This window comes from Clostridium sulfidigenes (genome assembly GCF_000732635.1).
GTDB lineage: Bacteria > Bacillota > Clostridia > Clostridiales > Clostridiaceae > Clostridium_J > Clostridium_J sulfidigenes.
Genome location: NZ_JPMD01000032.1, coordinates 1 through 57,671, shown reverse-complemented (window position 1 = coordinate 57,671; position 57,671 = coordinate 1). Strand labels below are relative to the sequence as shown.

The following is a 57,671-nucleotide window of genomic DNA, read 5'->3' as shown; positions in this document are numbered from 1 at the left end:
GATTTATGTCTTGCAGGTGAACATTTGAGATTCCTTTATAGTAAAAGTGAAGATATTATTTGCCCAGATAATGTAGTTCTTAAGAAAATAGAAAAAGAAAATATGAGTGAGTTTTACATAAAATATCCTGGATTTGAAAATGCATTAAATTATGAGAAGGATGAAATTGCAATTGCAGCTTTTATTGAGGGAACTATGGTAGCCGTAGCTGGTGCAGACAATTACCATGATCCACTATGGCAAATAGGTATAGATACAATTAAGGAATATAGGGGACAAGGATTAGCAAAATTGGTTATTCAACAATTAACAAAGGAGATATTGAAGCTAGATAAAATACCATATTATACAACGTGGAGTGCGAACCTTGCTTCAATGAGAACTGCTTTAGCTACAGGATTTTATCCAGCCTGGGTAGAATATTTTGCAGAAAATATTAACTTTTAATAGCAAAATATTATCTTGTCAAATTCCAATTTAAGATTGATTAATTGATTAAAATGATATTTTGGAGGTATTGAAAGATGAAGATTGAATTAATAGAAGCCAGTAAGGCTGATAAAATGATATTAAAAAATATGATTGAATTATATAATTATGATTTATCAGAATATGAAAATCGTGATTTAAATGAACATGGGTTATACGATTACAGTTATTTGGATAATTACTGGACAGAAAAAGATAGATACCCCTTTATAATTAGAATAGATGATAAATTAGCAGGATTTGTTCTTGTTAATAAACATAGCGTTGTTACCTCATCCCCAACTGATTATGCAATTGCAGAATTTTTCGTTCTAAAAAAATATAGGAAAAGAGGAATAGGTAAAATTGTGGCTTTTGAAGTTTTTAATAAGTTTCAAGGAAATTGGGAAGTAAAACAGTTGCGTTTACATAAGGTTTCTCATATTTTTTGGAATAATGTAATAAACCAATATACTTTAGGTAACTTCATAGAACTTCAAAATGGTAACGAAGTTTGGGATGGTCCTATTCATAGATTTTGTAATAAATAAATAAGTACAAATAGAGCAGTAGGGCAATTATTGCATTACATATTTCATTATGAGATAATTATTAAAGATTACATAAAGGAAAGGGGATATATTATGCATATTCAGCATGTAACCTTAATGGTCAACGACTTAGAAGAATCTATTAAATTTTATGAGACAATTACAGAACTAACTGTTTCCCGACGCTTTAAAGCAGGAGATGGAGAGCTTGCATTTCTGACAAATGGCAAGGGAGAAACTGAGATTGAACTTGTTTGTATGCCACAGGGTCAGAAGTTTGAAGGAAAGGGTATGTTCATTTGCTTTAAAACAGATAAACTAGATGAAATGCATAATCTTGTGCAGGACAGAGGTCTTAATCCTTCTGCCATCCAAAACCCTGGTGATGGAACTCGCTATTTTTATGTATATGATCCAAATGGGGTATCAGTACAGTTACGAGTTTTTCCAGAGTAATTTTCAAAAGCATTTGACTTATTGTAGTATATAGTTGAGTTAATTCACTTTTTTTATTATTAGAAAAGATAGAAAAAATTAATGGAGATTTGTTTGATATAGAGTCCATAGAGGAGTTAAAGAAGTATATTTAATTAGGGATATATTCCCTATAAAACTAAGTAATTAGGAACACCTATTAACAGTAGAATTTCAGAATTCTACTGTTTTTTTATGTAGTTATGCCTTAAACAAAGGTATATTTATTGTACATAGAACTAGTTAAATCCTAATGTACCAGCAATTTTATTTAAAATCACAGCACCAGAAAAGAGAGCTAAATAAAGTAACTAAATTTTGGACAGATGTATCAGAAAGCTTTTAATCAAGGGTATGTGGGAATAGGAGATATAAAAGTATATGGGGTCAAATTTAGGATAATTAAGAGTGAACTGTACCATAAATAATGGAGGTTTTTTTTATGGTAAAAAACAAATACTATGTAGACGTAATGATATATATTGTTTGTGCAGAATTGTGATATATGGTAAGAATTATCCAATAATATGGGCAAAATAAAACTATGGAGGAGATAAAATGAGTTTTAAGATTATTGCAGACTATCATACTCATACTAATATTGCAAAGGGGCATATTCCCTTATTTAATATTATTTTTGGAGAACATGCAAAAGGAAGTATTGAATCAAATGTTAAAACTGGAATAAAAAAAGGATTAAAAGAAATAGCAATAACAGACCATGGTTATAGGCATAGTATCTACGGGATGAAACTAAATCAATATAAAGAAGTACGTAAAGTAATTGATGATTTTAATAAGAGTTCATTATTGAAGGAGAATGACTTTAAGATTCTTCTTGGTATAGAATGTAATATTGTTACTAAAAAAGGTGATATAGATATTAAAGATGAAATAATTGATTACCTAGACATAATTTGTGTGGGTTATCATCCTGGAGCTGTACAAAATCCACTTTTATTGAGAAATTATACAGAAGCTGCAATTAATGCTATTAAAAAATATGAAATTACAATATTAAATCATCCATTAGAGCATGTTAATCCAGATATTATTGAAATTGGAAAGGCCGCTATTGAAAGAAATACTGCTCTAGAAATTAACAGATCTCATAAGAATATGGATATTGAAACAATAAAAAAGTTAAAGAACATGGGCGTTAAATTTTCATTGGGAAGTGATGCACACAAATCAGAGGATGTAGGGAATTTTGGTAAAGCATATAATATTGCAGTTGAGGCAGGTCTTACAGATGATGATATTGTTAATGCTGATGGAGATGCACATAAATTAATGAAATTATTAAGAGATTAAGTTTGGTAGTGGTAACGGATTGTAACATATTTATTTTATGTATAAAGAATTGTAGAATATTGGGGAACTTGGATAAAATGTGTTCAAAGAATGTTTAATATAAATGTTTATTGCATATACTACAATTATTAAAATAAAGTAAAAAAAGAAGAAATTAGGTGATTTAAATGATATACATATATAATTGTTATGGAGGAACCCACTCGTCTATTCAAGCAATTGCTTATCACTTAAAAATGCTGGATGAAACTCGAGAACCAACTAAGGATGAAATATTGAAATTACCTAACTTTAATAAGTTAGTATATGGAAATCGTGGAGAACTTTTTTATTATGGAAGTGATGAAGATGGAAATAAAGTCTATGTTGTAGGTAGAGGACGTTCAAAGGTTTTAATTCCAGGATTATACAATTTAACTTCTATGCTTCATAAAGAAAAGCTATTAAATGAGAAAATTATATTTTCTAATACGTCGCCAACGGTTCCATTACCAATGACCTTTGGCGGATTACTTTCTAGGGGGCTAAAAATTGATTTTCTAGGAGTACCCTTGCTTGTAAAAGGAGCAAAACAATCATATAAGAACGTTATAAAGCTTGTAAATCACACAAAGAAGGCATCAAAGGAAGATAAGTCAGAGGTTATTATTTTAGATAATAAGGAATTCAAGAAAAAATAATTTTTAACTTCTATAGAGGTTATATAACATTTCAGGTTAGTGATTTGGAGTGGACTGCTGCTTTAGTTATAGAAATGCAGGATAAAGTAAAAGTTATATGTCCACCACAATTAAAAGAAAAAGTAAAATTACGAATAAAAAAGATCAGTAATATTTATAAAGATGACATATAGGTGTCATCTTTTTTAACGTACAATAACATAAGAAAGTATGTGCTGAATAATGAAAAAGTTTTATCTAGTTACTAGAATGAATTATAGCATTAGTATACTTTTTTGTTATATATAGCATGTAAAGTGAAAAAATGGTATAATTACGTAGGAAAATAAGGCTATAAGAGGAGTTTGTAAAATGAGTAAATTTATTAGGAAAATCCTTTCTGTTGTAGGTATGAGTGTATTTTTATTGGTTGGATGTAGTAATGGAAATACTGACAAGGAAGTACAAGAAAATAAGGATAAAGAAATAGCTACTGAAAAAGGTAATGAAATTATTAATGAAGATAATACTTCTAAAGAGAATGAAATTACAATAAAAGATGAAACAAAAGAAAAGGATGAAGATAAAACTATTACATTAAATAAACAAGAATATCTAGATAAAATGAATACTTTAGATGAAAAATTAAAGGTGAAATTAAAGGATAAATTAGCAGGATCAACAATTGAGATGCGAGAAGCTGAATCAGAAATATATATAGCATGGGATAAAATGTTAAATGAGGTTTACTCAGAAATAATTAGTACACTTTCAGAAGAAGAAAAAGATAAACTTATATTAGAAGAAAAAAATTGGATAGAAGAAAGAGATAAAAAAGCTGATGATGCTGCAAAGGAAGTAGAGGGTGGGACTATGGAGCCACTAGTAAGAACATCTTCCTTAGAAGTTAGTACTAAGGAAAGATGTTATGAATTAGTTAATAATTATATGGAATAGTAGTCAATGCTTTTTATTGGAAGAAGAGATTTAATTAACTAAAATTCAATTTAGAAATAGCATTAAAGGTGAGTGAAATAAGTGGAAGTAATTGTTGAACTTTTAATTAGATTTTGGTATTTATGGGTGTTGGTAATTGCAGTAGGAATATTAGATCTTTTTATGCCAAGAATAAAGGGATTCTTTGGAGAAAAGTCAGTATCCTTTTTCTTATCAAGACTTGATGAGACTAAGTATATGGTTATAAATGATATAATGCTACAGGTGGGAAGTAAGACAACCCAGATTGATCATGTTGTTGTATCTAATTATGGTGTTTTTGTTATTGAAACAAAAAACTATAAGGGATGGATTATAGGGAATGAATTTGATGAATATTGGAAACAAAAAATTTATAAATCTAAGAAAAGTATGTATAATCCAATTAGGCAGAATTACGGACATATACAAGCTCTAAAAAAGATACTAGGTGACTTTCCAGAAGTGAATTACATTCCTATTGTAGTTTTCACTACTAATGCGGATTTAAAAGTTAAATGTAAAACAGATGTTGTATATACAATAAAATTATTGAAGACAATTAAAAAATACAATAAACAGACATTAAGAGATTCTGTAAAAAAACAAGTATACTCAAAACTGATTTCTTTGAGTATTGATGGTAAAGAAAATAGAAATGCCCATATAGCACAAATTCAAAATCGAATAATTGATAATAAGAATAAAATAAGTAATGATATATGTCCTAGGTGTGGTGGAAAATTAGTTCTGAGAAAAGGTAAATATGGTGAGTTTAAAGGGTGCAGCAATTATCCTAAATGTAGATTTATTTTGAAATAGTCAGCCCAATACGATATAGGGGGGCTAGCAATTTTATTAATGATATAATAATATAATTAAGCAAGAAGGTAGGTGTCATTATGTTTTGTAAAATTAGATTAATTAATTTAGCTCCAAGCAAAAACTGCAATAATATCAAAGCATAGTTTGTAAGGAGCAATAAAGTAGATGTTTTGTGCAGTTTTTGATTAAATATTTGCTCTAATAATAGTAGGAGAAATGTTTATGAAGTATAAAAAAGCACAAGATATATTACCTAAAGATGTTTTAGATTTAGTTCAGAAATACATCGATGGTAATTATATATACATTCCAAAGAAAGATAACAACAAAAAATCTTGGGGTGAGGTTAGTGGGATAAAAACTGAACTGAAATCAAGAAATTTTGAAATATATATTAAGTACTTACAAGGAATATCAATTAAACAATTGTCTACAGATTATTTTCTATCTGAAAGTAGTATTAGGAGAATATTATATATCTATAAAAATAAATATATTTAATTGATTATAGTTAGTACAGAAATATTCTTAATAAGCTTTTCAAATCATATTTAATATATAATATTAAGTAACATATTTACTTGGGAGGATTTATTAAATGATGAAAATTGAAAATTTAAATAATATTAATAATAAGGATATGGAAGAAATACTAGAAACATGGGAATCATCAGTAAGAGCAACACATGACTTTTTAAGTGAAGAAGATATAATCTCAATAAAACCTCAAGTTATAGAAGGTGCTAAATATGTTAGTAAACTTTTATGTGTAAGAGACAAAAATGGTATTATAAAAGCTTTTATGGGAATTCATGATTTTAAAATTGAAATGTTATTTGTAAGTAATGAAAGTAGAGGAAATGGAGTTGGAAAAAGACTTATAGAATATGCAATAAAAGTGTTAAATGTAAATTATGTGGATGTAAATGAGCAAAATCCACAAGCAGTAGGCTTTTACAAACATCTTGGGTTTAAAGTCTTTAAAAAATCTGAGTTAGACGAACAGGGAAATCCATTCCCTATACTGCATATGAAATTAAAATAATAATATAAATTATAGTATAACTAAATAAATATAATTTGTTCAAATTTTATGGTTTATATAGGTGATAAACTTACAGTAGATAATTTTGAAATTAAAAATTATAATGATGTATTCCCTATAAAACTAAGTAATTAGTAACAGTAGAATTTCAGAATTCTGCTGTTTTTTTATGTAGTTATACATTAAACAAAGGAAATATATTTTTTAAATGGTATGAATTTATTGAGCAGCAGACAGGGAGGTGGTACAATATATGTGTAACGTGTAATATATTGGTGGATGGGTTAATGCATCTTTAAGATATAAGAAATAAAGAGGCGATATTTAAGTAATTTAAGCAGAATCTTCAACCTTCAATTAGTGGGGGCATATATTTATAGTTAATATTCATATGAGGATTTAACCATTAGTAAAAGATAAGAGGAAGATTCTATTGGGTAATGATGCAAACTGGAAGAAGGTGAAAATAGCATGATTAAAAAAATTATGCAGAAAATAAGAGAGTTCAATAATACTAAATCCTTAGAAGCAAATAATTTGATAACTTTCAAGACAAGCAATAGTATACACACCAATAGGACCAATGAACTACTAAGTGACAATATAGAACTATCAGCCATACCAGATGTATTTCAGCTATTACTTGGTAATAACGAAAAAGTGAAATTACAATCTGCAGAAAATCTTAATTACGTTATGAGTACATTGAATTCTTCCCAATTAATTAAAGTCGATAAAATCTTCAGGGAAAGAGTATCTTATGAATGGAGTTATGATTGGAGAACTAAAGACCCTAAAGAGTTGCTACATCCGTTAATGTCAGAAGAGGAGAAAGTTACTATATTAGGATTAAGTAGTTTTCATCCAAATGGATATTTTAGAGAGAAGGCGATAAAGGCTCTTTCAAATATGGAGACAGGCCATGAAATACCATACTTATTAATTAGAATTAATGATTGGGTGAGGACTATAAGAAGCAGTTCAAAAGAACATTTGCTGCGATATTTAACCCCAAAGCATTCTATGAATTTTATAAACAATTTACCACTAGTATTAAGGTTAGGAGAGTGCTCAAGGGAGGAACATATTGATGTTATAAATGCAGTTGTTTCACTTTTATCTAGCTCAGAATCCTCGCAAAACCTAATAAGTGGACTGCAATCACCTGATTCAAAGGTAAGGTTAGCTTGTTATAAAATAATTATTAAAACAAGAATATTAGATAATAAAAGTATAATTAATTATTTAATTAAAGACACCAATCCTTACAATAGGCTATTTGTACTTAGAAATATTAAGCAAGACATAACACCAGATGAGTTTACTGATATTTCTCAGTTATTGCTTCATGATAAATTTGCTCAAATTAGAATTCTAGCCCTCGAGACACTTTATGCATTTCAGCCTGAAGGGGCTATAGATACATTAGAAAAAGGTTTATTTGATAGAAATCAATCAGTACGTAGTCTATCACGCTATTTACTTTCAAAGCATAAAAAGTATGATTTTGCTGAAATATATCGCGATGCAATACGGAAAAATGAACAATTATATTCTAGCATCTGTGGCCTCGGGGAGACTGGTAACTCTAGCGATTCAAAAATTATTAGTACATTTATGATTAATGATACTATTAAAATAGTTAAAGCATCTATAAATGCATTAGCACGATTAGATTTTCAAGAGTATGAAGAAGAACTTATTTTCATTATCAAAGATGAAAGAGTTGGCATATCCAAGGCAGCTAGAAATGTTTTGTATAAAAGGATTGATGTTAGTGATGCAGATACTATATATGAAATTTTCAAACAAGCTATATATGATCATGTAAAAATTAACACCTGTATTCTTTTATGTTCATTAAGTAAATGGGAGGCTATAAGGTATATTATAGAATTTTGTGCAGATGAAAATGATAGTATTTCAGCACTGGGACAAAATGCCATAGAAAATTGGAAAGCAAAATATAATTGTTCCTTTACAACTCCTACTAAAAAACAAATTGTGGGAATAAGAAAGTCAATAATGGATTATGGCAAGTCAATTAAAGATAGTGATAGAGATTTTATAGAGTTTAGTATTAAGTATTTTTGTAATTAAAATATTAGTGTAAACAAAGCTAAAGGTATTTTATTTATATAAAGGATATTAAACAGTTAATTAAAGAAAATATTGGTAAAATCAGCAGAGGAAGCTGTATAAAAAAGTATCATATATATCAAGGATAAGTCGAGATTATTAAATAAATGGTTTAATAGTCTGTAAATATAACACTCTATTAGGCGAAAATATGGGGTAATGGAGGAGGATATATGATAGGAGAAACAAATAATACTCTAATAATAGAGCCAAAAATTAGTGATGAAAAGTCGTCTAGTTTAGAAAAAAATAGTATATATAACATATCAAATGCTACTGAAGTAATTAGTTTATTAGCAGCGTTTATAGCGGTATTATCTATAGTAATTTCTTTTATAATCAAGTATATAAGTTTTGGAAGATGTTTATTTTTTGATTTTGATTTAGATTATTATGACTTTTCACTATCAAATACATCAAAGTTTATATTTTTCTTGTCAACTATAATAGGTGTTATTTCATCCATTATAAGCTTTTGCATTAATGCACTATGGATAAAATTTTCTGCGATTGTAGAAAGAAAAAAATACAAGAAAGTATATAAAGTATTTGGATGTTTAATAATTGTTAGTATATATTTAATACTTATAATATACTTATCAATATTTTTAATTCCTGAAAAAAATATGGCTATTATGTTTTGTGCTATGCTATTTTATATTTCAATCATTATATATGTGCTAATATATTGTTTGCAAATAAACATTGGAAAAAGCAAAATGCTATTGTATTTGTCAGTTATATTTTTTTTAATGTTAATTATTTTTGCACCAACATGTATGAGAATTGAGTATAATGATGCAAAAAATCAGAAAAAGTTCCCTATTATTACAGAAAAAATTGATGAAGAGTCATATTACTATGTTGTTATTAGTCAAGGTAAGGAGAAGTATTCAGCATATCTTTGTAAAATAGTAGAAGAAGATGGAATAGGTATTTTAAATATAATAACGGATTCTCATAAATATTTTGATATAAATGATACTAATACTTCAATTATAGAATTTCAGGTTGTAAAAAGATTAGAAACTGTTCCTTTGACAGTTAAAGAATTTATTAATTAAAACATAAAAGCAGTAATTATCTTGGAAAATAAACTCTGCATTTACATTTACTTATCATGTTGGTTCTATTCTGCTTCTAAAAATCTTTGTGACTATTCGTCAGAATGTGAAATATAACTATAACAAAGTATTAGAAACAAGAAATAGATACAAAAGTATCTCGCTTAACTATCCATAATTTATGGAGAATTCAAGAACTATAAATATGAAGGTCAATCTACGGTAAAAGGTATATATTATCAATGAAATTAGTAAATATAAAAGCAGTAGAATTTAAGGATTCTGCTGTTTTTTATGTAATTATACTTTGTCCAAAGGAAATATTTGTTGAAAATGGAATGAGTTTATTGAGCAGTGGACAGTGAGGTGGTAAAATAGAAATTAGAAAATCATAAATTATATTTGGTGTAATAAGGTGGAGTTATGAGTATTTTTTTTTACAGAAAAAGATGACGGTATTTTTAATGAAAATAAACGAGATCCATTAGGTTTTCAACCTATATGGTCTTATTTTGGTTCAAAAGTAATCAATAACCTAACAACAGTAAGTGATGATTTTAGAGGATTTAGAGAAGCCTTGCTATGTTTAGATTTAGTAAATGATTATTGCCATATAAGAAAAAATGGGGATAGACGAAACTTAAAAAAGCTATGTTTTAGCCTTTGAACAATTATTTATGTACTCAATAATTGAGCATGATAAAGATAATAAATATGAAAAAGTACTAGGCTCGGATAACTGGAAAAAGAAAAAGCCTAAGGTGTTATCAGTAAGAAATACAATCTTATCTAATCAAATCAACTTAGGGTATTATGGAAGATATAAAACCCCATTATATAATATGAAAATTCTCAATGATGAAAGTGATATAGCGCAGGAGATAAAAAAAGAGATTCCTGACTTATATGGAGACTCTTATGAAAAAATAAAAGAGGGAATCTTTGATTTTTTTGAAAAACTAGAGATTAAGTTATTTGAACTACCTTATAATAAATTTCAACCTGTAGTAGAAATGCAAAATGCTATATGTGGAAATTTGCGTGAAGGAGAATATGAATTTTGGAAAACTAAACTTAATGTAACAGATGAGTATCCCATAGTGAAAGCTTTTTATGAAAGTGAAGATGAGGATCCGCAAACCATAATTGAATCCATATATAATAAGACAAGTGATACGGAGCTATCTGAAATAATAAGTATGGAATATTATATGCTATGCATAGAAAGAGTGTTTTATTTAATGCTTAATTGTGAAAGTATAGATAAAGTATGGGAGAAATTAGGTGATATAAAAAATCATAGGAAAAGATATGATAATATAAAAGATATTAAGATGAATGATGTTTCTAATTCTTTGAGGTGTAGATTTGAAGAGTTGAAAAAGTGTAATCCTTATGAAAAAGATTATATCTATAATATCTATGAGTATCACAAAGTAGTAAGTGATCAAAAAAGAAAAGATAAATGGCTTGATGTAAATGACGGTAGTATACAAGGTTTTGGGAATATAGGTGAAGTAGATATTAATAGATGGAATAGAGGATATTATATTTATTCATTAAAAAGTATAAAGAGAAAACTAGAGGAATTAAGGTGTCAAAATGGAAAAGCTAAGAGATAAAATAAAAAAAGTATATGATGGATTTGATAAGGGGTTAGTTAAAAATATAATCTTTACAACCTATGGATTTTCACCAAAATTCTTTCAAGATTCTATAATTACCTATTTAATGGGTAAAGATAAAATTGGGACAATAAAAGACCTTAAAGATGCAGATAAATGGATTAAGGATAATGGAGTTAATGTATTTTATGATAAAAATGGAGCTTACGATTTAGATGCTGCTATAACATTAGATTCTAATGCAGTAAATATTAAAACAGGGGTTTTTCATCCTAAATTAATTGTTATATATGGTATGAAGAATGGAGAAGAATGTGTATGGTTATTTGTTTCTTCTGCTAATCTAACAGTATCAGGTTATGGAGTAAATATAGAAGGTGTTTATGAAGGGGAGGTTACTGAAAAACAAGTAGCAAAAGAACTTCGTGAATTTTTAAAGTATTTATATGAAGAGTGGGATATTAAATCACCTAATGGGGAAATAAGGAAAGAAGTAGAGCCTCTTTTAAAATATCTAAACAAAAGAAAATTTGATGATACTCAGGGTATTGAATTATTCTGCAATAATGGGGGAGCAGGAAGTAAAAGTTTAATTAAAAAGTTTTCAGGTATGAAAGGTGAGGTTAGGATAATATCACCTTATTTTAGTGAAGATATAGAAAGTTTGATTTATGAACTTGCAGAAGAAAAAAGAAATATAACAATAATACCTGCTTTAAACGGAGATAAGTTTCAAATTACTAAAGAAACTTATAAAAGATTAAAAGATAACGGGGTTTGTTTTAAAATGATTGACTCTACTAGGTTTCCCCATGTGAAAATGTACAAAGTAGGTAGTTCAATTGTGGTGGGATCACATAATTTTACAGGAAATGCTTTAAAGGATTTAAATTGTGAAGCCTCAATAATAATAAAAAATAAAAGATTTCCTGAAATAAGTCTTATAGATATCAATAATGATGAAATGTTCTGTGATGAATTTAATGAAGTAAGTAATAAAGATGAAATAAGAATAACAAAGAACAATATTTATATTACCGTGGAAGTTGATTGGAAAGAAAAAGAAATTAAGATTAATTCAGAGAAACTCAGTAAAAATAGAAAGGTTTATATAAAAATTGGAGAATGTAAAATATCAAAAGAAAAATTTAATGAAAGCTTACCTATGGAATTCATAAAAAATTATGATAATACTAAGGTGTTAGCAGAGACAATTTTGATAAATAAGTATTTTGAAGTTTTTGAAGATGATATAAGAATTTATAGAGGTATAATTTATGAAAGAAATTGGGAGGAGTATAGGCCTGAAATAAGATGTAATGGACTAGATGAAGCTCTTGAAGAATGGTTTTATTCTAACAATATAGATGACATTAGTAATAATCCAAGTTGGAATTTAAGGCCTATAGGTAATGATATAGAGGATGAGTACATAAATAACATTCAAGTTAATGGAAGAGAAAAAAGTGATGTTTTTGATAATTATTTTTATATATTTAGATCTCTTCACTCTATAAACAAAGCCATAGAAAATAATAAGGATAATCATGAAAGAGAGCTTTATGAAATTTTTAGAACCTTACCAAATAGTATTTATAATATAAGAGAACTTGCTAAAAAAATTAAGTATGAAACTAATGGAAGCAAGGAAGATGAAAGAATAAAAAAATGGATTATTTTCAATGAATTATTAATGAGTACTTCTTTAATAAAGGAAAAGTTAAATATATCTAATGTTAGATTTTTAGTTGAAATAAAAAAAATGGAAGAAGAGTTAACTAAAAATATATCTATTAATGAAAAGGCTTTAAACACTATGAGAGGTGTTAAATTTGTTAGATGGCTTAAAGAAGAGTTTGGGTACAAGTAGAGGTGAGAATATGAACTTTATTGAAGAGGTCACATTAGATAAGGTTAAAAGTGTAATTACTTTTAGGGGAAAAAATGATTTATTGAAGAGCAATGACATATCAGATATTCAGGAAAAAGGTACCTGTGCATTAATTAATATATTACAAAAAAATCCTGTAGCTTATTTGGCAGATGAGGTAGGAATGGGTAAAACCTACCAAGCATTAGCAGTAGCTACAATGGTATTGAAGCATAATCCAAAGGCTAAAATACTAATTATTGTTTCAAAGGAGAATATACAAGACAATTGGGAAAGAGATTTTGATAAATTTAGAAGTAACAATATAATAGAGCCTTTTGATTCAAAGGATGTAGTTATGAAAAAATACAATAGACCTATTGATTTTATTGAAGACTATTTAAATGGAGAAAAGAGGTCATTATCACTAATGAGATTAACCTCTTTTAGTACCGTTCCTAGAAGCATTTGTAAGTCTAATGATAATGGTAAATACTATTCCGAAAATCTTATAAAAGAATTAAAGGAGAAAAATTTAATTAAAGATGTTGACCATAAGAACCTTAATTATAGAGAATTGACACCAAAACAAGTAGCTGATTATTATGGGTATGTAATTAATCAAAGCGTAGAAAATTTTGATTTAGTTATTATAGATGAAGCACAAAATATAAGAAATGAAAATATTGCTACAACCTTTTTAAATTCTATGCTAGGGTTATCTCAAAACTTTTCAGATGAAAAAATATTAAAAACTTGCTTTAAGAACAGAAGATGTGTTGCTAATAAGACTTTACTATTAAGTGCTACACCGGCTCATAGGTCCTTAAATGATATACATAATCAGTTTAAATATTTTAATCTAGATGAAGAGAAGATAGATAGAAAATTTTTAGAAAAATATATGGTTCGTAGATTAAGAACTTATGGAGAGCTTACAAAATATGATTGTAGAGAGTCAAAGGCTGAGGATTTAAATGATATTATGAATGTTGATCAAAAGTTATTAGTGGCTCTAATTCAAAAAAAGCTAGTTTTAGAATTAGATAAAAACAAAAAGAAGGACAATAAGGCTAGTTATAAAATTGGATTTTTAGAGACTTTTGAAAGCTTTGATCCAAGTAACACCTCTTCTTTAAGTAATAATAATGATGAAGATGATGAATATGAGGACGATATACAAAAAGATTTTGAAAATGGAGATGAAAATAAGTCATCTTTAGGAACAATAGCACCAGATAAAGTAGTAATGGAGGAGTTATCAAAATCTTATAGGAAAAGATTCAAAGATGAAAGTAACTACCCACCTCATCCAAAATTAGATTATATGGAAAAAGAGTTACATAAGTTAATTAGAGTAGACAATGATGAATCCGAAAAAGCTTTAGTTTTTGTAAGAAGAATTGCATCTGTAAATGAATTGGAAAAAAGACTTAATACAAAGTATGAAGAAGCTATTATAGAATATTGGAATAGGATATTGAAAAAGAGAAGTGTGAATGGAATTAAAAAATATTTTGAAACAGGATATAAAAATAAGATAAGTGGTAAGAATGATGTAGATGATGATATTGAAGAAGATGAAGAAGTTGCAGTTTCAGAAGATAGTAACAAAGATGAGGGTAAAGGTGACTTATCAAAGTGGTTAGCTATTAAAAAAGAAAATGTAAAGAATGAATCTTCTGTATCCAAATTTAGAAAGAGCCTAACCCTTAATAATACAAGAACATGGATATTTGAAGAAAACTATATTAAAACTATATGTAAAACTAAGAATATAAATTATAGTAATGAATTGAAGAAAATTGTAGATAAGGATTTTATCAGTGAATATAAAAGATACTTGGAAAGTAACTATGATTTTTTTTTATAAAAATACAAAGAACAATGCTTTAAAACCTTCAGTAACCTTCTTTTTATTAAATAATTTGGCATTGAAGAGAATATGTAAAAAGTATCCAAGCTATAAAGATTTGTGTGATTTTCATACTAAGTTTTATAGTATAGATAAACTTTCATTTAAAGAAGATAGTGATAAAAAAGTAAATGTAACAAAAAAAGATATTATAAAAAGATTAAACCATGGGTCTATCTGGAATGAAATTATAAATTCAGATAGATATAAGTTCTTAAAAGAATTTAAGAATCAGGATGATTTTAAGAAAAGAGAAGTCTTAAAAATATGGATTTCAAAGTTTATAAGAAATAGTGAAATGATATTAGATCTTCTATACTATTATGTCACAAATGATTCTGAATCCTATTGTAAGAAGTTTGGCAAGTTTTTAATAGATAAACATAGTAGGAATACTTTTAGGTTTGATAAACTTATTGAAAATTATGAACAGATACGAAGAAATCTAATAAAGAATGATGAATATGAGACCTTTGAAACAATTAACTATAAGGATTTTAAAGCGACATTATTTGATAAGCAAACAAGAGTAGTAGGAGCTGTCGGAGGTAAAAATAACAACCTTACTATTCAGAGATTTAACACTCCTTTTTATCCAGATGTAGTAATCTGTACTGATGTATTTAAAGAAGGAATTAATTTGCACATGTTTTGTTCAAAGGTTTATCAATATGGATTTGCCTGGACACCTGGAGACTTAGAACAAAGAATAGGAAGGGTAGATAGGTATTTTAGTAAGACCCATAGAGAAATAAATAAGGGAGATAAGGATGCTAAGGTAATAATTCATTATCCTTACATGGGAAATACAATAGATGAGCAGCAATTAAAAACTGTGTTAAAGTTTAAAATTCAAATAGATCCATTATTGGATTTTAAAGAGAGAGCACAAGGTGATTGTAAAGATATTAATTTAGAAGTTATTGATCACAATACTGTTGAGGAATTAGTAAACAATAAACCGGGAGATTCTGAAAGAGACAAAATGCCTTATTCAGGAATAGAGTACATTAAATAAGTTCATCTTGAAAAATTAAAAAGGTAATTTATAAAAAACAGTAGAATTTCAGAATTCTGCTGTTTTTTTATGTAGTTATACATTAAACAAAGGAAATATTTGTTGAATATGGTATGAATTTATTGAGCAGTGGACAGTGAGGTGGTACAATATATGTGTAACGTGTAATATATTGGTGTATGGGTTAATGCATCTTTAAGATATAAGAAATAAAAAGGCCATAGGGAAGAGGTGGAGCATGAGTAACAAGGATATTATAAATGAAAATAATTCATTAATAGAAGACTTTCAGGACAATCAAATTCATGTTAAGGATATTACATCCTCAATTATTACTAATCCGTATGGTGCTATTACCTTGCCATATGATGGTAGTGTAGATTTAAATAGTTTTTCACGGATATTAGAGGATAAATTAAGCAGTAGCTATAAAATATTTTGGTTCTTTGGAATCTATGAAGAGATAATTAAGAGAAATAAGTACATATCCTTTAGAAAACTTGTATGTAGAATGATAGTGGGAGCATGGTATCCTGTTACTCAATACAAACTTAGTTTAGGAATTCAAGACAGGCTCTATGATTTAATTATATTAATACATGAAAAATATAATATACCTTGTGATATGAATAAAAATAAACTCTTAGAGTTTATAGAAAATATAGAAGATGTTGAAGTTGAAAAAAGGATTAAAACACTTCATGATTATGTACCTTATAGACTTTTAACTCCCTTCTTTACTAGGGAATTAGCTATAGTTAAAGAAGACTTTAAGAAGAATGGTATTAAGAGAAATAAGTTTATAGCTGAGCTGACCAATCTAGATGAGAGAGCTATATATAAAATAGATGTTAATAACAAGAGCATAGAAATTAATGATTCTTGGTATAAGTACATAAGTGCTAATCAAGCTATAATATACGGATGGATGCATTATAACCTGGTTGGCTATCTTCAAAAGAGAAATCCTAATGTGCCAGCAATTCCATTTAAAATCACAGCACCAAGCAAAAGAGATCTAAGTAAAGCAACTAAGCTTTGGACAGAGATAAATAGGGATAAAACTGTAAGTGATATTTATACAGGAAAGGAACTAACAGAAGATAACTTCTCTAATTATGGGAATCTAAGCATAGATCACTTTATTCCTTGGAGCTTTGTACTACATGATGAACTATGGAACTTAGCACCTACCTTTAAAAATGTGAATAGTCAAAAGAGTAATAAACTACCTGACCTTAGCTTATACATGGACAAATTCTGTGAAATTCAATACAAAAGCTTTGATGTAATGCAGAGAAATCCTAAAAGATATAAGAACCACTTAGAAGGATATTTATCCATAAACATAGCTGCAAATAATGAAAGAAAAATTGAAAAAGAAGAGTTTAACCAGAAGTTAAAAGCAAATATAGAGCCTCTGTATCAGATAGCGTTTAATCAGGGGTATGGGGTTTGGGAGAGATGATAGGAGATATTAAAAGTATATAGGGTTAATTTTAGAATAATTAAGAGTGAACCGTACCACAAATAAGTGCGGTTTTTGATGAAAAGAGATTTTTTAAACCGTGTGAAAAAGAGTTAGATGTTTTGGAATACATTTAAATATACTCATCTTTTCATTGGAAATTCAATAAAACAAGTTCTTTGCTTTATAAGGCACTTGTTTGCGGTTTTAGTTTATCATTGAAAAAACTTAGCTATGATTGTCATTGGATGTAATCAGGAAAGAATCAGAACTATGATTATTAGAGTTGAATAAAAATATAAAATAGAAGTAATTATGTTATAATTAATAAAATAAAGGAGATTTATACCATAAATAAAGGGGGTTTTATAAATGAATGATAAGAGAAATATTATTGAAGAAAGTGTAAAAAGTATAGAACTAGAAGAAAGAGAAAATACTTATATATGTGACTGGGGTACAAAACACAGTTTATATGATTCTGGAGAAGAAACAAATAGAACATATTTCAGAAGACAGAGAGATAGAATATTATATAGTGGAGGATTTAGAAGGTTACAAGATAAAACACAAGTAATAGCAGCAACCAAAAATGGAGATCATAGAACTCGATTAACACATTCTTTGGAAGTGGAACAAATAGCAACTAGTATGGCAGATGCACTAGGATTAAATAGACATTTAGTAGCAGCCATAGCATTAGGTCATGATGTAGGACATACTCCTTTTGGACATGCGGTTGAGAGATTTTTAGATGAAAAATTAAAAGATAAAGGCGGATTTTCTCACGCTGTACAAAGTGTTAGATATTTAAAAGAGAAAGAAGTAGAGCTATCAGAAGAAGTTTTTGAGGGTATATTAAAACATGATACAGATGTGTATGTTGGTGCTTACAATAAGGAACAATGTGATTGTGATAAATACAAGCCATTAGAACCAGGAAGTTTAGAGTCACAAGTTGTTTATTGGGCAGATAAATTAGCATATATAAGTCATGATTTTGAAGATTTTTATAAAACGGAGATTTATGAGAATGCTATAAATAATGATACACAATTAAAATCAAAATTGAAAGAAACTTTAGCAGAACTTATACCAGGTAAAAAAGATGATATATTAGACGACATAAAAAACTTTAAAACGAGGGATTTAATAAGAAATCTACTATGGAATTTAAAAAATGAAAGTTTAAAAATTCTTAATGAATTAAAAGGGGCAACAATATTAGATGGGAACACAATAAAAGAGAAGACACAAGAACGAATATTAAAGCTTGAAAGAGAATTAGAAAAGGATGGTTTAAAAATAGATGAAATAAAAGAAAGAATATTAGAGGTTGAAAGTAGCACAGGAATTGATGAGGCTAAGAAAAAAGATGAAATAAATGAGATGAAAAAGAAGATAAAAAAGATAAAAAAGAAAGCTTATCAAAAAGGGTTAATTATTAATTTTGAGGATAAATATAGTGATAGTTATTTTGCTTTGAGGGAGATATTGGATGATCATTATATAATGAGTCCAGAAGTACAAAGATCGGATGCAAAAGCTAAAAAAATAGTAGGTATGTTATACAAGGAGTTTACAACGAATCCAGGAATACTACCTTTAAATATTCGAAAAAAAATAAAACCTGATGAAAGCAATAAAGATAGAATTGTAGCTGATTATATAGCGAGTATGACTGATAGGTATGCAGAAGAAGTATTTAAAAATTTAAATTCAATAGGTAGTTATTATGATTATTAAAATATAAGATAAAGGTGATTTTATGAAAGATGAAATAGTTATGAAAGATGAAATAGTTATGAAAGATGCTAAGTTAAACTCTATTGTAGAACTTAATTTAGGAAATATAGCACAGTTTATTAGTTTTGATGTTAGTGGAGAAAGTAAAACTCGATTTGTTCATATAAATCAATATAAATATAGCGATGGATGTAAAGATAAAGAATTAATTGAAACATTAATAGAGTCTGCTCCTTCAAAGTCAGTAAACATAAGAAGTTATAGTCCAGATAATATGAAAGGAAATAAGTTGATTTTTAATAAAGGGCTTGAAGATATTGATGAAATATTAAATATTATAAAAAATAATAGTATTGAAGGAAAATATTCAATAGTAAATGAAAATATTGATATAAATGATGGAGGGGTATCTGGGGTTATATTAGGAAATATTATTGAATTTTCTCCGAAAGATACACCAAAATGTGTTGATAAAGAAGGCGTTTGTTCATTACCTAAAGAAGTGGGATATAGTATTTTAGGAAAAGTATATGGATTCAAACCAGAAATAAATTTTGATGAAAATCATAGGGTAGAATTTAGTATACATCCAAATAGACAAGGAGTAGACAAAAAGCATACTATAATATGGGAATATGAATATTATAATAATACAAGCAAGGAAAGTATAATAACATGGCCAAATAAATTTTCAAAATTTATTGGAGACAAGGCATTTGGGTTACTATTAGCAGATACTTTAGATATAACAGTACCACAAACTACTGTTATATCTAGAAATGTAGCACCATTTACATTTGGTAAATCAACTGGATTATATGAAAAGTGGATAAGAACATGCCCAATAATTAAAGAACCAGGGAAATATTATACTGGTGATAGTTGGGTAGACCCTTTTAAACTTATGAATAGTGAAGAACAAAAAGGAAATAATGATATTAATATAGCATCGATACTTTCACAAGATGCAGTGGAAGCGAAATTTTCAGGAGCATCTATAATAAGGAAGAATATAGAGGATGATATTATAGAGGGTGTTTCAGGTAAAGGTAATGCATTTATGACTGGAGAAGAAAATATTTGTAATTTACCAAATGATATTGTTAGAGAAATTAAAAAGGTAAATAATAAAATAAGAAGTTATTATAGATATATTGGGGAAGTATCGATAGAATGGGTTTATGATGGTCAACAAGTATGGGTGGTTCAATTAAATCAGATAAAAACAAGCGGAAATAAAAATGTAATAGTTGAAGGTAGTCCATCATATTATAAAGATTTTGATGTAAGTAATGGCTTAGAAGAACTTAGAGAATTGATTAAAAAACTAGAAGGAAAAGATATAGGAATTGAATTGATTGGAAATATAGGAATAACAAGTCATTTTGGAGATTTACTAAGGTTGTCTAACGTACCTTCAAGATTAAAATACGTTGTAAAATAATAAATACAAAATCTATACATTAAAGAGAATAAAGATCAAAATATAAAAACTACTTCTAAATAAAAAAAGAAAAGAAGTAGTTTTTATATTTTGAAGAAAATGGAGGAAAAAATATATGTTCAATATAAATATATCACCAATACTAAAACAATTTTAAATAAGAGAATTTTAGCAACTAATGAATAAGTATAATTCTATAATTAAATAAGATATGAAAAAGATAGAAAACATACTTAGATTTATAGAAGGAATTGAAGGAAATGAGTATGTTCATAGGGATGGAAATGTACTATGTATATGAAAATTGGAGAGCTGAAAAGAAGGATGTAATACACAAAGGAGATTGTAGACTTTGTAATGAAGGGAATGGAACAGGCAAGAATACACTTGGAGAAAGTAATGGTAAGTAGAATGGTGTTTATTCAACTTATGAAGAAGCTAGGAATAAAGCAGAAACACTAAAGAATAGAGAATTAAGAGATTGTAAGTTTTGTATAAAATACAAAATATAAAAACCGCCTTTATAATAGGTACGGTGATCCGTACCATAAGTAATCCTAAACTTATTAACATTACATAGTCCATAAAAAGTTCTTCGGCGTTATTATATAAATGTGGACTCAAAGTAAAATATAATTATAAAAAGGCGATGTTTAGCTGTGCCACAGAAGAAATATACAGAGTTAAAATGCGTGTATAGAAGCTTTTCATTCGGTATTAAAATATATTTGAATTAAGCCAGAAATGACACAGTCAGAAATAATTAACGGATTGAATATATATGAATAAAATTGGTGGGAAATATGTTAAAAATACTTTGAGAGAGAGGAAGAATTGAATGGGTGATTTATTAAAAGTAGATATTGGAAGTTTCTTTAATGGAAAATTTCAAGTTATTGTGAGGATAAATATATGATAAATATAGTCAGCGAATATATAAAAAATAACAATTTGTATATAGATAAAAGTATATATATTACAGTAGTGATTGGTCAGTTAACTATATATGGGATTATGCTGACGTTCTATCAGTTCATCGCATCATATAAAAATTCTGCAAACCAATACTTGGGGATTTTAATTACAGAATATTATGTTACCCGTAAAATTTGGATATATAAAATAATACAAAACAAGATATTTATTGCATTATTTTTGGCAGAATTACTTACCAAACCTGTATTAAATATTTTTTCAGGTTATTTTAGTGTCATAACAGTATCTACAATTAGTTTTTTATGGTATGGATTTTCTATATGCTATTTTGTAATATTTTTATTACTTTTTGTCCAGTGTACAAGCTGTACTTTTTCGTTAAAAAGTATATCTAATATAAAGCGTAATAATTTGATAACTAATGAAATAAATAATAGGTTTTTGAAAAAAAGTAAATTAGATTATCATAAAAAATTACTGGTTGATATGCTAAATACTGATTTGAAGAATTTAAAGAGTGCAATTACCTTTGATGATGATCCTATACTTCAAGGTAATTATGATGATTTATTCATTAGAATAATTGATGAGTACTGTGCTCAAAAAAGCAAAGAAATAGATTTGATTATAAAAGAAGGAAAAATTGTAAAGAATCAGATACCATACAAATATAATGCAAGTTATGAATATAATATATTTTATGATGCCATGCATAATAAATACATGAAACTTGATGACAGACTTCAGAGATATATTGCTAAACGGCATCTATATATTCAATATTTAAATGTTATTAGAAAACAATTAACTGAAAAAGGTGATAATGCTTTTTATGGAGATAGATATGAACATAATTGGAAAGATATATCTAATTATATATATGAAAATGGTAGCATAGAGACTAAAAAATATTTGATTACTTGGTTGTGTAAATATATATATGATATTAAAGATACCCCTAGTGACTTTAAAGATTATTGTGAAGAAATTATATATTATTTTATGCATAAAAGTATTTTATCTGTATATGAAGGAGAAAATGAAGAAGAGTTTTGCGAGATTTTTAAATTACATATATATCAAATTGGATTAGAAGAAATGCTAGCAGATATTTTGTGTGAATTTGTAATATCATATAATGAGTTTTGTCCAAATAAATTAATTGATTTACTTAAACCAAAGAATAAATCATATATTTTTATGTATTTGATTATTTATTATTCAATATATTCTTTTAGATTTAATTGGAAGTATATTAATATAGAATTGTTAAAAAGACTTATTGAAAAAATAGAGATAAATAGTGTAGATAGAGAATACGTATTAACTAAAATAAATAAATCTAATATAAAGCATAGATTTAATGAAAAAATGTTTGATGCTTTGATAGTTTATTTAAGTAAAGAGTTAACTGGAGAACTATTAACTGAGATAGCTGAAGAAGAACTAGTCAATGCTTATTATATTTTTGCTATAAAAACATGCGTATTTTATCAGGGGCTAGCTTATTATAAGGAAACCATGCCTTTGAAACTGAAAACTGAATTTATTTGTTTCTTATCTGAGCATAATGAAATATTGAATAATGAAAATGTTAAAAAATTTATATTGAGATTGAGCTGGAAAACATTTTCTAAATTAGATGAAGTACCAGAGATAATGTTGAATTCATTTAAGACACTTTTGTTAGCAAATATAGAAATAGAGAAATCATTTTTTGAGGATGATAGAGTAAAATATATCTATACAAATAATATTGGAAAATATGCATTAGTAAAAGTATCAGATAAAAATAAACAATGGCTAAATATGAGAGAGATTATAAAAAAAGTATATATATCAAGTAATTCCTCAGTGGAAGAATATATTAAAGAAATTGAAGTTATAAGTAATGAATGCGGTTTGCAAATACCATATGTGCAAAAGGAAAAGATGAAGAAATACTTACTTGAAGTACTTTGAGAACCAATGAAAGTGGTGTAAACTAGATAATAAAATAGTTTTCGCCACTTTTTATATTTATAGAAGTAAAAAGATGTTATAATTATAAAGATATAATTAGTATCAATGCATGTACTTATTATATAAATACTTCAATATGAAGATATTGAAGTATAAGAATATTAAGATTTAAGGTAAGGAGAAGTCATAATGAGTAAGACAACATCACAAGAGGTTATAAAAGTTGTATGGAAAGCATGTGATACATTTAGAGGAACTATGGATAGTTCTAAATATAAAGATTACATATTAACAATGCTATTCGTAAAGTATGTATCAGATTTTTACAGAGAAAAGCTAGTAGAGTTAAAAGCAAGATTTGGTGATAATGAAGATAGAATTAAAAAGAGTTTAAAGAGGGAAAAGTTTCAATTAGATCCAACATGCACTTTTGATGTTATATATGAAAATAGAACAGCAGAAAACATTGGTGAAATTATAAATAAAATATTAATGAAAATTGAAGATGATAACAAGGAAAAGCTTGAAGGAATCTTTAGGAATATAGATTTTAACTCAGAAGCAGAGCTTGGAAGAACTAAAGAAAGAAATGCAGCATTAAAGCATCTTATAGAGGACTTTGCTGATGATTCACTAGACTTAAGACCAAGTATGCTAGATGGAAGTGACGTTATAGGTGATGCATATGAATTCCTAATAGCTAACTTTGCATCAGATGCAGGTAAGAAGGGTGGAGAGTTCTACACGCCAGGTGAGGTCTCAACACTACTTGCAAAACTAGTTGGAGCTAAAGATGGAGATAGAATATATGACCCTACATGTGGTTCAGGATCACTACTTATAAAAGCTGCTAAAGAAGTAGGAACTCAAAATTTTAGATTATATGGACAAGAAAGAAACGGTCAAACTCATGCCTTGGCTAAAATGAATATGTTCTTACATGAAATAAATGATGCAATTATAGAATGGGGAGATACTTTAAGAAACCCACTTCACTTAGAAAATGAAAGACTAATGAAATTTGATAAAATAGTTTCAAATCCACCATTTTCATTAGATAAATGGGGAGCAGAAGATTTAACTAATGATATTTATGGAAGATTTGAAATGGGATTACCTCCAAAATCAAAAGGTGATTATGCTTTTATATCTCATATGATAGCTTCATTAAATGAAAATGGAACAGCAGGATTAATACTTCCTCATGGAGTTTTGTTTAGGGCAGCAAGCGAAGGCAAAATAAGAAAGCAAATTATAGAAAATAATTGGCTTGATGCAGTTGTAGGTTTACCTGAAAATTTGTTCTTTGGAACAGGAATACCTGCTTGTATATTAATCTTTAAAAAGAATAAAGTTGTTAATAATGTAGTGTTTATAGATGCTAGTAATAATTTTATAAAAGATGTTAATCAATATAAACTAACAGATAATGATATATATAAAATAGTTAAAGCATACAGAGAAAGAACAGAGATAGATAAATATGCTCATGTAGCAACTTTGGAAGAGATTAGAGGAAATGATTATAATTTAAATATATCAAGGTATATAGATGTGTTTGAAGAAGAGGAGCTTATAGATATTGAGAAAACTAAAACTGAAATAAAACAAATTGAATATGAAGTAAAAAAAGTTAGAGAAGAAATGGAACTATATCTTCAAGAATTAGGGCTATAGGTGGATATATGAGAAATATACAAGAAGGATATAAAAAAGAGAAAAGTAGAATTATTCCAATTGATTGGAATTTTGTAAAGATATATAGTATTTTAGAGAAGGTTGGAAAGAAAGTAGATGTGAAAAATTATGAAAGTTATCAACAAATAGGTATTAGGTCACATGGAAAAGGGTTATTTTATAAAGAATCTGTAACTGGCGAACAATTAGGAAATAAGTCAGTATTTTGGATAGAAAAAGACTGCTTTATAGCCAATATTGTATTTGCATGGGAACAGGCTATTGGAAGAACGACAGAAAATGAGGTTGGTATGATATGCTCCCATAGATTTCCTATGTATAGACCTATTGATAATAAAATAGATGTTGATTATTTAGTATATTTATTTAAAACGCCATATGGTAAAAAAGTATTAGAATTAGCATCTCCAGGAGGTGCCGGTAGGAATAAAACATTAGGACAAAAAGAATTTATTAATAGTGAAATATTAATACCAGATTCAATAGAAGAACAAAAAAAGATAGTAAAAATTCTTTCAACATGGGAGCTAGCAATAAAAAGCCAAGAGCAACTTATAGAAAAGAAAAAAGAGTTTAAAAAAGGATTAATGCAAAAGCTTTTAAGTGGAGAAGTTAGATTCAAAGAATTTAAGGATAAATGGAATGATGTAACATTAAATGAGGTGGCAAATTGTTTAGATAATAGAAGAGTGCCCATTAATGGTGAACAAAGGAATGGAATTAAAGGTGATATTCCTTATTATGGTGCTACTGGCATAGTTGATTATATAAATAAATTTATATTCGATGAAGAAATTATTTTAGTATCAGAAGATGGTGGTTATTTTTATGAATATAAGGATAAGCCAATTGCTTTTTATATAAATCATGAATGTTGGGTAAATAATCATGCACATGTATTAAAAAATAAAAAAAATATTAATGCAAAATATTTATATTATTCTTTGATCCATAAAAATATAATTAAGTATCTTAATGGAGGAACAAGGTCAAAGTTAAATCAAAAAGATTTAATGATGATAAATATAAAATTACCATCAATTAATGAACAAACAAAAATATCAAGTACAATTGAAAGTTATGATAAAGAAATAGACTTATTACAAAAAGAACTAGAAGCATTAAAGATACAAAAGAAAGGTTTAATGCAAAGGTTATTAACTGGAGAAGTTAGGGTTTAAATATAATAATAAATATAGCCGAATATAAATATAAGTTGATCTTTGGGCTTATTGCTAATTTAAACATAACAGAAAGTGATTAAGTATTTATGTATACTGGAGCACCATGTAGTGCTATACTTCTAAAATGTAGGGTTAGAGCTATTTTAAAGTTTGAAGAAACTATATATGATAGTTAGTTTAAAGTATCTGAGGATGAATTTAAAGAGAAGACTAAATATGCTAGAATAGTACGTATTAAAAATTATTTAAATAATATTAATATGGTTAATCAATTTATATTACAAGAAAAAGGACTTAAGGGATTTAAGTTTCAAGTAGAAATTCCTAATGAACTTGGAACATACTTAGATAACATATAACTTTAAAGGTAGAGGTATTTAATCTCTGCCTTTAATTTTTATAAAGAAAAGCTACAAGAATTTCCTCATGTAGCTTAAAATCTATGCAGGAATGCTAATTTGAGGTATTAAGTCATTATACTCATTAAATCCTATTAATTTATCATGTTAAAGTATACTTACAATCATACACAGCTAAATATAGCTTAAGATTTTTCTTAAGCCTATGGCACTTAGTAAGTGCTTGGAATATGGGGAAAAAATTTACGTGTGTTCATTACTTTATCATTTTATGGTATAATTATTGAGAAATTTATGATAGAGACATTAAGGGAAAATTAACTATAAAATAAGAATATTAGTCTTCAAAAATAGTATTTTATAAAAAATAAAGAGTGCATTCACTACAGGGGGAATTACCAAGGTAACCCATTTCTGTAAGAGAGGCACTCATTCTTCTCTAATATTATTCTATGTAAATATAGTATAATATTATACTATCTCTGTCAATAAAAAAAAAATTTTAAATGTTAAACGCTATTAGTTTAAATTCAGGAGGATTAAGTGAGTAATTTAGAAAAAAGAGTTTCAGCTAAGAAATACTTTATATATGCATTCAAAAGACATATATTGAATGAGAATAAGGTTTTATATAAAAAATTTTTACCAAGTTTAAGGGAAGTTCTTTTAGATTATATAGATATCTATGAAGATATAAATCAAAATATTGATAATAAAAAATTAGAAAATGCAAAGAAGGATATATTAAAAACATCAATGTTTTTCATTAAGGAAAGCATTTTTTATAAAAAGGGAATATATAAAGAAGAGTTAGACTTTCTAATAAATGATATGAAAGATATAGTAGATAATAAGTTAAGTGCAGTAGCTGAAGTAAGAACATATAACAAATGTAAATCGATAGTGAAAAAAATAAGTAATGATAACATATATAAACACTTAGCTAATATAGTAAAGGATTTAACTAATTTTGCTGAAATAGATAGAGCTATTGAAGGTATTACCAGCGAGATGCTTTATGATAATTATTCATTAAAATACATAGAAAATTGGTATAAGATAAATGTTTTAAGAGACTTAAACAATCTAGATGAAGAGAAGATAGATGGATTAATAGATAAGTTTAAATACTTTAGTATATCTGAAAAAGAGTATAAATACTATTTAACTATAAAATCTCAAAAAAGTTTAGGAGAAAAGATATATTTAGATTGTAACTTAGTAATGAATATTGAGGAATTTGAAAATATAACACTAATAAATGATAAAGACGGGAAGGATGCCAAAAGTTATCTTCAGCAAGGGCAATTTAATCATTTATATAGCGTAGTTGTTAAATGTAGAGATTATTATAAAGGTTTAGAAATACTAATAGATTCGTTAAACTCTTATTTTCAGATTATTGAATATCTAAATGAAGATATTGAATTGGCAATAAATGAAAAAATAGTAGTTGAAATAGGCAAAAACAAGTATGAAAAATTAAGAAAAAATATATATGATGATGCAATACTATTTAGTAAATCTGAAAGAAGAGAGCTTGAGGATATAAGGGATTTTATTGAATATAGGGATAAAGTATACTTAATGAATATTGGTCATGACGAAATAGCTAATATTCAGAGAGCGATTAATATAATAAAAGGGCAAAAGGCACAAACTAAAGAAAATAGATTAATAAATTTATGGTCTGTACTTGAATATATGTTAACTTTTCATAATGGAGATAGCATAATCTCTAAAGTGAAGGATATAGTGCCTAAGGTATATTGTTTATATTTAATAAAGGATAAAATTAATACATTCTGGAATATTTTATATCAATATAAGGAAAGTGGCTATGGAACTGTTACAGATATGATTGCAAATTGCAAATTACAAGATGATGAGTATAGATATGATTTAGGAAAGTTAATAGAGTATATTAACAGAAAAGGTAAGCAAATCATTGAAGATTTAGAATTTAATGATATGTTGAAAAGGGCTATTTCAGAAATTGGAACTTTATTTTTTAGTGATAAAGAAAGAATAAAGTATATTGAGCAAGAATATAAAAAAATTGAAATGGATTTAATAAGAATATATAGAGATAGAAATATATTAATTCATTCAGGGAGAAGAGAAATTCGAAATATAAATTATAAAACTTTAAGGTTATATCAATATAATAACAATATATTGGGTGTAGTTATTTACTATAAAAAGAATAATCCTACATTAACAATTGAAGAAATACTGAATTCAATTGAGTATACGTATGATAAATATGTAAGTATTATTAAAAATCAAATAGAACCATTGAAGTTAATTGATATATGTAGACCCAAATATCTATTTATAGAGTAAGGTTACTATTTAAAACTATAAACTTATCTTATCACAATTAGTATTAATGATAGATGTGTTTACATCTATCATTTTTATTTTGTATAATTATGTTATATTGTAAGAAATCAGGGGGAAGAAAGATGGATAATCCATATTTAGAGGGATATGATCAAAATAATATTATAGAGTTACTTAAGAATATGGGGTATAAGTATATATCACCAGAAGAATGTGAAGCTCTTAGAGGTGGTAGACTTAAAGAGGTTGTATTAAAAGACATAGCAAGAAAAAAGTTAATGGATATTAACAGCTTTGAATATAAAGGTTCTCAGAGAAAGTTTTCTGAGAATAATATCAATAAAGCTATTGAGTCTGTAGACATGCCATTAACAGAAGGATTAATTAAGGTTAATGAAAAGATATATGATGAACTTGTTATGACTAAGAGTTTAGAAGAGTTTTTAGAAGATGGAACCAAGCAATCTTTTTCTTTAAAGTACATAGATTGGGGTAATCCTAAAAACAATGATTTTCATTTTACTGAGGAGTTTGTTGTAGAAAAACAAGATCAATCAATTAAAGAGAAAACAAGAAGACCTGATATAGTTTTATTTGTTAATGGAATTCCTTTTTGTGTTATAGAACTTAAAGCAAGTTCAGTTTCATTGAAGCAAGGCATATCACAAATGATTGGAAATCAAAAAAAGGAAAACATACCTCATCTTTTTAAATATGTTCAATTAGTGATAGCCGGAAATACTAGAGAAGTTAGATACGCTACAACAGGAACGCAAAATAAGTTTTGGGCTGTTTGGAAGGAAGAAGATGAGTTAGGTGTTGAAAACCATGTTAAAGGAAGATTAGCTACAGAATTAGATAGAAGTATAGTTTCATTATTAAATTTAGATAGAATTCTTGAGATAATAAGAGAATTTACTTTGTTTGATAACAATGTTAAGAAGGTAGCTAGATATCAACAGTATTTTGGTATTAAGAGAACATTAGCGAGAATAGATACTTTTGACAATGCAGGTAGAAGAAATGGTGGCCTTATATGGCATACACAAGGTAGTGGTAAATCATTAACTATGGCTATGCTTGCAAGAGCTTTAAGAAGAAGAATAACTAATGCAAAGATAATTATTGTTACTGATAGGAAAGAATTAGACTCACAAATTAAGAAGACCTTTGCTCATAGTGGATTTTCTAATGATATAGTACAAGCTTCCAGTGGTAATCATTTAAATGATCAATTAAAAAGTAAGGAAAGCAAGATAATTACAACTATTATCAATAAGTTTGATAAAGTATTTAATATAGGTTTAAAGATAGATGATCCTAATATATTTGTCCTTGTAGATGAATCCCATAGAACACAAAATGGACAACTTCATGCTAAGATGAGAAAAGTATTCCCAAGTGGTTGTTACATAGGTTTCACAGGAACACCTCTTATGAAGAAAGAGAAGAATTCCTTTACTCAGTTTGGTAAGGAGATCCATAGATATACAATTAACCAAGCTGTAGATGACAAAGCTGTATTACCTTTATTATATGAAGGAAGATTAGTTGATCAATGGATTAATGACGAAGCTGGTCTTGAAAGAAAGTTTGAAATGATTTCTAGAAATCTTAATGAAGAGCAAAAGGAAGATTTAAAGCAAAAATGGGGAAGATTTCAAAAGGTGGCTTCGAGTGAAAGAAGACTAGAAATGATAGCTTTAGATATTAATGAGCATTATAAAAACACATGGCAAAGAACAGGTTTTAAAGCAATGCTTGCAACATCATCTAAGTTTGAGGCTATAAGATATAATCAGATATTTGAAGAGTATGGAGATGTAAAAACAGCCTTTGTAATGTCATCAGCAGATAATAGAGAAGGTAATGATGATATACATGATGAAAATAAACTTCTTGTACAAAAAGAATTAGAAAGAATAGTTAGAGAATATGGCAACTTAGATGACTATGAAACTAAGATAAAGGAAGAATTTTGTGATGGTGAAGATGTAGAAATTCTAATAGTAGTGGATAAACTATTAACAGGCTTTGATGCTCCAGCTGCAATTGGATTATATGTAGATAAGGAATTAAAAGAACATAAGTTACTTCAAGCTATAGCAAGAGTTAATAGATTATATGAAGGAAAAGATTATGGATATATAATTGACTATAGAGGTCTTTTAGGAAATCTTGATAAAGCTTTAACTTCATATAGTTCATTAGAAGGTTTTGACGAAGAGGATATTAAAGGTGCCGTTATAGACATAAAGAAGCACTTAGATGAATTAAAATCAAATTATTCCTATTTAAAGGACTTATTTAATCCTATTAAGAACAAAACTGACAAGGAAGAATATGAAGTTTATTTAGCTGATGAAAGAAAAAGATTAGATTTTTATGAAAGATTAAAGAATTATGCTAAAAGCTTAAACATATGTTTGACTTCTCAAGGGATCTTAGATTTATTATCAAAAGGAGAATTAGAGAACTACAAAAAGGAACTTAAATTCTTTATTAATTTAAGAAAAAGTGTAAGATTAAGATACTACGAAGAAGTTGACTTTGGTGAATATGAGGAGCAAATGCAAAAGCTTTTGGACACTTATATAAGTGCAAATGAAGTAAATAGACTTACTAAATTAGTTAATATTTTTGATGATAAAAACTTTGATGAAGAAATTCAAAGAGTAGAAGGCAAGAGAGCTAAAGCAGATACAATAAGAAATGCCTTAGATAAAGTTATTACTATGAAGTATGACGAGAACCCTGCTTATTATGAAAACTTAAAGGATAGAATCAATAGAATACTTGAAGAATACAGAAAGAAGAGAATATCTGAAGAAGAGTATTTAAATAGTATGAATGATGTAATGAATGATGTTAGAAATGGATCAGTAGAAGAAACATACCCTTGCTCTATTTCTAGTAATAAAACAGCTCAAGTTATATATGACAACATTAAAGAAGATATATATGAAACAATATCAGCTAAAGTAGAAGAAGAGCAATTAGAGTATGTTGTAGCAAATACTTCGTTAGAATTTGATGAAATAATAAAGAGATATGCAGCAAAACCAGATTGGACTACAAATACAGATATTCATAACCAAATAAGTCAGTACTTAGAAGAGAAGCTATGGGACTTAGAAGATAAATATGGAATTCAACTAGATACAGATAAGATTTTAGAAAAAACGTTAACTATTTCAATAAGAAAATACGGAAGATAAGAAAAGATTAAAGCTTGCATATAAATGTATGTAAGCTTTAAGTTATGATGAAAATATCATATAGGAGAAATGATATGAATGAAAACATACAAATTCATAAAAAGAAAGTAAAGAATGTAACATTAAAAGTAAAAAGAGATGGAACAATACACTTAACAGTACCAGAAGCTGCTACAGAAGATTATGTTGAAAGAGTCATAGGTAATAAAAAAGAGTGGATAGAAGCCCAATTAAAGCACTTTGACGAAAATTATGATAAACCGGAAGTTAAAGAAATGGTAAGTGGAGAAAGCTTTAAATATCTAGGAAAGAATTATAGATTAAAGATAATTGAAGATCAAGAAGAAGGCGTTAGGCTATACAGAGGTTATATAGAGATTTACGTTAAAGATAAAGGAAACTTAAAGAGAAAAGAAGAACTTATAAAGAAATGGTATTTGGATAAAGCTAAAGCCAAATTTGAAGAATTAGTACATCAGTATGAAGGGGTAGTTAAAGAAGATATTAAAAGCATTAGAGTACTAACCATGAAAACAAGATGGGGTAGCTGTAACGTTGAAAGCAGAAATATCAATCTAAACCTAGAACTAATTAAGAAACCAAGATATTGTATTGAGTATGTGATACTTCATGAGTTAGCTCATTTAAAGTACCCTAATCATAGCAAAGAATTTTGGGAGTATATGAGTGTTCATATGCCTAATTGGAAGCGGCGAAAAGATAAGTTGGAATCAAGTTCTTAGAATAGTAAGTAATAAATAAATTGTAATTATAATATATATTTATATATCAATGTTTTAAGGAAGTATAAATGGAGATAAATTGTATTTATAATTGTAATTATTGTGATATTACAAGCCAAATTAAGGATGAATCAGTTGATTTAATATTAACAGATATACCGTACTTAATTAGTAGAGAAACTAGATTTAAGGAAATTAAGAATTATACTAAAAAAGATGGTAATTCAAATTATTATGGTATGTCATATGAATTTGATGATACAAATTTTAGTGATATTGAATCTTATATAAAAGAATGCTGTAGAATATTAAAAAAAGGTGGTAACTTAATAGTATGGTCTTCTTGGCAGTTGATGGGAGACTTAGAAGAGTTAATAAGAAATGAACTTGGAAATGATATGAGGGAACCACGAATAGGAGTATGGATAAAAAACAATCCTCTTCCAGCTAATGTAAAGAAGAAGGCTGTTAATGCGATTGAAATGTTTATTTGTGTTGCTAAAGGTGTTAATGCAACATTTAATCTAACGCCGTATAAAAATAGAATCCTTAATGGAAAAATAGAAGTGGTTGATGCAAGATATGATGATAGCAGTAATGAGTTAGAACTAAAGAATGGGAATTTAGAGATAAAAAATGGAACACAAATCTTTAATAATAAAATTGAAAGATTAGTTTATATTGAGCCTAAAGTGCCAGATATAATAAGGATACATCCCACAGAGAAACCATTAAATATCATAAGACACCTAATAGAAACATATTCTAATAAAGGCGAATTGGTTTATGATGGTTTGTTAGGTAGTGGAGTTACTGCACAAGCAAGTAAAATTACAGGTAGAAATTATATAGGAACAGAGATAAATAAAGAATATTTTGAAAAAGCAAATGCAAGGTTAATAGAAAGAAATAATTAGTTTTTAGAGCATAGATTTTATGCTCTTATTTTTTTGTGAATTATGGGGATACTAAAGAAAAAAGATCGGAGGGTAATATGAAGACGCAGGAAGAAATTATACAGGAAGTTTTGAAAAACAACAATGGTTATGCATATTTTAGTCAAATATATAATGATGTATTTACGATACCAGGAAATTCATTTAAAAAAGAAAATAAGTATAAAGAGAGTATAAGAGGGTATGTCCAAAGGAGCGATAGTTTTTTTTCTATAAAGCCAGGTTTATGGGCGTTGGAAGAGTATCGAGATAAACTACCTGAAGAAATAAAAGAAATGATCCAGGAAGATACAGAATCATATTTTGAAAGGCCAACTACACATTCCAAAATACAAGCAGATTTAATTGCAATGGGGAAGGAGTTAGGATACATAACATATATTCCATCTCAAGATAAAACAAAGGTATTTGAAGAAGGCAAAAAGTTAATTGATATAGTTGATATTTATACAATCCCTATATTTACATATAAACCAATGGTAGATAAAGTTAGAACTATTGATATAATATGGTTTAAAGATGAATCAATAGATAGTACAAAAATGTTCTTTCCTAAAGGTGTATTTGAAATAGAAACTTCAACAAATTTTGTGAATTCATTAGAAAAATTTAAGCTATTAATTAATTTTAATATGCAATACTTTTATATAATATCTCCAAAAGAAAAGGAGAAAACATTTAATAATCTAATTGTTAGAGATGAGTTTGAGCAAATAAGAAACAGAGTGAAGTTTTTAGCATTTGAAGATGTTGAATCATTAGTTAGCAATCCTAACATTTTAAAAAGATTTGATATTTTATAATTAAGTATAAAGCCTTTATAAAGAAATTTTAATTATACGAACCAGTTTGATGGAGAGTGTTAACTGCAAATGAACCGTAGATATTTGCTAGAGTTTCAAATTATTAAATTTCAGACTATAGCGAGTCTTTTGTTTTTTGAGTATCTAAATGAATAAACAAAAGTAACACGAGAATATTGAATTAAGTAATAGTGATGAAACTGTAACATAATAATATCAGTAACAGCAAAGTGGGGTGCAAAATACGACACCCTTTTAGAACGATAATATGAGTTGGAGATCTAAAAACTATATACCATGCACCAGCTGAAGAGCAAGGGCATGCTCGTATGCTTGAAGTTACTGAAAAATGGCACAAACTCTATCCTAATGCAATAAAAAGCTGGTCTGCTAATTGGTATGTTATAAGTAATATATTTAAGTTTTCTGCTGATGTACGTAACGTTATCTACACAACTAATGCTATTGAAAGTCTTAACAGTATTTATCGTAGATTGAATCGTCAGAGAAGTGTATTTCCAAGTGATATCTCGTTGCTAAAAGCATTGTACTTAGCAACTTTTGAAGCCTCAAAAAAATGGAGTTTACCACTTAGAAACTGGGGCAAAGTTTATGGAGAACTGTCCATAATATATAAAGGAAGACTTCCTTAAAACCTGCGGCTAAGATATAAAAAAATACACCCGGTTTAAGGGTGTTCTTGACATGAAATTTATTTGCTATTATATTAAAATCAAGGCATGGTAGCTATATCATTATCTCCATGCCTTTACAATAATTATCATAGAAAGCTATTTACAGAAAAAACTTCACAGTCTAGTAAAACACCCAGTTAAATGCTAACAATAAAATATTTTTGTTTTTCATTTATATCATTCCATACAATTTTATAAATTTGTTTTAATTCTATACTTTCATGAACTTTTCCTGTTGGTTTCTCTATTACCCCATACAACTTTTTTTCATTTCTAAATTTATCATATATACTTCCATTTTTATTTGGTGTATAGTAAGCTGAATCTATTACTAAATTAACAGAGTAACTTCCTGTAAATCCGTTTTCTCTTAATTGCTCTAAAAATCTAATATCTTTGCACATTGAATACATTTGTTCAGGTACTTGTCCATTAGTTGGAAACTTTAATTCTATACAATACTTTTCCGTTTTATCATCATTAAATATAACTATATCCATTTCTTTCTTTAATGTATTTCCTATTTGAAAATATGAAACATTTCTCTCAAATTGAATTTTGTATTTGTTACTAAGTTTTTGTCTTAAACAAATACCTAGTTCATGCTGAAAACTAAATTCGTTATATATTTCTACCTTGTTTAATGCAATAAGATTCATAAATTCTCTTATTGCTAATTCTATTTCGATGTTTTCATTTTTCTTGAAAAACTCATGTTTTTCTTTACCTTCTATATCTTTAGTCCTAATAGATACTTCTTTTTTTCACCTATGTTACTGATAGTATTCTTACTCCAATTACATTTTTTACTTTTACCGCAAACACTGCATACATTAGTTTTTCTATTGATAAGTCCTCGAGATTCAAGTTCATTACATTTTTGATAAGCAGCTTGCCTCCGAGACAATTTTAGTTTTCTAGTTATGCAATCATCACATGTTATCATGTTGTCATTTTCATTTATATAAACTAGAATATCTTCTCTAATCCCCATTTATAATTTCCCAATCCTTTCTATAATAGTTTTTGATAATAAGAATACTTAATATACCTTTTTAAGTTTACTCTTTTCTCTAAGCTGTTTTTGTATTTGAAAGCTGAGTCCGTTACCTAAAGTTCTAACTGGAATAGGTAAAGTCTCTTTAGTTATTCTATGTTCATATATTGCATGATCTCCATTATATCTAACAATTTCAAAATTCATACTTTCAGCTAATTTAGCTAAATCCCTATATTCAAACACTTTTTTATACTTTTCATTCTTTATAGCCTGATTTAATACAGTTTCATTCCTTATCAGTTTTTCATTTTGCTTTTTTATTAATTCATCATATTTCTTATCTTTTTTATTTACTATGTCTTCTATAAACTCAATATCATTGGCAACACTATCTACCTTATCTTTAAGATAAGATTTAAACACCGCTAAATTACCTATAAATCTATTCTTTAGCTTTTTTTCTTCTATGGATAACCTTCTTTTTATTGTATCATCAGTAATGTCATTTCCTGCTTGATATGATTTGTTTATCATATCATAGAGTATTTCATAGATAATATCCTTACCATTATAAATTGCTTGGTTAAATTTAACTATATTTTCCATAAAATCATTGCTTATATTTTCAAACTCACTAATAAAATTATCATATTCTACTTTATTTTTAGAATCTAAATCTTGAATTTTACAAACAAGCATATTAGTTTGAACTTTTGCAACTTCTATAGACTTGTCCATTTCTTCAATATATTCGAGAATAATATCGTAAACAGTATCATTTGCTAATTGAATTAGTGTATCAATATTATAATATTTATATATTTTTTTTCTAATTAACTCTTTAATTTCTTTCTTTTTCATCTTAAGCCTACTTTCTAAATTATAAAGTATATTAATAATTCAATTTAAATATTATTTATTACTTGAAATGCAATTTTACCTTAAACATAGATTAGACAATAAAAAATTACACAATTTATTTTAATATTATACCATAACAGCACAATTATACCATTAAACTGAATCTATCTAAATGATTATTTGTGGTGGCATATCCCTACAACAAAATAATTTTCATCCAAAAAAATCCTCCCACGTCACTCCCTCAAATATATACATATTTAAATATATCCCTAGTTAAATATAGAAAATTTTATATAGTTTAATAGGGATATATTTAAAATTTTACCTAGGAAACTAGTTAAATATAAAGCTATATAACTAGTTAACTAGTTGTTGGCGCTGTGCGGGTTTGCGGGTTTTTTGAATATTTTTCATATGTATTTTAATAATTTAATAGGAACAAAATTTATTCATTTTATTCCTAATTTGGGTAATGGGTAACATTTTAGTGATGACGTGTCTTGTTGGAGTCACTTGCTCATGGTTTTATTTATAATTGTACTACCATTACATTTTCATCCCACATTATTTCATCAGTATATTCAAATCCAACACTTTCATATAACTTCTTTGCAGATATATTTTGGGGCGAAACTGTTGTATAGAATTTTATATTGCTATATTCAACTTTTATTAAGTCAAGCAATTTTAGCATTGCTTTTTTTCCTAATCCTTTACCTTGAAACTTTTTATCAATCATAAATCTAAGTAACATTGGTTTACTTGTATCTTCTTCAATTCCATATAAAAGAAGTCCAATTAGTATATCATCCTCATAAATGCATTTTGCATTCCAATTTTCATATAATAAACTTAAAATGATTGAATTATAATTTGGCGCAACAATTCCTTCTTGTTCTTTATAAACCTCTAAATTATTACATTCGTACCAATTTTCTTTTGTTACTTGTTTTAACATAATACCCATAGAGTTTCCTCCTTATTTTAGATTTGGGATAATAAAATCAAGTAAATCTCTAGATGTTATTTTGATTTGATATGGTTTACATATATGACCTATTTATTAGTGTATCATTATAGTAAATATAATTTAAATTACTATAAATTATTGAAATATATCCCTTATTCAGCAAGAGGAAAACAATCCTCTGAAGACTAGAATTTATCGACCTTTACTTAACTCAAAGAGAGAGATACTATGAATTAACTTTATTTTGAATATATGGTATTATTATAAGGCAACTTCTATATTAGGAGGAAGTGCATTAACGGTTTTGCATTCTTTTTTACAGGCTATTTTTCCAGTAGTTCGTAAAATGAATTAACCACATAATTTATATTTATTAAGGAGGATCTAGATATGAGGAAAAAGAGTATTGGATTACTGGTTATATTGGTAATAATTATTATAGGGCTGATTTTACAACCATTTCTTATATCAAAGGATTTTAAAAGTATACTAGATATTGATTTTACAAAAGTAGATAAGATACTTATGAGCTCTGGAACCTATGGAAAAACTGTAGAAATAACGGATAAAGATGAAATAGAAGAATTTTTAAACCAGTTTGAGAATACTAAAGTTAAAAAAATCTTTAGCAAATCAAAACAAAGAGGATATTGTTTGGAAGCTAGATTGTTTATTAATGATAAAAATGTAGTTTCATTTGATTATGGTTATGATAGGATTACTATTTACAAAAATGATAAAGAAACAAAATATATTTCTAACACAAATATAGATATAGATAAAATTAATGAAATAGAAATAAAATATAATTTGAGAAATTAAATAAGTAAGATACTCTAGAAACCATAAAATAAATGCCTGAAATTTTACTCTATGCTTAAATAACCCTTCTATATTATAGAATATCAGTATAGTATGGTAATAGATTTTGATGAAGAAATTTAATATAACGGGAATGTGTATACCTAATAAACACTATAATGAATAGTTATAAGCATTTATGCGACAAGTTATTGACAACTTACGTATAATATATATATGATAATACAAAATAGTAAAAAATTATATTATTCAATTTTTATATAATATATGATTGGAGAAGTTAATATGAGTAATAGGATGTTAGATAAAAATAATATACCTACGGAAAAAGAGATTTTTGAATTCATTGGAAATGATACGAAAAAATTATTGAAGCAATTTGAAGAAACCTTTGATAAACAATATGATATGCAAAAGGAATTAAAGTTCCCATTTGGAAATAATTACGGTTGGGGATATAAGTATTCCCATAAAACCAAGCACTTATGTTATATCTTTTTTGAAAGTGGCGATATGGATGTAATGATGCAAATAAGTTCAAAAGATAAGGAAAAACTCAATGAAGTAATTAATGGGGGTTTATCTTTAACTAAAGAATTATGGAAGAATAAATATCCTTGTAGTGATGGTGGATGGATTAATTACAGACCTAAAACAAAGGAAGATATAGAAGAGATAATAAGATTATTAGCTTTTAAAAAGAAGCCTGTTGTAAAGTAATACTAAATTTAATCTTCTGTTCTTTACCTATTATCTGAAGTCCTTCACTGGCAAATTTATTATAATAGCTTATTAATTGATGAAAAGTGTTATTCTTTGTAGGATGGTGCACTTTTTTTTCTTTGCTTTTAACTTCTATATCAAGACTAAGGAATCTAAGCTTAATTTTTAATTGATGCAACCACTGGTTTACAGCAAAAGTAACTAATATATGCTTGTATAATAGCAAATAGATAGAGATAATTATATATGAGGTGGTTACTTTGAATTTTAAAGAAAATCTAAAGAAATTAAGAAAAGAAAAAAATATATCACAAGAACAACTTGCAGAAAAGTTAAATATATCACGTCAAGCAATTTCAAAGTGGGAATCAGGTAAAGCATATCCAGATATAGATAACCTTATATTATTAAGGGATATATTTAATGTTAGTTTAGATGAGTTGATGGTTAATGAAAAAACAGATAAAGGAAAAAGCATAAATCAAGAAGAGGATGTATCTAGTGATAACAAAGATAGTTATGATGAAGAGGATGAGGATGAAGATTCAGTAAATTTAATGCTTGGAGGTTTTATAATCGGTACAGGTGTTGGTGTGATTACAGGGAATTTTATGTGGGGAACTGCAGGGACTTTTATAGGTATGGGAATAGGATATGTGTTAGAAGTTATTAGAAGAAAGAATAAAGAAAAGAGATAATTTTATTTTTTAGCGGGGTACAGTGTATGGAAATATTAAAAGTCAATGGGTTAACTAAAGTATATGCTTCATTTAAGGGAGAAAAGAAGTTAGTGCTTTAAATGGATTAAATTTCACTATTAATAGTGGTGAATTTGTAGGCATAATGGGGCCAAGTGGAAGTGGAAAGAGTACTTTACTTAACATTCTCTCAGGTGTAGATAAGGGTACTTCAGGTAATGTGGTTATTAATAATAATGATATTAGTGAAATGAAAAAGGACAAACTTGCTTTATTTAGAAGAAAAAATATTGGATATATTTTTCAAGAGTTTAATTTATTAGATAGTTTAACTGTTGAAGAAAATATATCATTACCTCTTATATTAGATAAGAAAGAGCAAAGTGAAATAGAAAATAGTTTAAATGATCTTATGAAGTATTTTAATATATTAGATTTAAAGAAAAAATATCCTTATAATATTTCAGGTGGTCAAAGGCAAAGAGTTGCCGCTGCAAGAGCATTAATTAATAATCCAACTATAATCTTTGCAGATGAGCCAACAGGAAACTTAGATTCAAAATCAGCAAATGATGTTATGACAACTATAGCCAAAATGAATGATGAAAAAAGCAGTACAGTGTTAATGGTGACCCATGATCCCTTTGCAGCTTCTTTCTGTAAAAGAATTATATTTATAAAAGATGGAAAAATAAAAATGGAAATTACCTCTGATGGGAACCGAAAGAAATTATTTGATAAAATTCTAGAAGTTCAAAGTCTTATAGGAGGAGATAATTAATGACCTTTCATGCTATCATAAAAAAGAACTTTTTCTATAATTTTTATAAATATATATCCTTCTATTTTGTTAATTCATTAATATGCGCAATGCTATTTATGTATGGTAGTTTAATGTACAATTCTGCCATAATTAAAGGTATTGGGAAAACATCAACATATGGAATAGTAAAGCTGGCATTAGTGGGAATTATCATATTTTCTATAGCTTTTATTACATATACCAATATATACTTTTTGAAAAATAGAGGTAAAGAATTTGGTGTGTATTTGACATTAGGAATGACATACAAAGATTTAACTAAAATGGTTATTATGGAAAACATCGGGGTTATGATAGCTTCTCTAGTTACTGGAATTGTTAGTGGTACAGTTTTGGGGAGAATGTTCTATATGGCTCTAAATAAAATGGTTAGTGGAGCTAATATCCAGTACACATTGAATTATGAGAGCTTTTTATTAAGTGCTGGTGTATTTGCAATAATATTTTTAGGAAATGTAATATTCAACATATTTTACCTTAGAAGTATATCTATTGTTGAAGGTATTAAAGCTGATGTAAAAAAGGAAGTTGGACATACTAATGTATTTATTGGCGTAGTAACTATATTGATTTTTGTGGCAGCTTTATATTATTTACCTATTATTATCCTAAAGGGAAATATTGAGGACGTTGCACCTATAATATTAGGATTATTTTTAGTAATTATAATTTGTCCATACATAATAATTGGTGCAATTATTACCTTAATCAAAGCTATTTTAAAGAAGTTTCCTAATATATATAATAAGAACTTGTTGGTTTTAAGCAATTTATCTCATAGATTTTTAGCATATAAAAACATATTGTTTATTACTTCTCTACTATTAGATGGAGCTATGCTATTTGTAGGATATAGTTATTCAATTTATGTTTCAACTAGGGAATATATTTCAAATGAAAATCCATATGATATTATGTTTGTTGAAAGTAACAAGTATAACAGTGTAAATAGAGAAGATGTTATAGATGTTGTTAAAGATAATGGTGGAAGCGTAAATGAATACAAAGAATTAGAATATATTGAAGTACCTGTATTTAAGGAAGAATCGGGTAATCTTAGTGTTTTAAATACTAGACATTCAGTAATTAGCCAGTCAAACTATAATAAACATATGGGAATTAATATTAATATTAAACCTAATGAGGCATTATATGTTACAGTTGAAAATGAAAGTAAAGACTATAAGATTCCAAATTTGATTTTTTTAACTCTTAAAGATAATAATCTAGAAATAGTGAATAAGTTATCACTAAACCATGGGACTTTGATAGAAAAAGAACAATTTGATGAACTAGTTAAAGAATCTCACTCTTTGAAAATAAACGCTGATAAGATTAGAAAAGAAAAAGGTGTACAATTCACTAATTTTAGATATGGTGGAGAATATGATTCAGGATTCGCATTTATTCTTAACGATAATGACTATAATATGATAAAGAAAAATGTAAAAGAAGGAGCAATTAAAAACTTACATTTAATGAATGTAAGGAATAAAGATGTTGCCTTTAAAGGGTTACTAAACTATTTAAAAGGTGTTAACGATTTAGATAGCACTTATTGGAATGAAGGTCAGTTATGGGGTGGTAAGATATCTGAGGATGAAAGAGGAACCATAGAAGCATATAGGCCACTTTATAGAGAAGAGTTAATCAGAATGCAATTAGATGATAATGGTATGTTATTATTCACTACGATTTTTATAGGAATACTATTTATTATAACTAATGGAGTAGTATTATATTATAAAGTAATTTCTGATGTTAATGAAGAGAGAAAAAGAAATAGTATCTTATTCAAAGTTGGAATCTTGGAAAGTGAAGTAAAATCGGTAATTAAGAAGGAGTTAAGAATAATTTTCTTTGTTCCCATATTTATCGGAGGAATGTTAGGAGTATATTTCTTATATATTATGGTATTTAATAGTGGGATGACTGAACTGTTAATGAAGAAGTCAATTATTACTCTTCTTTTAGAAATTTTAATTCAGTTTATATTCTATAAAATAAGCAAAAATAAATATATAAAGGAAGTCAATAGTGTTTAATCAATGGAAGATATTTCTACTAAATTTAAGGCATGGGATTATAGGATAATCACCATGCCTTAAAATCATTGTTATTAAAATATAATGGTATGAAATACAACTTATGGAATAAACCCTAAGTGCATATTAAATTACTTCCTGTGATATCTTGAACCTATTGAAAAACTGTAGAAATAACGGATTGAAATGAATAAGAACGAATGTTTGTGTTTATAATTAATATATAGCTATAAAATATATTTAATTTGAGCTCTTTTTAATATATAATTTAATTATAAAGGACGGTGCAAACTTGGAATCAACAAAGGAAAAAGTTAAACTGGATCAGGTATTAAAGTTTTTGTTTTCCACCTCTAATAAGGTTTTGATTAATCTATTGAATGGAGTCTTTGAAGAAAACTTTAATGTAGATGAGGTTAGTTTAACTGTAAGTAATAATGAGTTTATTGAGGACACTTTAGATGTATTAAGAGGAGATATGTTCTTTAAGATTTCAAAAAATGAAAATCAAAAAGCAAGTTATCACCTAGAATTTCAAACTAAAAATGATAGCACCATGATAGTTAGAATGTTTGAATATGGCTTTAAAAAAGCGAAGGAAGAAGCAGATGAAAGCAGCCATATTAAGAAGATTATTTTTCCTAAGCAAAAGGTCATATTTTTTGAAGAAAACAAAAATATAGAGGATAAATTAAGGTTAAACATAGTATTTCCGGATAGTCAAGAAATTGATTATACAGTACCAGTGCTTAAGTATTGGGAATACTCAGATAAGGACCTTATAAGTAAAAAGATGTATCCACTTATTCCACTACAATTATTTCAATTAAAAAAGGAATTAATAAAGGCAAACAAGAATAATAACATTGAAAAGATGAAAGAATTATCCTATAAGGCAAAGAAACTAGCAACAAAATTAGCTAATGAATCCAAGGAGCTCTTCGATTCTAATGAAATACTAGGAGAAGATTTCCATAAAATGCTGTTAGCAATACAAAATTTAATAGAATATCTAAATAGAAATTTTATTAAGGATGAAATTTTAGAAAATGAGGTGAGTAGAATGACAAAAACATTATATGATCCAGAGGTTGAAAAGAGGGGCATAGAAAAGGGCATGGAAAAGGGAATAGAAAAAGGAATTAATAAAGGCAAAGCAGAACTGTTAATTAAGCAATTATTAAAGAAGTTTAAAAATATACCAGCAGAGTATGAGGATAAGATAATGAATTTACCTATTAATATCATTGATAAGATTGGTATGGATATTTTTGATATAGATTCTGTGGAGGAATTGGAAGAGTATTTTAAGCTTACTAAAGTATAGCAAATGATATAAATAAGTAATAGTATTTATATCATTTGTATTGTATTTAATAAGCTTAAATAGAGAAATTGAAGTTAAGGCATGGGATTATAGGATAATAACCATGCCTTTAAAATCATTGTTATTAAAAGATAAATACTAATATTCTCTTAGATAGGAGATACCTACTACAGCATTAGATTAATAGTATATTAGTGCTTGACAAGAAAAATCATCAATGATAACATAGATACCAACGGTAGGTATGGAGGTGGATGCTGTATGGCACGAAATAAATATCCAGAAGAAACAGTTAACCTAATCTTAGAGGAAGCCTTAAAGCTCTTTATCGAAAAAGGTTATGAACACACTTCAATTCAAGATATCATCAATAATTTAGGGGGGCTTTCTAAGGGGGCAATCTATCATCATTTTAAATCCAAGGAGGAAATTTTTCAATCAGTATGTGAGAAGATTGGTAATGAAAACACGGCTTATTTCAATAAACTCCGTGATGACAAGACAATGACTGGCTATGAAAAGCTAAAAATGATGATTAAAGCCGGCTACGCTAATCCGGGTAGTAATGCGATTATAGCAATGTCAAACAAAATTATGAGTGATCCTAAATTTGTGATGAAACAAGTTATAGAAATCTATGAATTGATTGTACCATGCTATATTGAGCCTATCATCAAGGAAGGAATAAGTGATGGTTCAATTGAAACCGCTTATCCAAAGGAACTTGCTGAGGTTATCATTACGCTAATGAATATTTGGGTAAACCCTGTATTTGCAAAATCTACACCTGAAGAAATGCATAGGAAAATGGAATTTTTCAGTGTGATTTTGAATGGAATAGGAATTGATATTTTAGATACAGAGACTATCTTACAATATGTTGAGTACAGTAGTCGCTACAATGGGTAAAAATAACTGCTCCTCAGGGGGCAGAATATTTTTGGTAAAATACATACCGAACGTCGGTATACGAATGAGGAGAAGTTTATGGAACATCAATTTGCAGTGCATACAAACAGACTATGCAAGGAATTTTATGGCAAGAACGTATTAAATCGTCTAGAAATGAAAGTTAAACAGGGTGAGATTTATGGCATATTAGGCGTAAATGGAGCGGGGAAAACAACCCTCTTAAAGCTTATGGCCGGATTGCTTGAGCCAACTGAGGGTGGTGCATATGTTCTGGCAAAAAATGCTTGGACCCAAAGAGACCAGGTACTCGGTAACATCGGTAGTCTAATTGAGGTACCATATTTTTATGAGCATCTGAATGCTGCTCACAATTTGTCCATTCATCTTAGATATATGGGGATGGATGCAGATATATCAAAAGCCCTTGAACGTGTCGGTCTTGGTGATGTGGGCGATAAACCAGTATCAAAGTTTTCTCTTGGCATGCGTCAGCGTTTAGGCATTGCTAGAAGTATGATACATAGTCCCAAGGTACTGCTCCTTGACGAGCCCATTAATGGACTTGATCCTGTTGCAATTAAGGAAATGAGAGATTTATTTATTTCCCTTAAAAACCAAGGGGTGACAATTTTACTTTCAAGTCATATTTTAAGCGAAGTTATACAAACCGTTGAAAGAGTTGCGGTCATTGCAAATGGCACGTTAACCCTTGAAGCTAATGTGAAGGACTTAATTGTAGAGCATGAAAACAATCTTGAAGATTTCTTAATTGAAAAAATGAGAGGAGGAAAATTATAATGATAAAACTTATAAATTTAGAACTTGAAAGAAACAAAATTAGATCTTATATTGTGGCATCCTTTCTTATCTTGATTTTTGGATTTGGATTTTGCTTTTTAACAGCATATATACCACAAATTGAACAATCACAACAGATGATCCAAATTAGAGGTGGCGTTTCCCTGCCTACAGATTTGAGTATGTTTAGCCAATGGAATAATTTTATATCTTTGATTTCCATAGTGTTTGTTGCTGCATTCGGTGTCTTATCTGCTATCATGCACGCTAAATTTACAGTTGAAGAATATACTGGGAAAAGAGCAATTCTATTGTTCTCTTACCCGATAAAGCGAAGCAAAATTCTCTTTGCGAAATGCAGTTTTGTGTTTTTCTTCACTGCCATTGCAGTAGCTATATGTAATATTGTTGCAATCAGTATATTTGCTTTTTTCTCAAATACTTTTCACATTTTACCCAATATGTTTACAGGTGAAATGTGGCCAAACCTACTTGTTACAACAGGAGTTTCAGCACTGCTGGCTGCTTCAATAGGTCTTATAGCAATGCGTATAGGATTTTGGAGGAAGTCATTGGTAGCTACTGTAGTAACATCCTTTCTGTTAATTATTCCATTTGGCAATATGATGTCGTTTATACCTGAAAATTCTTTGCAAATCAGGCTAATAGGAATGGTTGTTTTACTAGTGTTAGGTCTTGCAGTATTTATGGAGCTGTTGTCAAAGGTAAATAAGATGGAGGCATTGTAATATGGAACAAACAAAACTATTTAATAGGAATTTTACACTTGTAGTAATTGGACAAATCATTTCAATGTTTGGTAATGCAATCTTGCGATTTGCGCTTCCTCTCTATCTTTTGCGAGAAACAGGCTCAGCATCTCTTTTTGGAATTGTAACAGCGTCCTCCTTTCTTCCCATGATTTTTCTCTCATTTTTAGGAGGTATTTTGGCCGACAGAGTGAATAAGCGAAACATCATGGTTGCACTTGATTTTTTAACGGCCATCATTGTTTTCCTATTCTTTATGGCTCTTGGAAAACTGCCCATAGTTCCTCTGTTTATTGCTGTTTTAATGTTGCTTTATGGCATTAGTGGCACCTATCAGCCAACGGTGCAAGCAAGTATTCCATTGCTGGTTTCAGGAGATAAAATTTTATCAGCAGGTGCGGTAGTCAACCAGGTTGGTGCACTGGCAGGGCTTTTGGGGCCTATTATTGGTGGTATGTTATTTGGTGCTTTTGGCATTGTACCCATCCTTCTCATTAGTATTGCTTGCTTTGCTGCCTCTGCTATAATGGAGATTTTTATACACATACCCTTTGAAAAAAGAAATAATGCAATGAAAATATCTGCAATCATAAAAAGTGACTTTCTTGACAGCACAAATTATATGAAAAAAGAAAAACCAGTCCTCATTAATATCATTGGTCTGGCTACCATTTTCAATCTGGTGCTATCATCAATGCTGATTGTTGGCATGCCTATTCTAATTATTGGCACACTTAAAATGAGTGATGAGCTGCTTGGGTTTTCACAGGGAGCCATGGCACTTGGCGGACTTTGCGGGGGAATCTTAACCGCTGTATTCAGCAAAAAACTAAAGCTTACAAGTTCACACATTTTGATGTTTCTTTGCAGCCTATCCGTGGGGGTCATGGCAATTCCACTGCTACTGGGCATGGCAAATATGGTCAGTTATGTAGTAATTACAGCCACAAGCTTTGTCATCATGGCACTTGCCACAATGTTCAGTGTACAGATGATTGCAGCAGTTCAAAGTGAAACACCGCCAGAGCTTGTGGGAAAAGTAATCGCAGTGATGATTTCTCTCTCCATGTGTGCACAACCGATTGGGCAAGCCATATATGGGGTAGCTTTTGATCAATTTTCAAATCATACAGGGATTATTCTGCTAGTGGTTGCAATTCTATCTGCAGCCATCTCCCTTACATCAAAGGATATATTCAAAAATATGGATGCATCATGATAGTTATTATTATGAGCAATTCCTCTAAAACTAATCTAAAGTCCCTACTAAAGTAAAGCTTATTTTAGTAGGGAAGTGATAATGCTCTTTTTTACGTTTTTCTATGGGCAATACAATTTGCTATCTTTTATTATTTTGCGTTACAATAAGTTTAAAATATCATAAAGTATATTTATTATGGACAAAATAAGTAAAACTGAAGGTGGCAAGGTTTATGATTTTAGATAAAGAAACTTTTTTAAGTAAATATCATCTTAAAAAAGAAGAGATTATAAAGGATGGAATAGTTTGGGACACTTTAGAAGAAATATATATGGATTTCAATATGTATAAAGAGACTTATGAGACACAAGCAGAATTTATAGCAAATACACTTAGGGCCCATAAGAAAATACATACGGTAAAATCTAGAGTAAAGGATTCTGAAAGGCTTATTGAAAAGATTATTAGAAAGACAGAGGATAGAAAATCAAAGTATGGAGAGGCTTTTCAATTTTCTGTTTCTAACTATAAAGAAGAGATAAATGATTTGATAGGTATTAGAGCCATACATATATTCAAGGATGATTGGGAAGATATACATAATTATATTCTGGGTACTTGGAAGGTTGTTGAAATAACTGCTAATGTTCGAGAAGGTGATGATACAAAAATATTTGAAGAATTAAATATACAAATTAATTCTAGAAAATCAGGATACCGTTCTGTCCATTATCTTATAGAATTTTTTCCAACTAATCAAAAGGTTATAGCCGAAATTCAAGTAAGAACCATGTTTGAAGAAGGCTATGGAGAGATTGACCATCAACTTAGATATTCTCACAAAGAGATCCCAGAGGTCTTAAAATTAAATCTTTTGCTATTTAACCGTATAGCAGGGAGTTCCGATGAGATGGCATCCTTTATAAATATGCTAAGCAAAAACTTGATGGAAATGGAACAAAAGTATGAAAAGATAATAGATCTTAAGGATAAAGAGATAGAGGATTTAAAAAGACGGGTAACGATAAATAAATAAATTGGAGTTAAGGCATGGGATTATAGGATAATCACCATGCCTTTAAAATAATTGTTATTTATTTTAAAACCTCCATATATAATACATTTTATGTTATAATATGTAAATAATATGTAAAATAACTTTAATATATAGTTATTGAAAAGGTGGTATAGAAGTATGGATGAAGTTAAATTTCAACAATGGAGTCAAATTAGAGAACATGGTCTTTTATTTTATTTTATCAGAAGAGTATTGCTTTACTGCATTATAGGTGCTTTAGTGTTTATAGTTTTAAATTTAATAACTAAATTATATTCATTTAAACAAATATTAAATCAAATAGAAATTATGAGTATAGCTATAACTTTCGCTCAATTGCTACGATGGTTTATAAATGAAAAATCTTACAAGGCATATCAAAGCTCTTTTCATAAAAACTAACACCATTTATATTTTTTACATTAAGAGGTTCAGTAGTAGCAAAAGATTTAAAAATCAGAAAGCGTTCTACACTGCAGTTAGAAATTTGTATATTAGAAAATCTTCCTAAATTGTAAAATAAGTTATATTAAAACACGTGGAGAGGGGATAAAATATGCTGTATTATTTTATTATCATTTTTGCATTAATTACAATACCATATTGGTTTATATCACTAACTTTAATATTTAAAAATAAGTTTAATAATAAATGGATACATTTTCTGCTAAAAGATCATGCTTTCAATTTAATTACATCAAATAAATATACATTTAAAACTTATATAAAGATAAAAATCACACTATTAATACAGCTTACATCATATATTGCTATTCTTATTTTTCTTATAACTATTCTGAAATCATCTGATAAGTATGCTGTGTCAATGAAATGTAATGCTATTACAGTGATTTTATTCCTTATAAGAATTATTGGTAATAATCTAATAATAAAGTATTTAGAAAATAAAGATGAAATTTTATGAAACACCATAATGGATAAAAACAATAAATTTTCAAAATACTTCAAATAATTCCTTGACCGTTCCCTAAAAATGTCATATAATGTAACTAAGCTTTTATGGAATTCGAGTTATAGATAAAAGTATTTGGTAGAAAAGACATAAATAAAAGGATATGTTAGGTTATATTAAGGGGAAATGTAGGTAAATGAGAGCTTATCTATATTATGATTAAGTAATTTAAAGGGGAAATTAGTAAAGAGAGGGGGATTAGATGTAATTGATTCAGGTGAGATGCCCAATTTGCAATAATAGATTATTCGATGTGGAAAAGAGCTATGTTGGAATGATAGAGATAAAGTGTAATAAGTGTAGAAAACTTCTGGGGGTAAAGAACAATATTAAATTAAGAAAAATAGAATTTTCATATATAATGAGTTAAGATAAAGGTTAGGCATCTGAAAATAAATAATAAGTCAAAGATGAAAAGTATATTTTGAGTTAGACAAGGAAACAGGTTCCGCAGATAGTAGCACTATCTAAGGGTTCTGTTGACGCAGTATAACACAAAATAGACGAGCATTCTGACTTATTTATTTTTTGAAGATGCCTTAATTACAATTGAATAAGAAAGTATAATAAAACATACCGAGCAATGGAGAATTAACTACCGAATAGCCGGATGGTTGCTAAATTAGCAGTCATTTGGCTATTTTTTTTATTTTAACAGAATTTAATCCTTCTAGGGTTAGTTTTTAAAGCCTTTCATTGTGGAAGGCTTTTTTTAGCATCTCCACCTAGGCTTTGAATAGCTTCATAAAAGTTTCAATGAAAAAATTTGAAGCTAGGAGAGATGAATATGAATATTAAGTATGAATTTATTACAGGTGAAGTTCAGGAGGTTATTGTACCTGATGAGCTTATTAAAGTTGTCATGGAGATAGAAAGACAGGTTTATATTAGCAATCGTAAGGAAAGTCGTAGACATAATTCTATAGAAATTATGGAGGAGCATGGTTTTTATTTTAAAGCTAAGGATATGCTAGTTACTGAGGTTGTTGAAGAAAAATTAATTAATGAGAGTCTTTATAAAGCACTAGGTAAATTATCTTTCGATAAAAGAAAGTTAATTTATCTAGTGTTTTTTCAAAGGAAAACTATTGCTTCTATTGCTAAAGATAGAGGGGTTAGTGAGACTGCTATAAGAAAATCTCTTAAAAGAATCTATAGGGACATAAAAAGAATTTTAATATATTTTTAAAAAAATTTCAAAAAATAGGTTCGGATTTGCCATTCTCGTGGCTTATATATATAAGGACTTTTTTTGAAGGAGGTTTATTTATGGATATCAATATTAATGTGAACTTTAATTGCAGGGAACTTATCAAGGTTTTAACACTGTCAGCTAGGTTTTTTCAAGCTTTGGATGAAAAGGAGTCTGAGGCTTTAGGTACTACTGGTGATTTACCTAAAGATAATGAAGAAGGACTGATTTGGAAGCTAGAGGATGTTAAGGGGGAAAGTGAGGAAAAGGATGCTAAGGAAGAAAAGGCCTCTGAGAATTTTCAGGAGTCAATAGGTAGGGAAGAAATAGAATCTGAGAATTTTAAGGAGCCAATAACTAAGGAAGAAAAACTAAAGGGACAGGATGCCTATGTGCTTTGTAAGGAGGAGGTTACTTTAGGTGACATTAGAGAAAAGTTGGCTGCTATGTCTCAAAAGGGTGATCATGAGAGGGTTCGTCAGCTCCTTATTAAGTATGGTGGTGAGAGGCTTTCAGATGTTCCAAGGGAGAATTATGTAGACTTGCTTAAGGAAGCTAATGAGGTGCAGTAAATTAATTTAATTATGAGGAGGAGTTAATTATGTCAGTTAAGGTTAATACTAAGGTTATTACAGGAAAGGTTAGGCTTTGTTATACAAATCTCTTTGAGCCAAGGATTATGGATCTTAATCAGGAGCCTAGGTATAGTGTTTGTATTCTCATTCCTAAGTCAGATAAGAAAACTTTGGAAGCTATTATAAAGGGTGTTGAAGGGGCTAAGCTATCTGGAGCTGCTCTTTGGGGTGGTAAGATTCCTATGGATTTGAAGTTGCCTCTTAGGGATGGTGATGAGGAGAGAGGTGAGCATGAGGAGTTTACCAATCATTATTTTATCAATGCCATTTCAAAGGAAAGGCCTGGGGTTGTGGATAGGAGTCTTAGGGATATTTTAGAGCCTGGAGTTGTTTATTCTGGTTGCTATGGCAGAGTTTCTATAAACTTTTATGCCTTTAATCAAGGTGGAAATAAGGGAGTTGGCTGTGGACTTCAAAATGTGCAAAAGCTTGAGGATGGAGAGTTTTTAAGTGGCAGATCTAGAGCTCAGGATGATTTTGATATGGTGGGGGATGATGATAATGAATCATGGTAAAGAGAGGCTTTTGTCTATTGATATAGAGACTTATTCTAGTAGAGACCTTAGTAAGTGTGGGGTTTATGCCTATTGTGAGGCAGAGGATTTTGAGATCCTACTTTTTGCCTATGCCTTTGATGATGAGGAGGTTAGGGTTATAGATTTAAAGTGTGGGGAGGAAATCCCTAGGGAGGTTATGGAGGCTTTAACCAGTGAAGATGTTATTAAGACTTCCTTTAATACTAACTTTGAGAGGATATGTATATCTAAGTATTTTAAATTGGAACTTGTAATAGAGCAGTGGAGGTGTACTGCTGTAAATGCTCTATTATTAGGACTTCCAGGGAGTTTAGAAGGAGCTTTAAATGCTATGGAGATGAAGGAAGGAAAGCTTAAGGAAGGTAAGGAACTGATTAAATATTTTTCCATGCCCTATAACTATGGAGATGATGGACAACCCTTACGACATGTACCAGAGGACGATTTTGTTAGGTGGCAGCTTTTTACTGTGTATTGCAGAAGAGATGTGGAGGTGGAGAGGGCTCTTAGAAAAAGGTTAAGTAAGTTTAGACTCACTCCTAAGGAAGAAAAGCTATGGCACCTGGATCAAAGGATTAATGATTATGGAATTTTAGTAGATGAGGACCTTATAGCTAGTGCTAGAGAATGTGCAAGGGAAAGCCAGGATTATATAAAAGAAGAGATGACAAAGGTTACAGGAATTGAAAATCCTAATAGTAATGAAAGGTTAAAGAGTTGGCTTTTGGATAGGGATGTTTATACAGATAGCCTTAGTAAGGAGTCTATAGAAAGGCTGTTAAACCGTGATATCAGTGATGAAATTAAGTCAGTACTGAGATTAAAGTTAATCCTTTCTAAGACCTCTATTAAAAAGTATGAAGCTATGGCTAGTGCCATGGGTAAGGATAAGAGAATTAGAGGCTTGTTTCAGTTTTATGGAGCTAGTAGAACCGGAAGATGGGCTGGGAGGCTTGTTCAGGTACAAAATCTTCCTAAGACTACTTTAGATGACTTAGATATAGCCAGAGATCTTTTGAAAAGTAGAGATTATTATGAACTGGAAATGTGTTATCCAAGTGTACCTAAGGTTCTTAGTGAACTTATAAGGTCATCCTTTATTCCTAAGGAGGGTTCTAGATTTATCATTGCAGATTATAATGCCATTGAAGCTAGGGTTATAGCTTGGCTAGCAAATGAGACTTGGAGGTTAAATGTTTTTAATTCCCATGGAAGGATTTACGAAACCTCTGCTGCTAAAATGTTTCATGTGGATGAGAAAGAGGTTACCAAGGGCAGTATTCTTAGGGAAAAGGGAAAGATTGCAGAGCTTGCTCTAGGTTATCAAGGAGGTAGGGGAGCATTGCTTTCCATGGGAGCTTTAAAGATGGGCCTTGATGATAAGGAGGTTACTAACTTAGTTATCACCTGGAGGGCTGCAAATAGAAATATTGTAAAGCTGTGGAAGAATATTGAGAGAGCTGCTTTAAAATCTGTAATCCATGGAAAGGTTGTAAAGATGCGTAATGGGATTACTTTTTCCATGGAGGATGGAATTTTGTTTGTAACCCTGCCTTCAGGAAGAAGCCTTGCCTATATAAATGCGAGAGTAAAGAGGGATTTTAGACTTAATAAAAATGTCCTTACCTATGAAGGGGTTGATCAAAATAAAAAGCAGTGGGGAGTCCTTAAAACCTATGGAGGTAAGCTTACGGAAAACATTGTACAAGCTATAGCTAGGGATTGTCTTGGAGAGGCTATGTTAAATCTTGAAAAGGCTGGATATAAATGCGTTATCCATGTCCATGATGAAGTGGTTTTGGAGGTGCCTAAGGGCTTTGGCTCTGTTAAAGAGGTGGAGGAAATCATGAGCACACCAATACTTTGGGCTATGAATTTACCTTTAACAGCTGAGGTTAATGAAAGTAGTTATTATAGAAAATTTTAAGAAAAAGGGGTATGTAAGTTATGAAGGAAAATAATATTCAAGGGGCATTAAAGTATGAAGGAAGCCTTACTCTGTCAGTGGGGAAAAGAAGAAGGGATAAGCAGTGGGATAATGTTAATGTCACATGGGGTCAGCTAATAGAAAAACTTAGTAGTACTGTTTATACCTCTGAAACCTTGGAGGAGTATAGAAATTCACCTAAGGATCTTCAGGATAATATAAAGGATGTGGGTGGCTTTGTAGGTGGTACTTTAAAGGATGGTAGAAGGACAAAGGCTTCTGTCATGGATAGGCAACTACTGACTTTAGATTGTGATTATGCCACTTCTTACCTATGGGATACCTTGGATATGTTATTTGATTTTGCTGCAGTTATATACTCTACCCATAAGCATTGCGAAGAGAGACCTAGATTTCGCCTAGTAATTCCTTTAAATAGAAGGGTGACACCTGAGGAATATGAAGCCATAGGAAGAAAGGTTGCTAAAGATATAGGCATGGATTACTTTGATGATAGTACCTATGAACCTTCTAGACTTATGTACTGGCCTTCAACTAGCAGTGATGGAGATTTTGTCTTTTACTATAAGGATGCTCCATGGCTTAATGCAGATCAGGTTTTAAATTCCTATGAAAATTGGAAGGATAGAAGTTCTTGGCCAGAATCCTCTAGGGCTAAAAAGCACAGGAGAGCTTTAGCAAATAAGCAAGGCTCTCCAAGGGAAAAGACGGGAATCATAGGAGGCTTTTGCCGTTGCTATTCCACTCCCCAGGTTATAGATAAATTTTTAAGTCATATATATATTCCTACTATGGACAAGGATAGATATACCTATGTAAAGGGCTCTACCTCTGGGGGATTAGTTATTTATCAGGAAGGAGATTTTGCTTACTCCTATCACAGTACAGATCCTATGTCAGGGCTCCTTTGTAATGCCTTTGATTTAATGAGGCTTCATAGCTTTGGACATCTAGACGAAGGAGTACCTGAGGATACACCGAGTATTAACCTTCCTTCCTATAAGGCTATGATAGACTTTGCTAGAAATGATAATCAGGTGAAGTTAACAATCGGAAAGGAACGGCTTTTGCAAGCTAAGATGGATTTTAAGGTTGAGGAAGAGCTTAATGATCATAGAGATGAAGACTTTTATAATCATAAAGAAGAAAAATTTCATAATAATGGGGAAGAGAAATGTTCCTATGATAATAAGGCGGAGGAAACTCCTTATAATAAAGAAGAGGTAAACCCTAATAATAAGGAAGCTATAGCCATGGATAAGAAGGTACGAAGAAATGACCTAAAGGAAAATGGCGAAGTTAAAGTATTTGTAGATAATCAGATGCCAAATAAGGATATAGTGGACCTTCCAAAAAATAATAAGAAAGTAGTAAATAAAAATATATGTGAAATAGTTTTAAGTGAAGAGCCTAACCAATGGATGCAGCACTTAGAGGTGGATAAGCTTGGACAGTACAAGTCCACTATAGAAAATATTAGTTTGATTCTTGAAAATGACGAAAATTTAAAGGGAAAAATAGCTTTAAATGAATTTTCCCATAGAACTGTGATTAAGGGTAATCTACCCTGGCATAGGCTTCTTAATAAAAAAGAAGGGGATCAGTGGAAGGACAGTGATGATTCATCTTTAAGGCATTATATAGAAAAGGTTTATAGGATAACTAGCCCCATGAAGATTAATGATGGTCTTTTAATTGTAGAGGAGAAAAATAAGTTTCATCCCATTAGAGATTACTTTAATTCCTTAGTGTGGGATGGAGTTAAAAGAGTGGACAACCTCTTTATAGATTACCTAGGAGCTAGTGATACCAAATATAACAGAATGGTTACAAGAAAAGCCTTAGTTGCTGGAGTGGCTAGGATTTTTAATCCAGGAGTGAAGTTTGATTATATGCTGGTTTTAGTTGGAAAACAAGGTGTAGGTAAGAGTCATATTTTAAGCCTTCTTGGGCAAAACTGGTACTCTGATTCCTTTAACACAGTGCAAGGAAAAGAAGCCTATGAACAACTCCAAGATGCTTGGATTATAGAAATGGCAGAGCTTACTGCTGCAAAAAAAGCAGAGACGGAGGCAGTAAAACACTTTATATCTAAGAGGGAAGATATCTATAGAGTTGCCTATGGAAAGAGGGTTACAAAGTTTCCAAGGCAGTGTGTATTCTTTGGCACCACCAATGAAATGGACTTCTTAAAGGATAAAACAGGGAACAGAAGATTTTGGCCTGTAATGGTAGAGAAACATAGAATTAAAAAGAATTTATGGAGAGAGGATATAAAGGCTGAAATCCACCAGATTTGGGCAGAAGCTGTGGAGCTTTGGAATATGGGGGAAGGGTTATTCTTAGAGCTGGAACTAGAAAAGCAAGCAGTTAAAATCCAAGAAAAGCACACAGAGAGAAGTTCCATGGAGGGATTGATTCATGAATACCTTGAAATGCCTCTTCCTGAAAATTGGGAGGACCTTGATGTGGCAGCTAGAAGAAGTTATATTCATGGAACTAACTTTAAAGAAGAGACAATACCTACTAAAAAAAGAGATAAAATATGTGCCATGGAGATATGGGTGGAGCTATTACAAGGAGATCCTAAATACATGAAACCTATGAATTCTAGAGAAATTAATGATGTGCTCCGTGTCCTTGAGGATTGGGAACCCTATAACATGGGCACAGGAAAGCTGAGGTTTGGTAAAAATTATGGATGTCAAAGAGCCTTTATAAGAAAGAATAATTATGAAAACACTTAGAAACTGTATCCTTGATTTCAAGGACACAGGGAAAGACACAGTTAAGGACACGCCTCAAACTTAGTAATAATAGGGGCTAACCCCCTATGTATCTATTATGTCCATGATATTCTATTAGAGCATATTTATA

Annotated in this window: 48 protein-coding genes and 2 pseudogenes (1 of these 50 running past the window's edge); 46 read left to right on the top strand and 4 right to left on the bottom strand. The window is 29.0% G+C overall.

Translation table 11 applies throughout. The features are described from left to right. The 29 genes and pseudogenes from IO99_RS12800 to IO99_RS12670 all read left to right on the top strand — a co-directional run. On the top strand, window positions 1-447 hold the 3' portion of the coding sequence (locus IO99_RS12800) for a GNAT family N-acetyltransferase (protein ID WP_035134028.1). 258 nt of this gene lie to the left of the window's left edge; the window shows 447 of its 705 coding nt (coding positions 259-705); its start codon lies off the left edge, out of view; it ends in the stop codon at window positions 445-447. A 77-nt stretch (window positions 448-524) separates the two neighbouring features. Beyond that, a complete protein-coding gene (locus IO99_RS12795) occupies window positions 525-1,019 on the top strand; it encodes a GNAT family N-acetyltransferase (RefSeq protein WP_035134026.1) in 495 nt (164 codons plus the stop codon). A gap of 30 nt (window positions 1,020-1,049) precedes the next feature. Further along, complete coding sequence (locus tag IO99_RS12790; protein ID WP_242844128.1) at window positions 1,050-1,475, top strand: VOC family protein; 426 nt, start codon at window positions 1,050-1,052, stop codon at window positions 1,473-1,475. 576 nt (window positions 1,476-2,051) lie between these two features. After that, window positions 2,052-2,807, top strand: coding sequence for a PHP domain-containing protein (locus IO99_RS12785; protein ID WP_051824101.1), 756 nt, complete (start codon window positions 2,052-2,054; stop codon window positions 2,805-2,807). A gap of 167 nt (window positions 2,808-2,974) precedes the next feature. After that, window positions 2,975-3,487, top strand: a complete 513-nt coding sequence (locus IO99_RS12780; protein WP_035134022.1) for a DUF3189 family protein — start codon at window positions 2,975-2,977, stop codon at window positions 3,485-3,487. A 351-nt stretch (window positions 3,488-3,838) separates the two neighbouring features. After that, complete coding sequence (locus tag IO99_RS18475; RefSeq protein WP_051824099.1) at window positions 3,839-4,423, top strand: lysozyme inhibitor LprI family protein; 585 nt, start codon at window positions 3,839-3,841, stop codon at window positions 4,421-4,423. Between the two features lie 81 nt (window positions 4,424-4,504). Next, the gene (locus IO99_RS12770; RefSeq protein WP_035134020.1) at window positions 4,505-5,263 is read left to right on the top strand and encodes an NERD domain-containing protein; all 759 of its coding nucleotides are present in this window, start codon (window positions 4,505-4,507) and stop codon (window positions 5,261-5,263) included. Window positions 5,264-5,488: 225 nt separating this feature from the next. After that, on the top strand, window positions 5,489-5,767 hold the full coding sequence (locus tag IO99_RS12765) for a CD3324 family protein (RefSeq protein WP_035134018.1): 279 nt from the start codon (window positions 5,489-5,491) through the stop codon (window positions 5,765-5,767). Window positions 5,768-5,864: 97 nt separating this feature from the next. After that, the gene (locus tag IO99_RS12760) at window positions 5,865-6,311 is read left to right on the top strand and encodes a GNAT family N-acetyltransferase (RefSeq protein WP_035134016.1); all 447 of its coding nucleotides are present in this window, start codon (window positions 5,865-5,867) and stop codon (window positions 6,309-6,311) included. Window positions 6,312-6,782: 471 nt separating this feature from the next. Next, window positions 6,783-8,411, top strand: a complete 1,629-nt coding sequence (locus IO99_RS12755; RefSeq protein WP_035134015.1) for a HEAT repeat domain-containing protein — start codon at window positions 6,783-6,785, stop codon at window positions 8,409-8,411. A 212-nt stretch (window positions 8,412-8,623) separates the two neighbouring features. After that, complete coding sequence (locus tag IO99_RS12750) at window positions 8,624-9,514, top strand: hypothetical protein (protein WP_035134013.1); 891 nt, start codon at window positions 8,624-8,626, stop codon at window positions 9,512-9,514. A 242-nt stretch (window positions 9,515-9,756) separates the two neighbouring features. Next, entirely contained in the window at window positions 9,757-9,879 is a 123-nt protein-coding gene (locus tag IO99_RS19680; RefSeq protein ID WP_278245247.1) for a hypothetical protein, read from the top strand. Window positions 9,880-10,191: 312 nt separating this feature from the next. After that, window positions 10,192-11,136, top strand: coding sequence for a hypothetical protein (locus tag IO99_RS12745; protein ID WP_035134011.1), 945 nt, complete (start codon window positions 10,192-10,194; stop codon window positions 11,134-11,136). Further along, on the top strand, window positions 11,117-13,009 hold the full coding sequence (locus IO99_RS12740) for a phospholipase D-like domain-containing protein (protein WP_035134009.1): 1,893 nt from the start codon (window positions 11,117-11,119) through the stop codon (window positions 13,007-13,009). The genes IO99_RS12745 and IO99_RS12740 overlap by 20 nt, the downstream gene beginning before the upstream one ends. Further along, a complete protein-coding gene (locus IO99_RS12735) occupies window positions 12,972-14,882 on the top strand; it encodes an SNF2-related protein (protein WP_035134007.1) in 1,911 nt (636 codons plus the stop codon). Before IO99_RS12740 ends, IO99_RS12735 begins: the two co-directional genes overlap by 38 nt. Further along, window positions 14,866-15,942, top strand: coding sequence for a helicase-related protein (locus IO99_RS12730; RefSeq protein ID WP_156964361.1), 1,077 nt, complete (start codon window positions 14,866-14,868; stop codon window positions 15,940-15,942). The genes IO99_RS12735 and IO99_RS12730 overlap by 17 nt, the downstream gene beginning before the upstream one ends. A 238-nt stretch (window positions 15,943-16,180) precedes the next feature. Then, complete coding sequence (locus tag IO99_RS12725) at window positions 16,181-17,410, top strand: HNH endonuclease signature motif containing protein (RefSeq protein WP_051824097.1); 1,230 nt, start codon at window positions 16,181-16,183, stop codon at window positions 17,408-17,410. A gap of 372 nt (window positions 17,411-17,782) precedes the next feature. Beyond that, window positions 17,783-19,156, top strand: a complete 1,374-nt coding sequence (gene dgt / locus IO99_RS12720; protein WP_035134003.1) for a dGTP triphosphohydrolase — start codon at window positions 17,783-17,785, stop codon at window positions 19,154-19,156. A gap of 22 nt (window positions 19,157-19,178) precedes the next feature. Further along, entirely contained in the window at window positions 19,179-20,600 is a 1,422-nt protein-coding gene (locus IO99_RS12715) for a hypothetical protein (RefSeq protein WP_035134001.1), read from the top strand. A gap of 266 nt (window positions 20,601-20,866) precedes the next feature. Beyond that, window positions 20,867-21,010, top strand: a complete 144-nt coding sequence (locus tag IO99_RS19105) for a hypothetical protein (protein ID WP_156964360.1) — start codon at window positions 20,867-20,869, stop codon at window positions 21,008-21,010. Between the two features lie 502 nt (window positions 21,011-21,512). After that, the gene (locus IO99_RS12710; RefSeq protein ID WP_035133999.1) at window positions 21,513-23,498 is read left to right on the top strand and encodes a hypothetical protein; all 1,986 of its coding nucleotides are present in this window, start codon (window positions 21,513-21,515) and stop codon (window positions 23,496-23,498) included. 189 nt (window positions 23,499-23,687) lie between these two features. Next, on the top strand, window positions 23,688-25,175 hold the full coding sequence (locus tag IO99_RS12705; protein ID WP_035133997.1) for a type I restriction-modification system subunit M: 1,488 nt from the start codon (window positions 23,688-23,690) through the stop codon (window positions 25,173-25,175). Between the two features lie 8 nt (window positions 25,176-25,183). Continuing rightward, on the top strand, window positions 25,184-26,377 hold the full coding sequence (locus IO99_RS12700; RefSeq protein ID WP_051824095.1) for a restriction endonuclease subunit S: 1,194 nt from the start codon (window positions 25,184-25,186) through the stop codon (window positions 26,375-26,377). Window positions 26,378-27,282: 905 nt separating this feature from the next. After that, the gene (locus IO99_RS12695) at window positions 27,283-29,085 is read left to right on the top strand and encodes a hypothetical protein (RefSeq protein ID WP_035133995.1); all 1,803 of its coding nucleotides are present in this window, start codon (window positions 27,283-27,285) and stop codon (window positions 29,083-29,085) included. A gap of 122 nt (window positions 29,086-29,207) precedes the next feature. Continuing rightward, window positions 29,208-32,303 (top strand): type I restriction endonuclease subunit R, encoded by a 3,096-nt coding sequence (locus tag IO99_RS12690; RefSeq protein WP_035133993.1) that lies wholly within the window; start codon window positions 29,208-29,210, stop codon window positions 32,301-32,303. Window positions 32,304-32,377: 74 nt separating this feature from the next. Then, window positions 32,378-33,046 (top strand): M48 family metallopeptidase, encoded by a 669-nt coding sequence (locus IO99_RS12685; protein ID WP_035133992.1) that lies wholly within the window; start codon window positions 32,378-32,380, stop codon window positions 33,044-33,046. Window positions 33,047-33,114: 68 nt separating this feature from the next. Then, window positions 33,115-33,963, top strand: a complete 849-nt coding sequence (locus IO99_RS12680; protein WP_035133991.1) for a DNA-methyltransferase — start codon at window positions 33,115-33,117, stop codon at window positions 33,961-33,963. 77 nt (window positions 33,964-34,040) lie between these two features. Then, entirely contained in the window at window positions 34,041-34,805 is a 765-nt protein-coding gene (locus IO99_RS12675) for a hypothetical protein (RefSeq protein ID WP_035133990.1), read from the top strand. 278 nt (window positions 34,806-35,083) lie between these two features. After that, a pseudogene (locus IO99_RS12670) lies at window positions 35,084-35,458 on the top strand (transposase); the annotation flags it as partial. Window positions 35,459-35,637: 179 nt separating this feature from the next. Here IO99_RS12670 and IO99_RS18470 read toward each other — a convergent pair. The 4 genes from IO99_RS18470 to IO99_RS12650 all read right to left on the bottom strand — a co-directional run bounded on the left by IO99_RS18470 (window position 35,638) and on the right by IO99_RS12650 (window position 38,331). Then, window positions 35,638-36,159 (bottom strand): hypothetical protein, encoded by a 522-nt coding sequence (locus IO99_RS18470; RefSeq protein WP_051824094.1) that lies wholly within the window; start codon window positions 36,157-36,159, stop codon window positions 35,638-35,640. Between the two features lie 71 nt (window positions 36,160-36,230). Further along, the gene (locus IO99_RS12660; RefSeq protein WP_035133988.1) at window positions 36,231-36,494 is read right to left on the bottom strand and encodes a MarR family transcriptional regulator; all 264 of its coding nucleotides are present in this window, start codon (window positions 36,492-36,494) and stop codon (window positions 36,231-36,233) included. A gap of 48 nt (window positions 36,495-36,542) precedes the next feature. Beyond that, window positions 36,543-37,361, bottom strand: coding sequence for a type II toxin-antitoxin system HicA family toxin (locus IO99_RS12655; RefSeq protein ID WP_035133986.1), 819 nt, complete (start codon window positions 37,359-37,361; stop codon window positions 36,543-36,545). A gap of 532 nt (window positions 37,362-37,893) precedes the next feature. Beyond that, window positions 37,894-38,331: a GNAT family N-acetyltransferase gene (locus IO99_RS12650; protein WP_035133984.1), complete on the bottom strand. Its 438-nt coding sequence runs from the start codon at window positions 38,329-38,331 to the stop codon at window positions 37,894-37,896. Window positions 38,332-38,724: 393 nt separating this feature from the next. Here IO99_RS12650 and IO99_RS12645 point away from each other — a divergent pair, with 393 nt between their 5' ends. The 17 genes and pseudogenes from IO99_RS12645 (at window position 38,725) to IO99_RS18755 (ending at window position 57,541) form a co-directional block, all read left to right on the top strand. Further along, the gene (locus IO99_RS12645; RefSeq protein ID WP_035133982.1) at window positions 38,725-39,156 is read left to right on the top strand and encodes a hypothetical protein; all 432 of its coding nucleotides are present in this window, start codon (window positions 38,725-38,727) and stop codon (window positions 39,154-39,156) included. A 285-nt stretch (window positions 39,157-39,441) separates the two neighbouring features. After that, window positions 39,442-39,876 (top strand): DUF3788 family protein, encoded by a 435-nt coding sequence (locus tag IO99_RS12640; protein ID WP_035133979.1) that lies wholly within the window; start codon window positions 39,442-39,444, stop codon window positions 39,874-39,876. A 263-nt stretch (window positions 39,877-40,139) separates the two neighbouring features. Continuing rightward, on the top strand, window positions 40,140-40,577 hold the full coding sequence (locus tag IO99_RS12630) for a helix-turn-helix domain-containing protein (RefSeq protein ID WP_035133974.1): 438 nt from the start codon (window positions 40,140-40,142) through the stop codon (window positions 40,575-40,577). Between the two features lie 26 nt (window positions 40,578-40,603). Further along, window positions 40,604-41,358: pseudogene (locus IO99_RS12625) on the top strand (ABC transporter ATP-binding protein). Continuing rightward, the gene (locus IO99_RS12620; RefSeq protein ID WP_035133972.1) at window positions 41,358-43,445 is read left to right on the top strand and encodes an ABC transporter permease; all 2,088 of its coding nucleotides are present in this window, start codon (window positions 41,358-41,360) and stop codon (window positions 43,443-43,445) included. The pseudogene IO99_RS12625 and the gene IO99_RS12620 overlap by 1 nt, the downstream one beginning before the upstream one ends. Window positions 43,446-43,737: 292 nt before the next feature. After that, window positions 43,738-44,772, top strand: coding sequence for a DUF4351 domain-containing protein (locus tag IO99_RS12615; protein ID WP_084178173.1), 1,035 nt, complete (start codon window positions 43,738-43,740; stop codon window positions 44,770-44,772). Window positions 44,773-45,033: 261 nt separating this feature from the next. Then, on the top strand, window positions 45,034-45,681 hold the full coding sequence (locus tag IO99_RS12610; protein WP_035133969.1) for a TetR/AcrR family transcriptional regulator: 648 nt from the start codon (window positions 45,034-45,036) through the stop codon (window positions 45,679-45,681). Window positions 45,682-45,759: 78 nt separating this feature from the next. Next, window positions 45,760-46,482: an ABC transporter ATP-binding protein gene (locus IO99_RS12605; RefSeq protein WP_035133967.1), complete on the top strand. Its 723-nt coding sequence runs from the start codon at window positions 45,760-45,762 to the stop codon at window positions 46,480-46,482. After that, on the top strand, window positions 46,482-47,231 hold the full coding sequence (locus IO99_RS12600) for a hypothetical protein (RefSeq protein ID WP_035133965.1): 750 nt from the start codon (window positions 46,482-46,484) through the stop codon (window positions 47,229-47,231). Before IO99_RS12605 ends, IO99_RS12600 begins: the two co-directional genes overlap by 1 nt. 1 nt (window position 47,232) lies before the next feature. After that, on the top strand, window positions 47,233-48,471 hold the full coding sequence (locus IO99_RS12595) for an MFS transporter (protein ID WP_035133963.1): 1,239 nt from the start codon (window positions 47,233-47,235) through the stop codon (window positions 48,469-48,471). A gap of 214 nt (window positions 48,472-48,685) precedes the next feature. Beyond that, entirely contained in the window at window positions 48,686-49,489 is an 804-nt protein-coding gene (locus IO99_RS12590) for a RelA/SpoT domain-containing protein (RefSeq protein WP_035133961.1), read from the top strand. Between the two features lie 159 nt (window positions 49,490-49,648). Further along, window positions 49,649-49,912: a hypothetical protein gene (locus IO99_RS12585; protein ID WP_035133960.1), complete on the top strand. Its 264-nt coding sequence runs from the start codon at window positions 49,649-49,651 to the stop codon at window positions 49,910-49,912. A 1,358-nt stretch (window positions 49,913-51,270) separates the two neighbouring features. After that, window positions 51,271-51,672, top strand: coding sequence for an RNA polymerase sigma factor (locus tag IO99_RS12575; protein ID WP_035133957.1), 402 nt, complete (start codon window positions 51,271-51,273; stop codon window positions 51,670-51,672). A gap of 80 nt (window positions 51,673-51,752) precedes the next feature. Next, window positions 51,753-52,247, top strand: a complete 495-nt coding sequence (locus IO99_RS18760) for a hypothetical protein (protein WP_084178172.1) — start codon at window positions 51,753-51,755, stop codon at window positions 52,245-52,247. 29 nt (window positions 52,248-52,276) lie between these two features. Continuing rightward, window positions 52,277-52,825 (top strand): DUF2815 family protein, encoded by a 549-nt coding sequence (locus tag IO99_RS12565; RefSeq protein WP_035133956.1) that lies wholly within the window; start codon window positions 52,277-52,279, stop codon window positions 52,823-52,825. Further along, window positions 52,812-54,773: a DNA polymerase gene (locus IO99_RS12560; RefSeq protein WP_035133955.1), complete on the top strand. Its 1,962-nt coding sequence runs from the start codon at window positions 52,812-52,814 to the stop codon at window positions 54,771-54,773. The genes IO99_RS12565 and IO99_RS12560 overlap by 14 nt, the downstream gene beginning before the upstream one ends. A 20-nt stretch (window positions 54,774-54,793) precedes the next feature. After that, a complete protein-coding gene (locus IO99_RS18755) occupies window positions 54,794-57,541 on the top strand; it encodes a virulence-associated E family protein (protein WP_242844127.1) in 2,748 nt (915 codons plus the stop codon). Window positions 57,542-57,671: the final 130 nt, after the last annotated feature.

Excerpts from the sequence above, each read along its gene's own strand:
- IO99_RS12795 (WP_035134026.1), top strand. The coding sequence starts at position 525 with ATGAAGATTGAATTAATAGAAGCCAGTAAGGCTGATAAAATGATATTA.
- IO99_RS12785 (WP_051824101.1), top strand. The coding sequence starts at position 2,052 with ATGAGTTTTAAGATTATTGCAGACTATCATACTCATACTAATATTGCA.
- IO99_RS12780 (WP_035134022.1), top strand. The coding sequence starts at position 2,975 with ATGATATACATATATAATTGTTATGGAGGAACCCACTCGTCTATTCAA.
- IO99_RS18475 (WP_051824099.1), top strand. The coding sequence starts at position 3,839 with ATGAGTAAATTTATTAGGAAAATCCTTTCTGTTGTAGGTATGAGTGTA.
- IO99_RS12765 (WP_035134018.1), top strand. The coding sequence starts at position 5,489 with ATGAAGTATAAAAAAGCACAAGATATATTACCTAAAGATGTTTTAGAT.
- IO99_RS12760 (WP_035134016.1), top strand. The coding sequence starts at position 5,865 with ATGATGAAAATTGAAAATTTAAATAATATTAATAATAAGGATATGGAA.
- IO99_RS12755 (WP_035134015.1), top strand. The coding sequence starts at position 6,783 with ATGATTAAAAAAATTATGCAGAAAATAAGAGAGTTCAATAATACTAAA.
- IO99_RS12750 (WP_035134013.1), top strand. The coding sequence starts at position 8,624 with ATGATAGGAGAAACAAATAATACTCTAATAATAGAGCCAAAAATTAGT.
- IO99_RS19680 (WP_278245247.1), top strand. The coding sequence starts at position 9,757 with ATGAAATTAGTAAATATAAAAGCAGTAGAATTTAAGGATTCTGCTGTT.
- IO99_RS12745 (WP_035134011.1), top strand. The coding sequence starts at position 10,192 with ATGTACTCAATAATTGAGCATGATAAAGATAATAAATATGAAAAAGTA.
- IO99_RS12740 (WP_035134009.1), top strand. The coding sequence starts at position 11,117 with ATGGAAAAGCTAAGAGATAAAATAAAAAAAGTATATGATGGATTTGAT.
- IO99_RS12730 (WP_156964361.1), top strand. The coding sequence starts at position 14,866 with ATGATTTTTTTTTATAAAAATACAAAGAACAATGCTTTAAAACCTTCA.
- IO99_RS12725 (WP_051824097.1), top strand. The coding sequence starts at position 16,181 with ATGAGTAACAAGGATATTATAAATGAAAATAATTCATTAATAGAAGAC.
- dgt (WP_035134003.1), top strand. The coding sequence starts at position 17,783 with ATGAATGATAAGAGAAATATTATTGAAGAAAGTGTAAAAAGTATAGAA.
- IO99_RS12715 (WP_035134001.1), top strand. The coding sequence starts at position 19,179 with ATGAAAGATGAAATAGTTATGAAAGATGAAATAGTTATGAAAGATGCT.
- IO99_RS19105 (WP_156964360.1), top strand. The coding sequence starts at position 20,867 with ATGTTCATAGGGATGGAAATGTACTATGTATATGAAAATTGGAGAGCT.
- IO99_RS12710 (WP_035133999.1), top strand. The coding sequence starts at position 21,513 with ATGATAAATATAGTCAGCGAATATATAAAAAATAACAATTTGTATATA.
- IO99_RS12705 (WP_035133997.1), top strand. The coding sequence starts at position 23,688 with ATGAGTAAGACAACATCACAAGAGGTTATAAAAGTTGTATGGAAAGCA.
- IO99_RS12700 (WP_051824095.1), top strand. The coding sequence starts at position 25,184 with ATGAGAAATATACAAGAAGGATATAAAAAAGAGAAAAGTAGAATTATT.
- IO99_RS12690 (WP_035133993.1), top strand. The coding sequence starts at position 29,208 with ATGGATAATCCATATTTAGAGGGATATGATCAAAATAATATTATAGAG.
- IO99_RS12685 (WP_035133992.1), top strand. The coding sequence starts at position 32,378 with ATGAATGAAAACATACAAATTCATAAAAAGAAAGTAAAGAATGTAACA.
- IO99_RS12680 (WP_035133991.1), top strand. The coding sequence starts at position 33,115 with ATGGAGATAAATTGTATTTATAATTGTAATTATTGTGATATTACAAGC.
- IO99_RS12675 (WP_035133990.1), top strand. The coding sequence starts at position 34,041 with ATGAAGACGCAGGAAGAAATTATACAGGAAGTTTTGAAAAACAACAAT.
- IO99_RS18470 (WP_051824094.1), bottom strand. The coding sequence starts at position 36,159 with ATGAATCTTATTGCATTAAACAAGGTAGAAATATATAACGAATTTAGT.
- IO99_RS12660 (WP_035133988.1), bottom strand. The coding sequence starts at position 36,494 with ATGGGGATTAGAGAAGATATTCTAGTTTATATAAATGAAAATGACAAC.
- IO99_RS12655 (WP_035133986.1), bottom strand. The coding sequence starts at position 37,361 with ATGAAAAAGAAAGAAATTAAAGAGTTAATTAGAAAAAAAATATATAAA.
- IO99_RS12650 (WP_035133984.1), bottom strand. The coding sequence starts at position 38,331 with ATGGGTATTATGTTAAAACAAGTAACAAAAGAAAATTGGTACGAATGT.
- IO99_RS12645 (WP_035133982.1), top strand. The coding sequence starts at position 38,725 with ATGAGGAAAAAGAGTATTGGATTACTGGTTATATTGGTAATAATTATT.
- IO99_RS12640 (WP_035133979.1), top strand. The coding sequence starts at position 39,442 with ATGAGTAATAGGATGTTAGATAAAAATAATATACCTACGGAAAAAGAG.
- IO99_RS12620 (WP_035133972.1), top strand. The coding sequence starts at position 41,358 with ATGACCTTTCATGCTATCATAAAAAAGAACTTTTTCTATAATTTTTAT.
- IO99_RS12610 (WP_035133969.1), top strand. The coding sequence starts at position 45,034 with ATGGCACGAAATAAATATCCAGAAGAAACAGTTAACCTAATCTTAGAG.
- IO99_RS12605 (WP_035133967.1), top strand. The coding sequence starts at position 45,760 with ATGGAACATCAATTTGCAGTGCATACAAACAGACTATGCAAGGAATTT.
- IO99_RS12600 (WP_035133965.1), top strand. The coding sequence starts at position 46,482 with ATGATAAAACTTATAAATTTAGAACTTGAAAGAAACAAAATTAGATCT.
- IO99_RS12595 (WP_035133963.1), top strand. The coding sequence starts at position 47,233 with ATGGAACAAACAAAACTATTTAATAGGAATTTTACACTTGTAGTAATT.
- IO99_RS12590 (WP_035133961.1), top strand. The coding sequence starts at position 48,686 with ATGATTTTAGATAAAGAAACTTTTTTAAGTAAATATCATCTTAAAAAA.
- IO99_RS12585 (WP_035133960.1), top strand. The coding sequence starts at position 49,649 with ATGGATGAAGTTAAATTTCAACAATGGAGTCAAATTAGAGAACATGGT.
- IO99_RS12575 (WP_035133957.1), top strand. The coding sequence starts at position 51,271 with ATGAATATTAAGTATGAATTTATTACAGGTGAAGTTCAGGAGGTTATT.
- IO99_RS18760 (WP_084178172.1), top strand. The coding sequence starts at position 51,753 with ATGGATATCAATATTAATGTGAACTTTAATTGCAGGGAACTTATCAAG.
- IO99_RS12565 (WP_035133956.1), top strand. The coding sequence starts at position 52,277 with ATGTCAGTTAAGGTTAATACTAAGGTTATTACAGGAAAGGTTAGGCTT.
- IO99_RS12560 (WP_035133955.1), top strand. The coding sequence starts at position 52,812 with ATGAATCATGGTAAAGAGAGGCTTTTGTCTATTGATATAGAGACTTAT.
- IO99_RS18755 (WP_242844127.1), top strand. The coding sequence starts at position 54,794 with ATGAAGGAAAATAATATTCAAGGGGCATTAAAGTATGAAGGAAGCCTT.